The sequence below is a fragment of the Pseudoalteromonas sp. SR43-7 genome (genome assembly GCF_014163785.1).
GTDB classification, from domain to species: domain Bacteria; phylum Pseudomonadota; class Gammaproteobacteria; order Enterobacterales; family Alteromonadaceae; genus Pseudoalteromonas; species Pseudoalteromonas distincta.
The window spans coordinates 1-45,709 of record NZ_JACJDY010000030.1 but is presented as its reverse complement, the minus strand read 5'-3'; the positions used below and the strand labels follow the sequence as shown (position 1 = coordinate 45,709).

General features: G+C 37.4%; 38 protein-coding genes, 1 tRNA gene and 3 pseudogenes. 17 read left to right on the top strand and 25 right to left on the bottom strand.

Annotated features, from left to right (window positions below; translation table 11 throughout):
- Positions 1-79: 79 nt before the first annotated feature.
- The 6 genes from H5087_RS18260 to H5087_RS18235 form a co-directional block, all read right to left on the bottom strand.
- Complete coding sequence (locus H5087_RS18260; RefSeq protein ID WP_182672955.1) at positions 80-883, bottom strand: glycosyltransferase; 804 nt, start codon at positions 881-883, stop codon at positions 80-82.
- Entirely contained in the window at positions 880-1,464 is a 585-nt protein-coding gene (locus H5087_RS18255; RefSeq protein WP_182672954.1) for a glycosyltransferase, read from the bottom strand. Before H5087_RS18255 ends, H5087_RS18260 begins: the two co-directional genes overlap by 4 nt.
- An 81-nt stretch (positions 1,465-1,545) precedes the next feature.
- Complete coding sequence (locus tag H5087_RS18250; protein ID WP_160318638.1) at positions 1,546-1,698, bottom strand: hypothetical protein; 153 nt, start codon at positions 1,696-1,698, stop codon at positions 1,546-1,548.
- 325 nt (positions 1,699-2,023) lie between these two features.
- A complete protein-coding gene (locus tag H5087_RS18245; protein ID WP_182672953.1) occupies positions 2,024-2,437 on the bottom strand; it encodes a GFA family protein in 414 nt (137 codons plus the stop codon).
- A gap of 235 nt (positions 2,438-2,672) precedes the next feature.
- Complete coding sequence (locus H5087_RS18240) at positions 2,673-3,965, bottom strand: amidohydrolase (RefSeq protein WP_182672952.1); 1,293 nt, start codon at positions 3,963-3,965, stop codon at positions 2,673-2,675.
- Between the two features lie 398 nt (positions 3,966-4,363).
- Positions 4,364-5,353 (bottom strand): fatty acid desaturase, encoded by a 990-nt coding sequence (locus H5087_RS18235; protein ID WP_182672951.1) that lies wholly within the window; start codon positions 5,351-5,353, stop codon positions 4,364-4,366.
- 391 nt (positions 5,354-5,744) lie between these two features.
- On the opposite strand from H5087_RS18235, the gene H5087_RS18230 reads away from it, so the two are divergent.
- Positions 5,745-5,829, top strand: a tRNA-Leu gene (locus H5087_RS18230).
- A 225-nt stretch (positions 5,830-6,054) separates the two neighbouring features.
- Here the strand turns inward: H5087_RS18230 and H5087_RS18225 are convergent.
- The 4 genes and pseudogenes from H5087_RS18225 to H5087_RS18210 all read right to left on the bottom strand — a co-directional run bounded on the left by H5087_RS18225 (position 6,055) and on the right by H5087_RS18210 (position 10,341).
- Positions 6,055-6,528, bottom strand: coding sequence for a VOC family protein (locus H5087_RS18225; RefSeq protein WP_182672950.1), 474 nt, complete (start codon positions 6,526-6,528; stop codon positions 6,055-6,057).
- Between the two features lie 96 nt (positions 6,529-6,624).
- On the bottom strand, positions 6,625-7,095 hold the full coding sequence (locus H5087_RS18220) for a GFA family protein (protein ID WP_182672958.1): 471 nt from the start codon (positions 7,093-7,095) through the stop codon (positions 6,625-6,627).
- A 105-nt stretch (positions 7,096-7,200) separates the two neighbouring features.
- On the bottom strand, positions 7,201-9,273 hold the full coding sequence (locus tag H5087_RS18215) for a catalase (RefSeq protein WP_182672949.1): 2,073 nt from the start codon (positions 9,271-9,273) through the stop codon (positions 7,201-7,203).
- A 242-nt stretch (positions 9,274-9,515) separates the two neighbouring features.
- Positions 9,516-10,341, bottom strand: a pseudogene (locus H5087_RS18210) (mechanosensitive ion channel family protein).
- Positions 10,342-10,720: 379 nt separating this feature from the next.
- Here H5087_RS18210 and H5087_RS18205 point away from each other — a divergent pair.
- The 7 genes from H5087_RS18205 (at position 10,721) to H5087_RS18175 (ending at position 21,213) form a co-directional block, all read left to right on the top strand.
- Positions 10,721-11,107 (top strand): hypothetical protein, encoded by a 387-nt coding sequence (locus H5087_RS18205; protein ID WP_007581468.1) that lies wholly within the window; start codon positions 10,721-10,723, stop codon positions 11,105-11,107.
- 329 nt (positions 11,108-11,436) lie between these two features.
- On the top strand, positions 11,437-13,305 hold the full coding sequence (gss, locus tag H5087_RS18200) for a bifunctional glutathionylspermidine amidase/synthase (RefSeq protein WP_182672948.1): 1,869 nt from the start codon (positions 11,437-11,439) through the stop codon (positions 13,303-13,305).
- A 135-nt stretch (positions 13,306-13,440) separates the two neighbouring features.
- A complete protein-coding gene (locus H5087_RS18195) occupies positions 13,441-13,809 on the top strand; it encodes a DUF2237 family protein (protein WP_182672947.1) in 369 nt (122 codons plus the stop codon).
- A 235-nt stretch (positions 13,810-14,044) separates the two neighbouring features.
- Positions 14,045-14,569: a DNA starvation/stationary phase protection protein Dps gene (gene dps / locus H5087_RS18190; protein ID WP_024595435.1), complete on the top strand. Its 525-nt coding sequence runs from the start codon at positions 14,045-14,047 to the stop codon at positions 14,567-14,569.
- Positions 14,570-15,176: 607 nt separating this feature from the next.
- The gene (locus H5087_RS18185; RefSeq protein WP_182672946.1) at positions 15,177-18,116 is read left to right on the top strand and encodes a TonB-dependent receptor; all 2,940 of its coding nucleotides are present in this window, start codon (positions 15,177-15,179) and stop codon (positions 18,114-18,116) included.
- A gap of 309 nt (positions 18,117-18,425) precedes the next feature.
- Complete coding sequence (locus tag H5087_RS18180) at positions 18,426-19,217, top strand: hypothetical protein (protein WP_182672945.1); 792 nt, start codon at positions 18,426-18,428, stop codon at positions 19,215-19,217.
- 256 nt (positions 19,218-19,473) lie between these two features.
- Positions 19,474-21,213 carry a SulP family inorganic anion transporter gene (locus H5087_RS18175; RefSeq protein WP_182672944.1) on the top strand — a complete coding sequence of 580 codons (1,740 nt, stop codon included), beginning with the start codon at positions 19,474-19,476 and terminating at the stop codon, positions 21,211-21,213.
- A 53-nt stretch (positions 21,214-21,266) separates the two neighbouring features.
- Here H5087_RS18175 and H5087_RS18170 read toward each other — a convergent pair whose 3' ends face one another.
- A complete protein-coding gene (locus H5087_RS18170; RefSeq protein ID WP_182672943.1) occupies positions 21,267-21,944 on the bottom strand; it encodes a glutathione S-transferase family protein in 678 nt (225 codons plus the stop codon).
- Between the two features lie 485 nt (positions 21,945-22,429).
- On the opposite strand from H5087_RS18170, the gene H5087_RS18165 reads away from it, so the two are divergent.
- Entirely contained in the window at positions 22,430-24,607 is a 2,178-nt protein-coding gene (locus tag H5087_RS18165) for a response regulator (protein ID WP_182672942.1), read from the top strand.
- 3 nt (positions 24,608-24,610) lie between these two features.
- Here the strand turns inward: H5087_RS18165 and H5087_RS18160 are convergent, their stop codons facing one another.
- Positions 24,611-24,952: a YajD family HNH nuclease gene (locus H5087_RS18160; RefSeq protein ID WP_182672941.1), complete on the bottom strand. Its 342-nt coding sequence runs from the start codon at positions 24,950-24,952 to the stop codon at positions 24,611-24,613.
- Positions 24,953-25,096: 144 nt separating this feature from the next.
- On the opposite strand from H5087_RS18160, the gene H5087_RS18155 reads away from it, so the two are divergent.
- Positions 25,097-25,573, top strand: coding sequence for a YqhA family protein (locus H5087_RS18155; RefSeq protein ID WP_007581432.1), 477 nt, complete (start codon positions 25,097-25,099; stop codon positions 25,571-25,573).
- Between the two features lie 95 nt (positions 25,574-25,668).
- Here the strand turns inward: H5087_RS18155 and H5087_RS18150 are convergent, their stop codons facing one another.
- The 5 genes from H5087_RS18150 to H5087_RS18130 form a co-directional block, all read right to left on the bottom strand.
- Positions 25,669-26,604, bottom strand: coding sequence for a hypothetical protein (locus tag H5087_RS18150; RefSeq protein ID WP_182672940.1), 936 nt, complete (start codon positions 26,602-26,604; stop codon positions 25,669-25,671).
- Between the two features lie 85 nt (positions 26,605-26,689).
- Positions 26,690-27,304 (bottom strand): ACP phosphodiesterase, encoded by a 615-nt coding sequence (locus H5087_RS18145; protein WP_182672939.1) that lies wholly within the window; start codon positions 27,302-27,304, stop codon positions 26,690-26,692.
- Positions 27,305-27,516: 212 nt separating this feature from the next.
- Positions 27,517-27,750, bottom strand: a complete 234-nt coding sequence (locus tag H5087_RS18140; RefSeq protein WP_039485228.1) for a ChaB family protein — start codon at positions 27,748-27,750, stop codon at positions 27,517-27,519.
- Positions 27,751-27,766: 16 nt separating this feature from the next.
- The gene (gene sodC / locus H5087_RS18135) at positions 27,767-28,336 is read right to left on the bottom strand and encodes a superoxide dismutase family protein (protein ID WP_182672957.1); all 570 of its coding nucleotides are present in this window, start codon (positions 28,334-28,336) and stop codon (positions 27,767-27,769) included.
- A gap of 572 nt (positions 28,337-28,908) precedes the next feature.
- Complete coding sequence (locus H5087_RS18130) at positions 28,909-29,403, bottom strand: hypothetical protein (protein WP_169044172.1); 495 nt, start codon at positions 29,401-29,403, stop codon at positions 28,909-28,911.
- Positions 29,404-29,870: 467 nt separating this feature from the next.
- Here H5087_RS18130 and H5087_RS18125 point away from each other — a divergent pair, with 467 nt between their 5' ends.
- The 3 genes from H5087_RS18125 to H5087_RS18115 all read left to right on the top strand — a co-directional run bounded on the left by H5087_RS18125 (position 29,871) and on the right by H5087_RS18115 (position 31,464).
- Positions 29,871-30,254 (top strand): hypothetical protein, encoded by a 384-nt coding sequence (locus H5087_RS18125; protein ID WP_182672938.1) that lies wholly within the window; start codon positions 29,871-29,873, stop codon positions 30,252-30,254.
- Positions 30,255-30,525: 271 nt separating this feature from the next.
- Complete coding sequence (locus H5087_RS18120) at positions 30,526-30,771, top strand: DUF4235 domain-containing protein (RefSeq protein ID WP_002958040.1); 246 nt, start codon at positions 30,526-30,528, stop codon at positions 30,769-30,771.
- 384 nt (positions 30,772-31,155) lie between these two features.
- Positions 31,156-31,464 carry a hypothetical protein gene (locus H5087_RS18115; RefSeq protein WP_024596321.1) on the top strand — a complete coding sequence of 103 codons (309 nt, stop codon included), beginning with the start codon at positions 31,156-31,158 and terminating at the stop codon, positions 31,462-31,464.
- A 496-nt stretch (positions 31,465-31,960) separates the two neighbouring features.
- Here H5087_RS18115 and H5087_RS18110 read toward each other — a convergent pair whose 3' ends face one another.
- Both H5087_RS18110 and H5087_RS18105 read right to left on the bottom strand, forming a co-directional pair.
- A complete protein-coding gene (locus H5087_RS18110) occupies positions 31,961-32,380 on the bottom strand; it encodes a hypothetical protein (protein WP_182672937.1) in 420 nt (139 codons plus the stop codon).
- Between the two features lie 266 nt (positions 32,381-32,646).
- Entirely contained in the window at positions 32,647-32,874 is a 228-nt protein-coding gene (locus tag H5087_RS18105) for a hypothetical protein (RefSeq protein ID WP_182672936.1), read from the bottom strand.
- 1,630 nt (positions 32,875-34,504) lie between these two features.
- Here H5087_RS18105 and H5087_RS18100 point away from each other — a divergent pair.
- Positions 34,505-35,653, top strand: a complete 1,149-nt coding sequence (locus tag H5087_RS18100; protein WP_182672935.1) for a hypothetical protein — start codon at positions 34,505-34,507, stop codon at positions 35,651-35,653.
- A gap of 117 nt (positions 35,654-35,770) precedes the next feature.
- On the opposite strand, the gene H5087_RS20240 is transcribed toward H5087_RS18100, so the two are convergent.
- The 3 genes and pseudogenes from H5087_RS20240 to H5087_RS18090 all read right to left on the bottom strand — a co-directional run bounded on the left by H5087_RS20240 (position 35,771) and on the right by H5087_RS18090 (position 37,480).
- On the bottom strand, positions 35,771-36,247 hold the full coding sequence (locus H5087_RS20240; protein WP_259397792.1) for a hypothetical protein: 477 nt from the start codon (positions 36,245-36,247) through the stop codon (positions 35,771-35,773).
- Positions 36,248-36,328: 81 nt separating this feature from the next.
- Positions 36,329-36,916: pseudogene (locus H5087_RS20235) on the bottom strand (lipase family protein); the annotation flags it as partial.
- A 21-nt stretch (positions 36,917-36,937) separates the two neighbouring features.
- The gene (locus H5087_RS18090; protein WP_182672934.1) at positions 36,938-37,480 is read right to left on the bottom strand and encodes a DUF6795 domain-containing protein; all 543 of its coding nucleotides are present in this window, start codon (positions 37,478-37,480) and stop codon (positions 36,938-36,940) included.
- 201 nt (positions 37,481-37,681) lie between these two features.
- Here H5087_RS18090 and H5087_RS18085 point away from each other — a divergent pair.
- Positions 37,682-38,599, top strand: a pseudogene (locus H5087_RS18085) (hypothetical protein); the annotation flags it as partial.
- 729 nt (positions 38,600-39,328) lie between these two features.
- Here the strand turns inward: H5087_RS18085 and H5087_RS18080 are convergent.
- From H5087_RS18080 to H5087_RS18070, 3 genes are all read right to left on the bottom strand, one after another.
- On the bottom strand, positions 39,329-40,303 hold the full coding sequence (locus H5087_RS18080; protein WP_182672933.1) for a transposase: 975 nt from the start codon (positions 40,301-40,303) through the stop codon (positions 39,329-39,331).
- Between the two features lie 289 nt (positions 40,304-40,592).
- Positions 40,593-40,958 (bottom strand): hypothetical protein, encoded by a 366-nt coding sequence (locus H5087_RS18075; protein WP_310736471.1) that lies wholly within the window; start codon positions 40,956-40,958, stop codon positions 40,593-40,595.
- Positions 40,955-41,977, bottom strand: a complete 1,023-nt coding sequence (locus H5087_RS18070) for a hypothetical protein (RefSeq protein WP_182672932.1) — start codon at positions 41,975-41,977, stop codon at positions 40,955-40,957. Before H5087_RS18070 ends, H5087_RS18075 begins: the two co-directional genes overlap by 4 nt.
- A gap of 963 nt (positions 41,978-42,940) precedes the next feature.
- Between H5087_RS18070 and H5087_RS18065 the strand changes: the two genes are divergently transcribed.
- Both H5087_RS18065 and H5087_RS18060 read left to right on the top strand, forming a co-directional pair.
- Positions 42,941-43,510, top strand: coding sequence for an AAA family ATPase (locus tag H5087_RS18065; RefSeq protein ID WP_182672931.1), 570 nt, complete (start codon positions 42,941-42,943; stop codon positions 43,508-43,510).
- A 41-nt stretch (positions 43,511-43,551) separates the two neighbouring features.
- Complete coding sequence (locus H5087_RS18060) at positions 43,552-45,549, top strand: AAA family ATPase (RefSeq protein ID WP_182672930.1); 1,998 nt, start codon at positions 43,552-43,554, stop codon at positions 45,547-45,549.
- Positions 45,550-45,709 lie beyond the last annotated feature (160 nt).

The following is a 45,709-nucleotide window of genomic DNA, read 5'->3' as shown; positions in this document are numbered from 1 at the left end:
CCAAGCAAGTCATAAAGCTATGTAAGAGACGTATTACACAAAGCTATATAGAAAAAAGTTTAAAAAACTTTATTTTGAATTACGAAAAAGAGGCCGCTGGATAAAATGGGGATCCCTCAGCCCATCGGGTGCCAAATACTGCAGCTTTGGCATGAGCCAATTGGTGTTTGATACTATGGTGATCAAGGTGCCCTAAATAGGTATCGCAGGGTTTTAGTAAAGGCCGCACTACGTCATCCATATAGTGTTGATCGGCTATGGGGCCGGCAAATTTAATAGCAATCCCCATTTGCTGAGCTGTAGATATTGCTATATCAATGCCCTTACTTGGTAATATTCGACCATACGTAAACACATAATCTTGCGGCTTTTTTGTTACCTGCCAGCGTTTAAGGTCTATACCATTGTAGGTCACTTCTACTTTATCGTTTATAAAAGGCTCCCACGCTTCTGCTAAAGAGTGCGACACTGCAGTAAAGTGTATAAATGGCGAGTAAGAAGCCAGCCCTACCACCGCTTTTAATTTTGAGTAAGGCGGTGTGTGCAACGTAGTTAACATAGGAATATTATTTTTACTGGCCCACAGTATGGGAATCGGGTTAAGGGAGTTGTTATGCACTACGTCAAACTGCTCTTTAGTTATATCGTCCATTACCTTGAGCATAAAATCGTTTTCAACTATATCGGGGTATTGTTGATATTGGCTGTTATCTATCGGGAACGATTTTAATTTACAGTCAACCTCACTGTCTGGGTGAGCATATAAAGTAACCTCATAAACTGATTGGTAGTATTCAACTAATGCGCCAGTAAAAGCTTCTAGCCCACCAGCATAGGGAGATTTAATAGGAAATCGGGGATGCGCTATTATTGCTAGTTTCATACAGCAAGCTCCTCGCGACCATGCGGTTTTTTATACAAAAGAACGAGTGGCACTTCCTTTTTGCTTTTTGTAGCAAACATCTTTTTCATTAGCTGCCAATCGCTGCTTGGGGCTGTTTCAAAAGGTAAAAACGCTAATAATGAATTCTTTTTAAATACCAGGGTTTCTATCGGTCTTTGATAAGTGTGCTCTACTTTTTTTGTATTATCAAAGTAATAGGGAGTAAAAACAAAGTCCTCTTCAAAGCCTTCGTTTATTAGTTTAAAAGTGTGCTTTTCATCAAATACATCGTCGTCAGTACGAAAAACAACAAAATCACTCAACGTTGTTTGCAGCCCCACGTTATAAGCCGTAAACCGACAGTTTAGTGTGTGATCAATATAAATAATGTTGGGGTCAATCGCCTTTAATCTTAGGCGTAAGTTATACCTTTGTTTGTACTTTTGTGTTGAGTTATCAACAATCGTGATGATGTAATTACTGGCGTATTTTTGTATTTCTTTAACGCGCTCTATAACACCTTCATTGCAGTGGTAAGTTACTAGCACGATGGCCGTTTTACAGTACCTTTTGCTTTTCATTGTTTTTCCTTAGCCATATTATTTAAAACCGCTTAAACAAGGGGATTAATTTCCATATCTATTACGCTAATAAATCAAACGCTAACTTTTGTATTCGTTAAAGTAAGCGCTTAGTTGTTTTAAGCGCAGCTCTAAGGCTAACTTTTCAGAGAGTTTCCAGTGGGGTAATTTTTTTAAACGTGATTTGGCTGCTTCTAATTCAGCCCCTACTTCGCTCGTGGATAAAATTCTCATTCGTTTCACCTCATCATTAATATGTAGTCCGTGGTGTTTATCAGCAATTAACAAGCCAAATAGGTACATATAAAAATAAACTTTATTTTTATAAATATCATGAGCTTAAATACAAAAACTGAGGTGAGGTATTACTACAAATGAGCATATAGGCATATATTTCAATAAAATATGAAAATAATTCACAAAGTCATTTGGCCTACAAATACTTTAATTTTTATATAAAGAGGAGGTAAAAGGAGGGAGTAAAATGCAGCTAGCGAGATTTTTCCCACTAGCAAAGCATAGCTAATTAGCTGTTTTATTTTCTCAACGCTCACAGCACTTATGATTGAGGTGTAGTTTCAAAAGCAGGCACCTGGTGTAAATCGTTTAGCCATTTAAGCGTTGATTGCGACCAAATTTGTGCAGCTGGGGTAAATTCATCTCGCTGATCAACAGCACCTATACGCAGGCCGTACACTCTATCGGCCTTTGCTTCATTAGTTGCGTAAAGTGTAGTGCCGCACGTACCACAAAAGCCTTGCGCACGTTTATTGCCGCTCTGGGCTGTTTTAACATACTCTTTTGGCTCGCCTTTAGTAAAAACGACTGAGTTAGGCTCTGCAATTATGACTGCTCTAAATGGGCCGCTCGACATACGTTGGCAATCGCTACAATGGCAAACAAGTGCGTTGTTATTTTGAGACTTTGCTTGGTATTTAATTTCACCACAATAACAGCTTCCAGTAATTTCCATTATTTAAATCCTTAATGCTTATGAAGATTGAATCGAGATATAAGACCGGCAATATCGATTCATTATTTTTAAAATATAAAAAAACTGCTCGCCGGTTCATTTGTATGTTCGGTTAGATTTTTAATTTTTGAGAGTGATTTTTTAAAAGTTGAGCAAGTGCTAAAAACATGATCCGATGTTTTAAATAAAACAGCAATACCACGTTAAGCTAATAGCGTAACGTGGTGTGTTTAAGCTATCTTTTATGTGCGTTTAAATAATCAACAGCTAACAGGCTAAGCGCCTTAGTGCCTACTTTAAACGATGATTCGTCGGCATAAAAATAAGGTGAGTGATTACTAGCCACTGTATTTAAATCTTGCTCACTTGGTGTACCGCCTAAAAATACAAATACACTCGGCACTTCTAATGCGTAAAACGAAAAATCTTCTGCGCCGGTTATTTTTCCCATTTCAACTACGTTTTCATTACCTGCTGCTTTTTTAAGACTAGGTAACATTTGCGCAGTTAACTTTGGGTTATTAATCGTTACCGGATAACCTTCGTGAATGTGTACCTCTGCAGTAGCACCTGACGATTTAGCAATGTGCGTGGCTGTGGTTTTTATTTTTTCAAATATTCGTGCTCGGTTATCCATATCAAAGTTACGAATTGTGCCTACCATTTCGACTTCTTCAGGAATAATATTATTACGTACCCCACCCGCTATCTTACCAAACGAGACAATAGCAGGCTCTTTGGTAATGTTGATTTGGCGACTAACAATATGATTTACGCCTGTTACTATTTGCGCAGCTGCGGCAATGGGGTCAACCCCAGTCCACGGTGCAGAGCCGTGTGCCTGCTTGCCATGTACTGTTATTTCAAATCGGTCTGCACTGGCCATTGCAGGGCCACTTCTATAACCAATTTTACCGCTGTGCAAACTAGATGTTATATGTAACCCAAAAGCAGCCTCTGGTTTGTATTGTTTAAATATGCCTTCTTTAAGCATTAGCTCAGCGCCACCCTCTTCCCCCTCTGGTGCGCCTTCTTCTGCAGGCTGAAATACAAACATAATATTACCGTGTAGCTCATCTTTCATGTTTGCAAGCACTTGTGCAGCGCCCATTAGCATAGCCACGTGTGTGTCGTGACCACAAGCATGCATTATGCCTACATCTACACCACGGTAATTAGTGGTTTTAGTTGATTTAAAATCAACATCTGCTTTTTCAGTAACGGGCAGCGCGTCCATATCTGCGCGTAGCATTACTGTCGGGCCTGGCTTTGCACCTTTTAATAGTCCCACAACACCTGTATAAGCAATCCCTGTTTGTACTTCCATACCCAGCGACTTTAAGTGCTTAGCGACAATACCTGCTGTGCGGGTTTCGCGATTTCCAAGCTCAGGGTTTTGATGAAAATCACGTCGCCAATCAATAACCTGTTGCTCTATCTTTTTAACTTGCTGATCAATGTTTGCATTGGCATTAAACGCACTAAGAGCAGCAAAGCCCAACGCTATTGAAATTAGTGATTTTTTCATCCTGTTTGTCCTTATTATATTTATTGGTTTTATAATATTGATGAGCACGAGCCCTTATGTATTATTGAGAACATAATTAGTTCGCTCTATAACCACTATTACTGAAGGCTCTACAATAATCAATCCCATTTAAGCTAGATGCCCAACTATGAAGGGCCACTTCACTTTTCACTGGTTTTATCTATTTTTAGTTTGAAATTTTAGCGCTAATTAAGCCTACCACTTTTGCTTTTGTTGATTTAAAAATGGCATGAATAGTCAACCAACGCACGTAAAGTGAGTTTTAATAAGCGCGGTGGTGGATAGAAGAAGTTAACGAGTAATAGGCTTGGTACATAATTGCTATTCAGATTATAAAATAAGAATAGCAATGTAAGACCTCCTAATGTTGGAGGTAATTATTTATAAGCATTCGCATTTTTAATGCTGTCAAAATCGTTAAAGCGCACGTTGTGCTGCGCCATTACTTTAAGTATTTTTTTACTTAGCATTTGGCGTAAATAAAACGGCTGATTTGGCACAAAATGATGGATGGTATGCGTTTTACCAAAGTTAAAACAAAATAAGTGAAACGGCATGAATAAACGACTCGTTAGTACATGAGTTTGTTCAAGCATGTTATTAACGCCACCATAGTAATGCATGCTTGAGGTAACAAAATTAAGCGAGCTTGAGCGAATAATATTAGGCACAATGAGCACAACCATTAAAAATTCAAACACATCCATTGTACTTAACAACCAACTAGGTGAATTTAGCGAAAGTGGTATAAATAAATCAACAATATGAAATAAAATAACGCTATATAAAATAGCAAAATACGCAGTCGCTATCGGAAATCCCGCATTAAAAACACTCGAAAAACTAAAGCCATTAATTTCTTTTCTAAAACGTTTAGTAGAAATAATTAGCCCTAATAACCCATCTACAATAACTAGCGCACGTAAAAATGGATTTTTAATACCGTTTCCCACCAAGCGTTCTTCTAGGTCTTGTTGTGTGCCTGAGGTTTTGTGATGGTGTAAATGCATTTTACGTCGGTACCATGGGCTAATAGTATTTGGCCGCATTAACCATACTACTAACATCATAGAATTATGCATGAAAGGCTGATTGCTAAAGTATTGTTTATGTATAAGGTCGTGCTCTAACTCATGGGAAATAGACGCAGCAATAGCCGCAAGTACTATACATACCCAAGCAGGTATTAAGGCTAAATAATATAAAGCACCAACACCAATTAATGCGCTAAGCGACAGCAATAAAATAATTAACCCTAAGGTATTTTGATGTGCAAGTAATGGGTATTTTTGACGAAGTGATGCTTCCTCTGCCTTAATAGCTTTAACAATCGATTGAATGTTCTGTTTGGCACTTAATTGGATCATAATTAATGTCTTAAAAGCCTTGTTGTACAAATAATACCTGAATTAAACGCAAAATCGGCATAAAGCAGGAATAACTATTATAATACGATTCACTATTATCAATAGTTCAATTGCTCATTTATTCAATCGCATAACAATTTAATAGCACTCATAACCCAAAATATTCGCTTTATATATCAACCAAAAAAGACTTAAAAAATTTGCCGGTGGAGTCTCCTTGCTATAAACGATTAATTATCAATCAGTTGTTATTACAAACAAAAGAAAATGCTTGCCGCCCCCTCTTTTGTTTGTATAATGCGGATACAGAATAAGAGGTATATAAGTATCCTTTTTATTTTAAGTGGTTTTTCTTTATCTTTTTATGCTTAAAAGATTAAAGAAAAATTATGCCAGCGTGATGAAATTGGTAGACATGGGGGATTCAAAATCCCCTTCCGAAAGGAGTGCCGGTTCGAGTCCGGCCGCTGGTACCACTTTTTGAACCTCAGCTAATTATTGGCTGAGGTTTTTTTATGCCTAAAATTTAACTAGTAATCTATAACAACTCACTTTACTAAGTGAGCTACTTTTAGGTAAGAAAACCGTGTCGATAACAAGGCAAAACCTAGTTAAGTTGAAGCAAAAGACACAAGCCACAAGCCTTCCATTAAAGCCATCAACGTAAGTAGAGAGCTACATAAATCTAATTAGCATGTGAGTTATGCGTCTTGCTCTTGATTTGTTATATTCCCGATTCGATTGTTTAACTCTTCGTCACTAACATCTTCTTTATGTGTACCAATGATCCATATATGACCAAATGGGTCTTGTAGCGTGCCGGTCCTATCACCATAAAACTGATCATGTACGGGTCTTATTTCTGTTGCACCAAGCTCAATTGCTTTTTTAAACACGGTATCAACATCTTCAACATAAAGCATAAGGCTTAGCGCTGTACCACCGAGCTCTTTTGGGTTTTTTAAATACTCTTCAGAACCATTATCTGAAAGCATGATATGCGAATCACCAATTATTATTTCTGCATGTGCTATTCCACCATCAGGTAAAGGCATCTGCATTACGTGTTCAGCACTAAATGCATCACAATAAAAATCTATCGCTTTTTGTGCGTCATTCATAATTAAATAAGGTGTAACTGAATGAAACCCTTTTGGTATTGCTGAGACTGCCATAATATTCTCCTTTACTTACGCAGTGATTTTTAATATTTAATTAAATATGCGTTTAATTGCCCCTAAATTTAAGCTTAGCTCATACAAAAAATTGCGTTACTTTTCGAGGTTTAAACGTTTATGCCAAGCAGCAATACTTTCATCAGGGTATTCTTCAAACTGCTTGTCACCTTCATTAATGGGCGCATTTACCCAATTTGCTTTACTACCAAGCATTAAATGAGTGCGCTCTGGCGGTATGGGTAACTCACTATCTATTGCACCAGCAAAGGGATGAACTTGCTCGGGCCAACGTGCATCGTATAACCACAAGTCAGCACTACAATGCTTACAAAAATGACGCTCTGCAGGGCTGATTTTATCGCCTATTTTTGCATGATAAATAGTTATGTGTTCACGCCCTGTAACCTCAAGCGCGCTGTATTGCGCGTTTAAATTAATAACAAACCCGCCGGTCCCTGCGGTTTTACGGCATATAGAGCAGTAACATAAATTGTAAGGATAAGGTTGTTTTGAGTTGACCGTAAATACCACTTTGCCACAGTGACAAGCGCCATTAAGCTTTATAATATATCCAATTTTTTATTGTTGGCTTGAACTAATACCTTAACTAGGTGAGCTAAAAAAAACCACAACAATTACATGCTGTGGTTTTTTTAATTATTGAGCTTACTAACGCTCCCAATATCTTAAATTACGCAATGTATTTATAAATTTATCGCCTGAATGTGCCTCTAAATCTATCCAACCATCATCTACTTTTCCATCAAGGCCTGCCGCTTTAAATAAAGGCTTAGCCTCATTTGTAAAGCCTATAAATTTCATATGTGCGTACGCATCACTTACAAAGTCTTTAGCTTCTGCAATAGCAGCTAGTTTTTCAGCTCCATCTTCGGTGGTGAGTACAAGTACCGCATCGTATAAAACCGATGGACCACCATTAATAACCTGATCAGCTTTAAAATGCTTACCTTTACTGCATTTAGCACCGCCAACTTGCGGGGCAATAATTTCAAAGTTTGCACCTTCACTTTTAAGTGCATTGGTAACCGATTCAAAAATTTCTGCATTAAAGCCATCACTTACTAAAATACCTAATTTACGGCCTTTGAAGGTGTTGGGCGCATTTTTCAAAATACTTAACGCATCAGATACAGGTAAGTCTTTACGTGTTGGCATTGCAGCTTCAGCTGGAGCTGGCATTTCTTGCAAGCCAAGACCTTCGGCAACTTTATTTGCGAGGGTTTCGTCAATATTTAACAAGTGCGATACCAAACGTTCTCGTATTGGCAAATGCTCAACTTTAGACAGCTCAAACACGTACGCAGATTGAATATGCGCCTGCTCTACCTCTGTTTGACTTAAATAAAATTGACGAGCTTGACTGTAATGATCGCTGAATGTTTCTGAGCGATAACGCAGTTTATCACCGCCACTTACCTCAGGTTCCTTTGAGCTTTTAAAGCCATGTACTGGGCATTCGCGCGGGTTGTTTTCATCGCCGCTCCATGAGTTTGGCTCATAATTAACACGTCCTTTTGGATTGTGCATTGCCATGTGGCCATCTTGCTGAAAATGACGCATTGGGCATTTAGGCGCATTAACCGGAATATGCGTAAAGTTAGGACCACCTAAACGCTTGGTTTGAGTATCTAAGTATGAAAAGTTACGACCTTGCAGTAGCGGGTCGGGTGTAAAGTCGAGCCCTGGTACAATGTTTTGAGTACAAAATGCTACTTGCTCTGTTTCTGCAAAAAAGTTGTTTACAACACGGTCAAGCACCATACGGCCAACAATTTGCACTGGTACTTGCTCTTCAGGTATAAGCTTGGTGGCATCAAAAACATCAAATTCAAATTCATCAGCAAATTGCTGATCAAACACCTGCACACCTAGCTCCCACTCTGGGAAGTCGCCGTTGCCAATAGATTCCCACATGTCTCTGCGATGAAAATCAGGGTCTGCGCCATTTAGCTTAAGTGCTTCGTTCCATACTACAGATTGCATGCCGCCTTTTGGTTTCCAATGAAATTTAACAAATTTCTCTTCACCTTTGCCATTAATAAATTTAAAGGTATGAACGCCAAAACCTTCCATAAAGCGTAAAGAGCGCGGAATAGCTCTATCAGACATTGCCCACATAACCATGTGCATTGACTCAGGCGATAAGCTCACAAAATCCCAAAAGTTATCGTGTGCGGTTTGCGCTTGTGGAAAACCACGATCAGGCTCGGCTTTAGCTGAATGAACTAAGTCTGGAAATTTCATCGCATCTTGAATAAAAAATACCGGTATATTGTTACCCACTAAATCCCAGTTTCCTTCTTGGGTATAAAATTTTACCGCAAAACCACGTACATCACGTGCTAAATCTGGAGACCCTTTATTACCTGCAACTGTAGAGAAACGAGTAAATACTGGGGTTTTTTCACCTTTTCGCTGAAAAATATCTGCACAGGTCAAATCTTCAAGCGTGTCGTAAGTTTCAAAGTATCCGTGTGCACCATAGCCTCTGGCGTGCACTACACGCTCAGGAATGCGTTCGTGATCAAAGTGAAAGATCTTCTCGCGCATTATATGATCTTCTAATAATCCTGGGCCACGCTTTCCTGCACGTAATGAGTTTTGATCGTCACTTACAGGGCAGCCCTGCGCGGTGGTCATGGTAGGGTGTTCATCCGATGCCTTTTGATGCAATTCGCCGCCATGCCCTTTATTACCTGAGTATTTAAATGATTCAGCCATGTTTAGTCCTTCATACAGTTTGATTTAATGGGTCGATAGTTTCTATGAGCTTTAAAACTAAAAGCGAATATGCAAATGCAAAATAAAGACCAGCCATCAAACCTAGTAAAAAAGGGCTGTACAGATAATAATGTAGTATTTGAGGTGATTTATAAAAGAAAAGGTTACACAGGTATGTAACTTTTTCACACAAAAAAAGAGCACTTAAAAGTGCTCTTAGGTTTATGCATTTTTAAATTTAGTTAATCTTTATTCTCGTTAACTAAAATAACTTTACGATGTGGGAAAGGTATTTCAATGTTGTTTTCATCAAGTGCTTTTTTAATTAACTCTGGCACCGTGTAAAGAATATCGAAGTAATGCTCGCCCTTACAAAATGGCCTTACTAAAAAGTCTACTGAGCTGTTGTTAAGTGTTTCTACTTCAACAAAAGGAGCTGGATCTTTTAGTATATGTGGGTGCGCTGCAAGTACCCCATCTATAACTTTACGTACAGCCGTTGTATCTTCACCGTAAGCAACACCAAAATGCATATCCACACCACGAATTGGATGATGTGAATGGTTTATAATTTGCGCGCCCCAAATTTGACTATTTGGTATAATAACCTGTTGGTTATCGAACGTTTGTAAAATAGTAGTGAACATATCTACTTCTGTTACTTTACCAAAACGCCCTGCTGCCTCAATAAAGTCATTCACTTTATAAGGTCTGAAAACAAGCAACATAACGCCCGCGGCAAGGTTCGACATTGCACCTTGTAACGCCAAGCCCATAGCAAGCCCCGCAGCACCGAGTAAAGCAATAATAGAGGCTGTTTGTATACCAAAGCGATTTAACACAGCAATAATAACGAACGCTAATATGATGTAGCGAGCCATGCTGCCTAAAAAGCGAATCGTCAAGATGAGTGTATTTATGACACAAGCCAATAATTAAATTGCGTACTTTGCCCGCTAACCATAAGCCCGCAAGTAAAATTGCAATTGCTAGTAATATGTTGGTTGCCCACGTGATTGCAGCGGGAAAATATTGATTAATATCAATGTTGTTTATTATGTCTTCCATTGTTTTTCCTGTTTTTAAAGCTTTTAACTAATTTTAGCTAGTTTTGCTATATCAAGCGCAACAGTTTAACAAAAAATTAACCAAAGTACGGATATAGGAGTATTTTAAAACATAACGAAAGAGCGTTCCCCTCAAAACATGTCATCGCTCATGTAAATCTTTCAACACATAATTTTGCTTTACCCTTTGGTTTATAGCTTAAATAATTAAACTTTAACTAGTTCATAAATAAAGCTAATACCCGAAATAAACCTCGGTTAACTCTCTTAATTTTCTAATTATTGCTGGTACTCATCTATAAATTTACCGATAATCTCACCTAAGCGCGCATATATTGGCGAGACATCAAAATTGGATGAAATTAAAACAAAGGATTATTATGAAAAAGTACTCAATTTTACTTACAGCGGCAGCACTTACTGTACTCGCTGGTTGTTCAACATCTGTTGCAGTAAGAGACTTTGAACAAAACCCTATTCCGCAAACATCAACAATTACCAACAGTGAAGCTGACGTAGAAAAAGGTATTCTAAAGGCATGTATTCAGCTTGGTTGGAAGTGTACGCCTATGAGTGAAGGTAAAATAAAAGGTGTACTGGATATTCGCACACACCAATTAACTGTCGATATTGCGTATGACAAAACGGCATACTCAATCAACTATAAAGACTCTATTAACTTAAACTACAACGGCAAAAAAATTCACCGCCAATATGTTAATTGGGTATCAAACCTAATACGCCATATAGATGCTGAAATGATTTAGCAGCGCGTTAACCTGCTTTACATATTATAAAAATCACTAAATATGAATAATAAAAGTGGAGAAGTTACCTATAGCTTCTCCATTTTTTAGTTGAGATTTAAACAGTAATAATCACGTCAAAAATATTACTAACTTTCAACCAGCTAAAAGTCAAAAAGTACCAAACCTTATACTATTAGTAAAAGTACTCTCCCATCTTTCCACTCTTTAATGAATGAGTAATTTTTTACTTATCCCCCTTCGTAAAAGAATATTTTATATCTTGCTATAACGCAGTTTGGCTCATATAGTCAGCAAATTATCACACCTTATTTTGAACATCTTTGTTTATGAAATCTTCTGCTTCTGCTAGTCATTTTGGTACTTTATTAGGTTATGCACCTGGTAATGTTGCTGTTTACTCATCTGATTATGATACGGCTGATGAAAGCATTTATCCTAATCGTAGTGCCTATCGTAGTTACCTAGACGGTATTTACATGGGCTATAAATGGCAATGCGTTGAATTTGCCCGTCGATGGATGTATCTCAACCATGGTTATATTTTTGATGACATAGCCATGGCTTACGATATTTTTGAGCTGCGTTCAGTACGCGATGTAAATAGCCAAAATAGACTGCCACTAAACGCGTTTAAAAATGGTGCTAAACATCACCCTCAAGTAGGTAGTTTACTGATATGGGAAGAAGGCGGCGAGTTTGAAGAAACAGGCCATGTTGCTGTCGTTGTTGAAGTGCATGAAGATAAAATACGCCTTGCTGAGCAAAATGTAGGGCATCAAATATGGCCAACAAATCAAAACTGGTGCCGTGAATTAAAAGCAAAAGTAACTAAAGATGGCGACTATTGGATTGAGTGCTCTTACAGCGACGCCACTATTTTAGGCTGGATGACACAAACTTATGAAACAGAATATGCTGAGCCAACGTCTGAGCTAAACACTGACTTATTTACTATAGAAGCCCATAAAGCAGTAGATACAGGCCAAGCAAACAAATCATGGTTAAATATTGCGAATGACGATGAAGCTGCCTACGTAGAAATGATGCAAGGCCATAAACTTACATCCGTAGATGAGGATCAACATAATTACTTTGCAATATCTCAAACGGCGCAGCAAAGCATTGAGCATGCAACAAATGAGCTGCATGGTTTATTTATGCATGCAACTGACTATGTACTACAGCACCCTGAGTTATTAAAAAAGTTTAATTTACCCGATGTTGTACTTAATAAAATTCGCCAATCGTGGGATAACCGCTTAAACCAATTAATAACCAGCCGATTTGACTTTGCCTTAACAACAGCAGGTTTAAAAGTTTACGAATACAATTGCGATTCGGCATCGTGTTACATGGAAAGCGGCAAAGTTCAGGGTAAATGGGCAAAACACTTTGGTGTTAAAGCAGGTGTAGATGCAGGCCAAAATTTATTTAAAGACCTCGTAAGAGCATGGCGTAAAAGTGAAGTAAAAGGTCTTGTTCATATTCTGCAAGATGATGAACAAGAAGAACATTACCATGCATTATTTATGAAAGAAGCGATTGAAGCCGCAGGCTTTGAGTGTAAGTTAGTAATTGGCTTAAGCACACTTCGCTGGAATGAGTCAGGCAACATAGTAGATGCAGATGGCGCACAACTGAGTTACGTATGGAAAACCTGGTCGTGGGAAACCGCACTTGATCAAATTCGTGAGGAATGCGAAGCCGACCAATCATTAGGTGATAACTTTGAACCACAATTCAAAGCTGGTGAAACGCCACGTTTAGTCGATGTATTACTGCGTAAAAATGTCATGGTATTTGAACCGCTGTGGACATTAATTCCAAGTAACAAGGCTATTTTACCAATACTGTGGAGCTTATTTCCTAATCATAAATATTTACTTAATACCGCGTTTGAACTTAACGACGAGTTATTACAAACTGGTTATGTAGTTAAACCAATAGTAGGACGCTGTGGCGCTAATATTCAAATTGTTGATGAACAGCAGCAAGTTATAGAAAAAACAATGGGGCACTTTGCCGATCAAGACCAAATATACCAACAGCTATTTGCATTGCCTAAAGTAGATGACTACTTTGTACAAATATGTAGTTTTACCGCCGCCGGAAAATACTCTGGTGGTGGCGTACGCGTTGATAAAAGCATGATCATAAACGGCCATAGCGATTGTATGGCGCTGCGTATTAAATAATAAATAGTACTAAGCCCGTAATTTGCTGCGGGCTTAACTTTGTGTAGCCCTTCCCTCTTTTAAGTTTTATAGCTATCTCAAGCGAGTTACTCCTGATAGAGTAAATTTATTAAACACCACAATTTAAGGTATTTCATGGCGAATCAATTTAATGTACTCGGCACACGCTTAAAACTATGTTGCGGTAATGGTGGCTACACACGTGAAGGGTTTTGTTATGTACCAGAATCAGATCTTGGCAATCACAGTGTGTGTGCAATTATGACTGATGAGTTTTTACAATTTTCAAAATCACAAGGTAACGATTTAATAAGCCCGAACCCTCTTTACGATTTTGAAGGTTTAAAAGCCGGTGATAAATGGTGCTTGTGTGCGCTAAGATGGCTTCATGCTATTTCAGCAAACGTTGCGCCACCGGTGGTACTTGAAGCTACAAATAAAAAATCATTAGAAATAGTGCCGCTCGATGTTTTAAAAGCGCACGAATATATAGCCAACGTTTAAATACATCTAAGAGTAACTAAATCGAAGTCTGCATATTTTACAAATATATGCAGGCTTTTCAAAAACCCAATCTCCTCTGCAGCCTTAAAAACCTTAATTTAAAATATAACCACATGTTTTTAAATTACTTTTTAAATAAATCAACTTACGGCATAGCAGTTGCTTTATTAAGTTTAAGTCACGCTCATCACGCAGCACATTATATGAGCAACACATTAGTTAAGTAGGAGAAATTATGAGTAACAATAACGAATCGAACAAAACAACTAAATTTACCGCGCCAGGTATGAGTGACGAATCAGCTCAAAAAACAATAGCTACGCTAGATAACCGCATGGTTGCATTGATAGATTTACAGCTTACTTTAAAGCATATTCACTGGAACGTAGTGGGACCTAACTTTATTGGCGTACATGAAATGATAGACCCGCAAGTAGACATTGTACGCGAAATGACAGATACAATTGCAGAGCGAATTGCGACTCTTGGTGCAGTACCTGTTGGCACACCAAAATCAATTGTAGATCGCCGTACTTGGGACGAATACTCTGTAGGCAAAGGTTTAGTTACCGAACATTTGGCTGCGCTTGATAAAGTATATAACGGCGTTAATGCCGATCACCGCAAAGCAATTGAGACTCTTTCTGAGCTAGATCCGGTCTCTGAAGATATGATCACCAGCCAACTAGCCGATTTAGAGCAATTTCAGTGGTTCATACGAGCACATTTAGAATCATCTACAGGCGAATTACAGAGCTAATACATCTAAAGTAAGAAAGCCCAGCATTATTATGCTGGGCTTTTTTTTGCGTAAAAATCTATTTATCGCTACCTAGTGTATCGCCCCCACCCCAGCTAGTACAAAATCAATATAAAAACAATAGAAAATTGGTATTACCAAAATGATTTTTAATTATTTTAACCTCTCCACTATTTCGCAAATTTATAAATCATTTAGAACTTTTAATAGTCGCTCTTCCAATTCAATATCACTTAAAAAGTAAACTAAACACGTATAAAAGTAAGCATAAAATTTAAAAATAGTACTAACAAATGTATTAAATAGTACAAATAATATATAAAAATGCCTTTGGTAAAGATACTTCAATAAAATTCATTCAAAATACAAAAAATAAAAAACACACTATAAGCCTTTAAATTTATTAAATATAAGCAAAATAAAAGAGGTTTTTGTAATACACATTGTGAAATTTTGGTAAACAAAGGTTGTAAATAAAGTTGAATTGGATTAATTTCAACCATACCACCTGTATGACACACTACAGGAAAGAAACCGTTAAATTGGTTAACCAAACCAGGTAACAACACACACAATGACACAAGTCGTACCCAAACGGGAGAGATACATGAAACTCAATCAAATTACTTCAACATTAATTAATAAGCATAAAAGAAGTAGCTCTACAGCAATCAGTGCCGCAGCCCTTTTACTAATGGCTTCTTCAAATATTGCAGCGCAAGAGGCTCCCGCAGCTTCAGAAACGGCAGCTGAAGACATTGAAGTTATTGAAGTAAAAGGCATGCTAGGCAGTATGAAAGCCGCCGCTATGCTTAAGCGTACTGACGGACGTATTGTAGATGCAATTGTTGCTGAAGACATTGGTAAGTTACCAGATAATAATATTGCAGAAGCGTTGCAACGTATTACTGGCGTATCTATTAATACCGATTTTGGTGTGGGTGACAGTGTTTCTATTCGTGGCTTACCTCAAAACCGTGTTGAATTAAATGGTCGCTCTACTATTGGTGACTCTCGTGATGGCATTAGCTTGCAAGATTACCCATCAAGCTTCTTAAAAACAGTAGAAGTAGTTAAGTCTCCTACTGCCGATATGATTGAGGGTGCATTAGGCGGAACAGTTAGTTTAAAGACAGTTCGCCCATTAGAGTTAGATAAACTAACTGGCGCAGTTTCATTAGATGGCGAATACGCTGATAAAACAGAAAATGTAGCTCCTATTTTTAGTGGTTCAATTGGTAACAACTGGGACTTTGATGAAATGGGTACCTTTGGTGCCATTGCTATGTTTTCATTCCAAGATCGCGAAATTCGCCAAGATGAAACATCTAGCCGTGTTAAACCTCAAGATATCGAAATTAATGGCCAAGAAGGTAATACACCTAGTGGCAACGCTATCGTAAGAGACGAGCACAGTGTTGAACAATATGTAGAACAACGTAAACGAACTGCTGTAAATTTATCTCTTCAATGGGCACCACAATCAGGTAATGGCATGGTGTATCTTGATTTAAGCGGCACAAAGCGCTCAGGTGAACAAGCTGGTAACTCTATTTTAGGTGTCGCAGGTTCGTTATCAACAGATGCAAATACAACTCAAGATGCTAACGGCGTAAATAATTACACGTTAACAAACGAATTTGGTATTCCTAAAACATACAGTGACTTTCGTGAAACTGACTCGTTTTCAAATGCACTTGGTGCAGAGTGGAACCTTACTGACAGCATCAAAATCTCTGGTGAAATTGCGGTAGCATCATCAGAAAGCGTAAGACCTGATTCTGAATTTACACTTCGCCCAATCGAAAAATCAACATTTGAAGCAAGTGGCGGAACTCAGCTAACAAATCATTTATATGATGGTGCATTCTCTCAAGACGGTAATAAATTACCAAGCATCATTCATTCAGATCCTAATGCATTTACTGACCCACAAAACTTAGCACTTCGTACGTTTAAAAGTGAAGATAGAAGAACAGACAATGACGAAACAGCTATTCGTTTTGATGTTGAAATGTTTGAGCCACTCAGCAGCTTAAGCTGGGTATCTAAAGTAAAAGCGGGTGTACGTGTTACTAACCGCGATTACGAATATGAGCAATACAAAGTAGAAATTAAAGACATTTATAAAAATGCATTTAACGACTCAGACGGTTCGTTAGCCACTTTATGGGTTGATGACTACAACGCTGCTTTTTCAAATAGCTTTACAACAGTTAGCCACGACAACTCTTTTGACCAACTAGGTCATTCGGGACAAAATGACCTACTAACCTTTTTAAGCTACAACGGTTTATCTAACCCGACCAATACTTACGCTCAACTTCAGCAGTTACTTGCAGGTACTAACTTAGCGTCAACAGGTAGTCTTTCAGATAACCAAGAGTTCCAAGAAAGCGCATACCGTAACGTAGTTGAAGATACAGCTGCCGTGTATATATCAGCCTACTTAGACTTTGATAACATCACTGCAATTGTGGGTGGTCGTTATGTAACTACGGATTTAGAATCAAGCGTATTTCTTAATGGCGAAAAAGTAACTGGCGACAATGACTACAGCGACTTTTTACCAAGCTTAAACGTAACGTATAACTACTCAGACGAAACATTATTCCGCTTTGCTGCTGCAAAAGTTATGCGCCGCGCTGACTTTAGCGAACTAAGCCCTGCATTTGACGTTAATAACGACATTACAGGTGCAACGCAAGGCTCTATTGATTTAGAACCATATCGTGCAACGCAATACGACTTATCTGTAGAGCATTACTTTGACCAAGGTAACGTAATTTCTTTCGCAGTATTTTATAAAGATGTTGAATCTTTCTTAAGTAACGAAAGTAGCTGTGTGGCGGCATCAAGCACTTCAACAGGCCAAAACGTAACTCAATGGAACCAAGTATGTCAGCTTGACGTTGCAGGTGTTTCACAAGATAACCTAGTTTACTCGGATGCAACTGACTTCCCAGTAGATGCTGATGGCTTTAACCATGTAGCAGGCTTACGTGACGCAGGACTAACGGGTATCGATACTGTTAAAAATGTAAACGGTGAAAACGGCTCAGTACAAGGCTTTGAAGTTGGTTATCAACAGTTCTTTACAGACCTACCTGGCGCATTTTCTGGCTTAGGCATTAACGCAAACTACACATACGCAGACAGCGAGCAACCAAACGGTAACCCGTTATTAGATATTTCTAAAAATACGTATAACTTACAAGTATTTTGGGAATACGAAGGTTTCTCTACTCGTCTAGCTTATAACTACCGTGACAGTTTCTTAGATACTGAAAACGAGAAACGTGTAGAAAATATTAACTCAGACGGCAGTATTTCAGCAGAAGGTACTGTTTACGGTAATAACTACCGTGACGACAGAGGCCAGTTAGACTTCTCTGCAAGCTGGGATATTAACGAAAACGTGACCTTAGTAGGTAATGCGACCAACTTAACGGGTGAGCCTTCTATTTACCTATCTGAACTAGGTGGTGCTTGGAAGTACACTGAAGCGGATCGCCGTTACAGCTTTGGTATTCGCGCTAAATTTTAATTTTCCCTAAAAACTAAAGCCTGCTTTTATGCAGGCTTTTTTACGTCTATAAAAAAGTGGCACTTGTGTTAAAACATCGCACAATTTTTATAACTAAATATTTATTTAAAGCAATAAAATTATCATTGAATAATACTTCAAACTAAAATTTAGATACCGCGTAAACAATATCAACCTCCTGCACTTCACTTTTAGCGCACAAACTAAGCACCATACATTGCACTAAAAACCAGCAACCTTGCAGCTTGGTTATAAAATGTCTAGTATTCTAAAGCCGTACTTATAATTGGTACGAAAAAAGGATTAACAATGTTTCTAAAATACATAACAACAATATCAATCACATTATCATTACTATTATTAACAGCATGCGGCTCTGGGGGAAGTAAAACAAAAGAGGCTGAAAGCATTAAAATACCACAATCAAAAGCGGTTATTAATAACAGTCCCTTAAGTGACTACAAAATAATTATCTATGGTAATAGCCATAGTTCACAGTTAGGGGGCTTATTAGAAATAATTATTACAAGCCAGTTACCTAGCACTTCAGTCAAAATAACGACTGTTAGTGGTCGATTTTTAGATGAAATAGTCGCAGTAAATGCGAATGTCGATAAATTAAAAAGTGATAACTGGAGTCATGCAATTTTTCAAGGCCAAAAGTACTCACAATCAGGTTCGACTGACTACCCTACAAGCGCAACTGAGCGATTAATCTCGAACGCAAAAGAGCATAAAATTACACCTATTTTATTTCCAGAGCATCCTCAAAAAGGGGATCCCGCAGAAGCAAAGCAGGTTTACGACCTCCATTTAGCAATCAGTCAAAAACAACCTAGCTGCATAGCGCCTGTTGGCTTTGTATGGAATCGAGTATTAGAAATAATGCCTAGTATAAACCTTCATAGTGCCGACGATAATCATGCATCCTATGCTGGGAATGTCCTTACAGCGATGACCTTTTATCAAATCATTACCTCGGAATTAACAGACACAATGCCATTTATTCCTGCTATAGATTTAACACAGCAAGAACAAGCCTTATTTGGACAAGTAGTAACAGAGGTACTTGAGTTATATCCGGCATGTGGTGCTAAATAATCTTAAAAATTTAAAACTAGATTTTAGATTTAGTGATTTCCTGAGGTGCTCAATATCAGTACATTAATACTACGCACATAAGCTGATTAAAAGACACCTCAGGAAAATTCAATTTTCACTTTTTTACCAAATTATAAATTTAATATCTTGATAAATAATCACCTGCAATTTATTAAAATAACCGTCGTCCTAGCTATACTTATTTGAATATTAAATTTACTATCAAAACGTTGTAACTATTAGCAGGAAAACTAAAGTGCTGTCGCGTTTATATAATTTTATGCCCGGTTTAAATACATTGCTGCACTATGAACGCCAATGGTTTGCTGATGATGTAAGGGCGGCGCTATCAGTAGCTGCAGTGGCTTTACCTGTTGCCATTGCTTACGCACAACTAACCGGTGTTAACGCCGCCGTAGGGTTATATTCTTGCATACTGCCAATGATGCTATATGCACTTTTTAGTACTTCAAAACAATTAATAGTCGGCCCTGATGCCGCAACCTGCGCCGTTATTGCCGCTGTAGTAACACCTCTTGCTGCAGGTGACAGCTTTAAGCATTGGCAACTTGTTGTCACCATGACCGCTATGACCGGCTTTTGGTGCTTTATAGCCAGTAAATTTAAGTTAGGTGTATTAGCCGACTTTTTATCTAAACCTATTTTAATGGGCTTACTAAACGGCGTAGCCATCACTATTATTGTTGGTCAATTTTCTAAAGTATTTGGTTTTACTTTTGATGAGCGCTACTTACTTGAACGCCTCGGTGGTGTGCCCACATACCTAGCGCAAACACATGTTCCCACCTTATTAATGGCTTTGTTTACACTGGCGGTCTATTTTGCCATGAAGCGCATAAGACCCACGTGGCCTGCATCTATGTTTGCTATTGCTTTTGGTGCGCTTTTGGTATGGATTTTTGATTTAAAACAATTTGATATAAAAACCATTGGCACCGTAACTGGCGGGCTCCCCGTTTTTAATACCCCTGTTTTTGATTTAGGGATTATTCGTGAGCTGGTGGTACCCGCACTTAACTTAGCCATCGTGAGCTTTGTTAGTATGATGCTAACTGCCCGCAGCTTTGCTGCTAAAAATGGCTACGACATAGACGCCGATAAAGAATTTAGAGCGTTAGGTATTGCCAATATAGCGTCAGCTCTTTCGCAAGGTTTTGCCGTCAGTGGCGCCGACTCACGCACCGCGGTTAACGATGCAACAGGTGGTAAAACACAGTTAGTATCAATAATAGCAGCAGCTATTATTGCGCTCATAGCTGTATTTTTAACAGCCCCACTTGAATTTATTCCAAGCGCAGCGCTAGGTATTGTACTTATTATTGCCTCTGTACACTTACTCGATTTAAAAGCTGTTTGGCAATTAAAACGAAAAGACAAACAGGCATTTTATCTCGCCTCAGCCACCTTACTTGCGGTGTTATTTATTGGCGTTATACCAGGGATCACACTTGCTGTATTACTAGGGTTATTTCAATTTATTCGCACTGTTATGCGCCCAACAGACAATATTCTCGGCGTAGATGTTAACGGTGTAGTAAGAAGTTTAGACGCCACAGATAAAGCAAAAGCAGTGCAAGGCGTGTTTATTTACCGCTTTAATTCACCTTTAACTTACTTTAATGCAAGCTACTTTAAACGCAGATTACTTGAGCAATATGCAAGGCAAAAAGGCGACACTCAATGTGTAATAATTGACGCTGTGCCCTGCTTTACTCACTTAGATTTAAGCGTAATGGCAATGCTTGCCGATCTAGATGTTATATTTAAAAAGCGCGATATAAGGCTTGAGCTTGCAGGTAGAAAACGCCAACTACTTTCGTGGTTTGAAATTGCAGGAATGAAGTCGGGAAAAGAAGGTATATATATTCACTCAGACCTATACATCGCCCTAAAAAGAAATAGCGTAAGCCAGCACACAGAGGAAGTTAATTTATTCGTGGCAGATGAAAATAAAGAGGTGCTAACACAGCCATGAAATACTAAACAGCAGATCAGCTAGCTGATCTGCTGTTTAGAATTAAGTACTTTTTATACTTTAGGGTAATTTGAAGGGAAAAACGCTTTTTTAGCGTCTTCATCAAACTCTTTTTTAAAGGCTACATCAGTACCAATTACGCGTGCACGTGCAACCGCTGGGCGGCTATCAATGCTTTCAAACCAACGCTTAAGATTTGGATACGGTGCTAAGCCCTCTTCACCTAATACAACCAGTGCTTTATCAATCCAGCCCCATGCAGATACATCAGCAATGGTATACGTATCACCCACAATAAAGTCACGACCTTCAAGGTGAGTATCAAGTACTTCGTAATGGCGCTGCGCTTCACGTAAATAACGATTAACCGCGTAATCAAGCCCTTCTGGCGCCATGTGTCTAAAGTGAACACTCTGCCCTGAATACGGACCTAAACCCGATGCGATAAACATTAACCACGACAGCATTTCAGCGCGGTCATCGCTCTTGCCTTCTAGCTTCCCATACTTTTCAGAAAGGTACATTAAAATAGCATTCGAATCGAACACACGCGTTTCACCATCAACAATTGCTGGCGCTTTAGCGTTTGGATTAATTGCTTTAAATTCAGGTGTATGTTGCTCACCTTTTAAAGTATCAAGAGGAACAAGTTCAAACGGTAAGCCTGTTTCTTCTAAAAAGAGCGCAATCTTCATTGGGTTAGGAGTATGGTGAAAATAAAATTTAATCATGTAAAGTTCCTCAATAATTGAGCAACGATTAAAGCACAACTTGAGCGGGTGTTCAAATTAAGTTTTAACTAAGTGAAATACACAGTTAAAACGTGATTTAATTGTGAGAATTTCGTGATACTTCATTCGTAAATATCACTTATGCCAAGGAAAATATCAGCCTTTTCGAGCCATCACATGCTTTTAGAAGCTTATGATTCACAAGGTTGCAGAATTTGCCCACCAGCAGAGCTGCTGAGTTTCAAAATTTACAGATGATGTAAAACTATAGACTGGTTTAATCCTTATTAATTCCGATGTTAATTACTGAGAGTGTTCAGTATGGAAAGATCCTTTTTACTTTCGCTGGTTTTATAAAAACTTCAATAAAGTAATAATAGAGTAGCAAAATGCAATGTCTTTTTTTTAGCCGGTTCTACATGTTAAAGTTGTCATTATCACTAAATTACTCTTATAGTGAATCTATATAAATATTGAGCATTACTATGATAAAAGCACAAATACCAGCTGACGAAGAATCTAGATTAAAGGCCCTTTACGAGTATGAAATATTAGATACTGAAGCCGAAAAAGTATTTGATGATTTAACTCAACTTGCTTCTGATATTTGTGAAGCCCCCATATCACTTATAAGCTTAGTTGATCCACAAAGGCAATGGTTTAAATCAAAGTATGGTATCGATGTAGACTCCACCGAAAGAGATATCGCATTTTGCTCTCATACAATACTGCAAGACCAAGTATTTGAAATACAAAACGCTCTACTTGATGAACGTTTTTATGATAACCCTCTAGTAACCAGCGATCCAAACATTCGGTTTTATGCGGGCACACCGCTAGTTACACCTAGTGGCAGCACAATTGGTACATTATGTGTTATCAGCGACCAGCCAAAAAAGCTAACTCAAACACAAATTAACGCACTGAAAATACTTGGCAAAGAAGTTATCGCGCAACTTGAGCTCAGGTTAAACAACAGAAAGCTGGCCACTGCATTAAAACAGCAACAAATACATAATAAAAATCTTGAAGAACTAAAAAAAGAAGCTGATACAGCTAACACTCTAAAAGGTCGATTTTTAGCAAATATGTCGCATGAGCTAAGAACTCCGCTGCACGGCATTTTAAATTTAGCTGAGTTTGGACTAGCAGAGACTTCAAATATAGAAAAAGATAACGCCTTAAAGAGTATTTTAAGCTCCGCGAATATACTCTCAAATATTGTAAATGATATTTTAGACTTTTCAAAAATTGAAGCGGGTAAATTAAATATTGAGAATATTAACTTTAACCTGAGCGAAGTCATTAACAATGTAATTAACCCACTAATGAAACAAGCCACAGATAAAGGCATAAAATTTATTCCATCTATAGATAAAAATATCGCTACAACCCTAAAAGGCGACCCTGTCAGAGTTTCTCAAATTTTAAATAACTTATGCTCAAATGCGATTAAATTTACACAACAAGGCCAGGTAGAGTTTAAAGTCACTGTAAAGGAGAACCTCTTAAACACGCAAAATATTGTATTTGAAATAATCGATACGGGTATTGGTATTAGTAAAGCTGCACAGCAAAATTTATTTCAAGAGTTTCATCAGGCCGATTCATCTACATCTAGAAAGTACGGGGGCACGGGCCTTGGCCTCTCCATTTGCACCAAGCTAAGTGATTTAATGAATGGCAAAATCAACTTCACGAGTAAAGAAGATAAAGGTTCTGTATTTACTTACCAACAAAGCTTTGAAACATCAGAACTCGATGAATTATTAAAACCAAATAAAGAAATAACCGATTTACAAGGGTGCACTATTTTGGTTGTCGAAGACAATAAAGTAAATCAAGTTGTCGTAAGTAAAATGCTACAAGCTCATAATGCGAATGTAATATTTACCGAAAATGGCAAAGAATGCGTTGATTACTTTTTTGCCAACCATGTTGATTTAATTTTTATGGACATTCAAATGCCAGTGATGGATGGAGTGCAAGCCACTAAGATAATTAGAGAGCAACAAACAGATAAAACAACGCCAATTATTGCTATGACAGCCAACACCATGAAACCAGATATTGAACACTATTTAGATATTGGTATGGATGGCTATTTAACGAAGCCATTTAATAAAGATCATTTAAATAGCTTGCTCAATGTTTATAATCCAAAAAACTCAAATCTCAAAAATTTAGCAGTTAAAGTTAGTAACCCAAACATTACGAGTGAACGTAAGCTAAAACAGATATGCAATGAGCTAAAAAAGTTAATTTCAAATGCCGACAGAGTCAGTCTATGGTTGTTTAATCACGACTATACTGCCATTAATAGCTTAATTTGCCTTGATGACAAAAATGAGATAGTAAGTAATGCAGTTTTAAAAGCTGAAGACTTTCCTGCATACTTTGACTATATTTTAGAGCATAAAGTATTAGACGCATCAGATGCGAGAAACCATGAAATCACTAAAAACTTTACCAAGGTTTATTTTGAACCATCAAACATTTACTCCTTGCTTGATTACATCTACTTTATTGATAACAAACCGCTAGGTGTTATTTGTTGTGAAAGTGTTGGCTCAAAAATTTCATGGAGCCATGCAGATAAACTGTCACTTATTAAAGTAGCTGATGTAACAACCTTGTTTTTATCCAAACAGTTGAAATCATAGTAGCTACTTTGATTTATTAAGCATCGCTTTTAAATCGGCAAATGGAGAATGCGTTGCAGCCTCAACTTTTCGCTCTGTAGTCGACCCGCCATACATAATATGTTCGTGGTATTTATTGTGCTCATTGTCGTGGCAATAAATACACAATAACTCCCAGTTACTGCCATCCTCTGGATTATTACTATGGTTATGATCTATATGATGCACCGTTAACTCTCGTAAATTAGAGTACTCAAACTCACGAGCACAACGCCCGCATACCCAAGGGTATAATCTTAAGGCTTTTATTCTATAACCTTCCTCTTGCTTAACATAAGCCTGAGGTACATCGTTATTCTTACTCATAATATTCCAGTTAAATTTGTTATTTCTATGCTTAACAAGTAAATAGCCAATATGTTAAAGCAAATATAAAAGTAAAAAGTTCGTAAGGGATCTAACTTAAGCTACGTTTCGTATAAGTCATGTCTAATTATAAAGTTGAGCAACATGGAAAATATATTCCAAACAAGTCGGTTTTTGGTCGTAATCGCCGTTATTACCGCTGCAATATCATCATTACTCGTTTATGTTTCATGTATTAATATTGTAGCTAATATAGTAATAACAACGCTATTTGACCTGCCTGATTCAGCTAAAGCCGGTAAAGCCCTAATAGTTGAACTACTGAAAATTCTTGATTTGCTACTAATCGGAATTACCTTACAAGTTATTGCTATTAGCTTGTACCGACTATTTATAACACCATCTAAGCCTGAGGAAAGTAAATTTCTTGCTGCTTTTAATATTAAAGACTTTCATGATTTAAAAATAACTCTGGTACAAGTAACTTCGGTTGTACTGGTAATACTATTTTTAGAGCACGCAGTTGAGTTCGGGGGCACAATAGAAACACTCTACTTAGGTATTGCCATTGCGATCGTTATTGCAGCATCTACATTTGCATGGCGCTCAATGAAAGACTAACTAAGCACTCATTACTATTAAGTAATTACATGCAGGTGTAATTACTTATCCCTAAAATTCTGCAAAAACTTAAGTGAGAGCCCCAGCACTCAATATTAAAAAAACTTAATTACTGACAAGTCACCAAAAGAAGTATCTATATGCCTACCTGTTTGCTCCCACGCACGTAGTACTACCATGAGTTTTTTGTTACTTGAAGTCCAAGAAATTCCACCGCCGTATGCTTCAACTTTTTCACCACCCGAATCTTTTAACCCCAGCCCAGGGTTTGTGTTTTGAATATGCCCTTTACCTACTTTGTATTCAGCAAATACGTGAACATTATGCGGTAACGAAAATGATAAAAGCGAGCCAATACTCGCCCCATACGAATTAGAAATTAAGTTAGTGACCTGTGGTGCAGGTGAACTTAAAAAATCAGCCTGAAACACAATATTATCTTTGTTCTCAAGAGATACATGCTTAAAAGACCACGCACCAACAATACTTAACGCCACGTCAAATTTGTTACTCAGCTTTGGCCTATTAAGAAAAAAATGCTCAAACAAAGACGCTTTATTATTGAAGGTATAAAAGTTGTGTTGGCCAGATAACTCAAACTTGGTTGAACGTGTATTTTGCGAGAAAATTTGATCCGTTTGATTGCCGCTTAAATTGATAGCCGTGCTTTGCAGCCCTTCAAGCGGTTGATAATTAAATGTGATTTTAGAATTTTTAAATTTTCTATAAGAGAGCAGTATATCTTGTGTTTTTGTTTCAACGTCATCTTCAAAAATATCGGCAGAGTAGCCAATTTCAATGTCGTTAATATCAAAAAACACACCCGCACGCTGGTTATTTATGGGCTCTAACGAAAACAGTGTTTTTTGATTACTCCCAGCCAAGTCGTCGTATATTAACGCATGGCTAGTATTTGGATTTGAAATAGTTGTGCGTACCGACTTTAAGTCAAAGTCGAAAGCCAATACAGCACCAGATTGAAATGCCGCTAAAACAGCAAAGCCCACAATAACCAAGTAATTGCGATTCATTAAAAACACTCAAAAATTAATTTGTATTAGAGTAGCGTTTTTTTCACCTTAACTTATCACAAAAGATTAACAATTGATGAAAACTTTAAATAATGCGCTTTATGCCATTTTTTGGGGTGCTTTCAAGGTCAAACTCACTTACATGCTTAAGTAGCTCCGGGAAGAACGCTAAAAACACGGCTTCTAATTCATCGTAATTCTGTGCTATGTCATCAGCCGCGCCCGCAAAGGTGTTCGTAAAACGAATGCGTTTGGCTATGTTATCAAGCGCAAGCCCTACTCCCTCAACGGTTTCGTACTCTTTAAACCAATCATTTTTAGTCATACTTGTTACAACATGCTGCATTCGCGTTGGCATAACAGGTATACGGTTATTTAAAAGCTGATAGCTGGTGTACTTAAAATCACTTAAAGGTTGCTTGCTAAATCGTTGCCAATGCACAATTAAAAAATGATCAAACACCACATCAATAGCTACACCAGCAAAGCGCTTACGCTCGGGTGAAAAGTACTGCTTAGCGTGTTTTACTGCGCGGTGAGAGTCGGTAAATTTATCAACTAAATAATGGTTATCGAGGCCATTTTTAACTGTGTTTGGTAAGTGCTTTACATGCCTTTTACCACCAAAGTCGCCCAACAAGTTCCCAAAGTGAGAATCGGCTGTAGGCTGTGCTAAATAAAGGTGAGCTAAATAATTCAAAGTGTTCTCTGATTGGCTAATACAAATAAATAATAACGTAAATTTAGACCAAACTCACATTCGTGTTTAAAGCAGTACTTATGGTTTTGCTTACCAGTTTTTACTCAAACAAACTCATAGTATTTTATAAACATCGCAACTATAAAACGAGTATATAAAAAACCGCTATATCAGCTATGGCGGCTTTTAAATGCTTAAGCTTTGTTGTTGGTTTAGTTACTCGACTTTACCCAATTTCCATTATCATTTTTGCTATAACTATTTTTAACCGCCGACCAAGCTACTTTGTGCGCTGTTGTTTCGCGGTCATCATCGTTTTTTCTATCGCTAGGGTCCTTATAGGTATCCCACGCACTATTAAACGCCTCTTGATATATCTCTTGAGCATGTTTAGGTAAGTTACTTTTTACCGACTCAGGTAATTCATCACGATTTTTATATGGCATAACTTTCTCCTTATATTTACTCAATTACGCCACAAGCAACACGTTTGCCACCGCCACCTAATGGCTTTGGCTTATCTGCATAGTTATCACTTCCTTCGTGAATCATTACTGCGTGTTGTTTAAGTTTTTCAAGCGTGAGTCTTGGCGCTAAAACAGGCGATTTAGCTTGGCCACTTTCATTTACATACAACGCCGGTAAATCGCCTAAATGGCCATCCCCCCAAGGAGCATCATGATGCTCGCTAGCTTTTGGATCGAAATGCCCACCTGCGGCGCCCCCTGGCACAACTTTATCGCCTTTTTTCATGGGTTCACAACTTGCAAATTGGTGAACATGAAAACCATGCAGCCCCGGTGTTAAACCTTTTAAACTTGGTGAAAAAACAACACCGTTATCATTTTCTGTTAGTGTAATAGTACCTAGTGATTGCCCTTGGCCTGACTTAGTTACTTGGTGCATTTGAACTTTTACATTAGCCAGTGCGCTATTTTGTAGTAACACACCGGTAAGTAGTATCGCAAAAGTTGGTTTTAAAACGCGGGTTAAAGATCTTTTAGCGTTTGAATCAAACTGCAAACAATTCATCATCATCTCCTCGTTTAGTATCAAATTAATAAAACAATAACGCTAAATTAAGCGACTATTAAACAAGTAGTTTCAATGTATATACCAGCCCTGCGCGTAAACATGAATTTATATATTATTTATTTTTAATCTATTGATTAAAAAGTAAATTTATAATTTTTATTAATTTTAAATAAATAGCTAATTAATTAAAAAACTGACTTTCACCCAAAAGTTAAGCAAAAACCAAGGCATATTTACAAACAGAATGGCAACTTTACAAAACTCATAAAAGAAGACTACCAACGCTCCAGTCCAAAAAGACAAGCCAAGTTAAAAGGCAGCTATTATATAGGCGGTAGTCTCGAGAGTTGGTGTTGTTAGGGGGGCCTTACGACATGTAATAAAAAGCGCCTATCTAAATAAGTCTTTTCTATAATCAAAGCATGTTTAAAACCAATTTACTTATATATGGAGTTTATTTAATGACAAAAAATTACGTTAATATTTATGATAGATCCGCCGTTAAAAACGAAAAAAAGGTGAAACTAAGTTTCACCTTTTTAATTAATTTTGAAACTAATTAGTTAGCGTTAAGCCGTAGAAACGTTACTTGCGCCTGCATTGTTAAGTATTTCTTCAATAGCGTTTTTGTTGTCACTATCGTACTTAACACCAATTAATATAGAGCCTTTTTCAATGGCATCTTCATAATACTTAATTTCGTGCTCGGGGATAAACGCACCAATTGCGGCACCTAAAGTACCACCTACTGCAGCGCCTGCGCCACCAGCAGCAAATGCAGCGACTAATGGTCCGGCAACTAATAAGCCAGTACCACCTGTTGCTACAGTCCCTACGGCAGTGAATCCGCCAATAATTGCAGCAAGAATACCACCCGAAGCCGCGCCAATAAGGCCACCTTCAGAAGCCTTAGTACCTTCGTCTACAGCAAAATCTTCCTTTGCGTATGAGTCGTTGGCTACAATACTAATATCAGCTTCATTAATACCTAAAGCTTCTAATCTATAAATTGCGAGTGTTGCTTGTGATGCACTTTCGAATAACCCAGTAATAACGGTACTCATAATAACTCCTTTATTTATTTAAGAAAATACACTTACTACCAAGTAAAACTCAAACCAAATAAATTATCATTTAAAATCAATAAGATAAAACAAAACCCATAACTAACCCTTTCATTGTTAGAGTAAAAATTGCTAAATTTTGTAAAAAACTCCTATCTACATAAACAAAATTTCTTGCGAAATAAAGAGTGGTTTTTATCACTCTCTTGTTTATGGTTATTACCGTGCTTACCAATAAATTAAAAACACCAACCGAGAATTATTTTTCATGCGATTTGAAGGTTAAAACAAAGACGCTTATCCTCTTCAATTCCCCTACCCAGTTACAATTGTGTTTTATTAATTCAGTAAAGAGTCAGTCTAATTTTGTTATCACTGTGGTTCATTTTTCGGTGCGCATGAATCGTAAAATACTGTGCTAAATCTTCTTTTTATATTGCCCTGCTATCAGCAGATATAGGCTGCCCATGGATTACGAAAACAACTTTTTAAGTCAATCACAGCAAGCTGCACTGCAACAAGTGATGGTCAATACCAAGCTTTTAAACAGCTCTTTAATAAATACTAACAACATGCCAACACCTGAACAGCAAGCTTATGGTGTTATTGCTGTCGCGCTTTACCGCTTTAATTTACAAAAAATAAAATGGTCATCATTTTTAAAAACAGCAATAAATACAGCTAGCAACGCCTGCCAATGGCTAGCCACCGAGCTTACAAGATGCCAACAAGAATACAAAACCCAACCTAATGACGCTGTAATAATTGAGCAAAACGCTTTTTTGAATGGCATTTTTAGCGAAGAGCTCGCCTATATTGACGCCTTACTAGGTACTGAGTTATTAACTTAAGAAATACCCTAACAACAGTAGAGTAATCTTTAACCTAATATTCTAACTAATGCCACGGTATTGGTTGCTCTGCAACCACCAACCCTCAACTAAGTTAGCATCAGGCTCATGCTTCAAATTGATTAGTATTATTGCGGGTAGATATAAATGCTTTGTGTTTCTCGTAATACCTATTTTAAGCCTATCGGTATATAAATTGCTGTTAATACTGTTCTTACTTAAAGAGTTACCTATTAATAACTCAAGTTACAACTAAATAATCGAGGATAATATGAGTAATAAACAGCTAATTACGACAATAGGTATAGGTCTGGCCGCTGCATCTGCAGGTATGTTAACAAGGAAAACTTTACAAAAATCGTGGGAAAAGGTTACCAACGAACCAGCCCCAAAAGATAGACCAAGCGAAGAAACAGATCTTAAAGAGGCCGTTACATGGGCAGTAGTCTCAGGTATTGGTGCGGGTGTTGCAAGAATGGCCGTACGCTACGTACTAGACAAGCGCCGCTCCAAATAAACCTACCCAATTAATACCTCTTATAAGTATTAAGCGTAATGTGGTGAGGCGCTAAAGGCGGCTTGCGACAACCACTCCCCAATTGTCGCAAGCAACTTGGCACAAGCCTAGGTTAAGGTTACTTAACTATTGAGCTAAAAAATGGATTAATACCCAAATCGGGGTTCAGTGATGAAACTTAAAAAGTCCGATGGCGCTGCTGCGCAACTTATCCGACCTACATAGATTGAAAAACTGGAGGTGCCTTGCAATATGACCCTTTATTTTAAGCAGATACACTCTATTGGACATTAACTCCCTTTCAAAGTTGTTGCCTGCCTACAAGCTTGCGTATAATGCCCACATTCCGGCTGCATTTTTTAGCCGCTAACTTGGATTTTAATAATGAAAAAACTCTCTGCAGTGCAAATAAAACAGCAAGCACTTGTACTTAATACTGCTGAAAAATTAGAAGAGCAAGGCCGCGCTGAGCTCCCAGGCATGCTGCAATGCTGGTTTGATGTGGAATATCACTTATTTCCAAGTTCACTACTGCTGTGTTTTCAGTTTGAAAACGAGCAAGCCTTAGCAGCCGCAGAGCCAGATTTATTAAAATGGCAAAAACGCTTAAGCGGCGCAATGCTTAAAAAAGGCGTGATTTTAAAGGATATGCGTAAACATTTAGTGTTTACCTTAAAAGGGCCAGATGATTAATAGAGGGTTTTAAAGGACTATAAAGCCTTTCGCTCGTATCGTCTAAGCGCATAAAACCATAATGAAAAGCCGTTGCATTGCTGTAACGGCTTTTTACTTTTCATTAGGACCGAAAGCAAAATCCATAGAGGTCAAATTCGTCTTTTTTATCAGCAGGTAATAGTAATTGATCATTGAGCAATACGAATGTACTTCGATATTAAAACGAAGGCTTGCTTGTTCAATACAGTATGAAAAACACTTAAAGTCGTCATCACTCAAAAAGGTGTTTTCACGCCCTCCTCCACGATTCACACATTATAAATGCATTCTCAACTCTATTCGCAACGGTCTAGATATAATAATTAACTCAATGAGCAATAAACTATAAATCTAGACCATTGATATATCAAGCCGAGATTTAACCCCTTTAGCCTTTTATTAAAGCTAATCGAAAATTAAGCCTTAAAAACCATCCTAAATTAATTTGTAATATAATCTTATTAAGTTTTGTTATTTAAAGATACTGTTTAGCCTTTTCACATGCAGACTCTAGCATTGGCATTGATAAGCCTCTCACTTTATCTGAGCATAACTTATTCAAAATATTAACTGCAAAGCGTTCGCACCTTGGTAAAGTGTAAAGCTCATATTCTTGAGTAACACCGAGTGCAGATTGATAACTTAGCTGGTCAAAATATTCATTAGCTCCTAAAGCAGCAACTTCCTTTTTCGATTCCTCAGAAGAATGATATATTTCACTTAGTACACCATTAGCAAAGTCAACAACGCTATTACTTTCAGATAAACCATTTTTAAGAGAGCAAACACTAAGGTAAGGTGTAGCTTTGCCTACATCAAAATATAAATCATTTCCTGCCGCAAGCTGACTAAAAAGTATAATACTTATTAAACAAAAAGGCTTAATTAGTTTCACTCAGCATTTCTCCATACTTTTAGCAAACCATATATATTACTCCAATATATGATAAACAAGCCTATAGATTGAATCGAGCAAACGAACTCAGTACCAATAGCTAGCATAGCCAATGTTAGAATCGCCAGTAGACTTGAAAAGATAAATGAGATTATTAACAAATCCTTATTAGAATGACCTTTAGCTTTCTTTTGAGTTATATGATGTCGAGCAAAAAGATTGATGCATATTAAGCAAAATATTACTATGCAGCCTTTTAATATCATTTAAATATCTTCCAGTTTAATTAAACCTCTTAAGATTAACTCTTTTTTTGCAGCCGCTTCATTTTTGCTTGAGCAGTAATATAAAAAAGTAGAAATAACCGTTACATATGCCGCTGCATAGCTACTTCCAGTAAGTACTTTTGAGTTTTTAGTAAATTGTGAAGCGGCGGCTTTACCTACTTCGCTATTAGAGGCTTTCACTATTGCATCTTTAGTCGCAGCTTTCACTCCAGTCTTTTTTATATTTAAAAGCGATTCTAAAATTGCAGGGACGCTTGTTCCTACGGACGCCACACCTAAAACGGCAGTTGCTTTAGCTAAGTTTTTATTATTTTCAAAAAAAGCTCTTAATTCTTTGTCACTTAAACTCCAGCTAAACCACTTTGGATTAAATGCTGACTGTGCAACAAGCCCATATGGATGCTCTTTAACAGGTCCACTTTTTATTGCTAAAATTGCGGCATTTAACTGTGTCTGTTTATAGCGACTTAACTGTCTATAGGCAATTAGGCCAGTTAATATAGGTAAGATATCATCTTCGTTTCTAATCTTATTTTCAATTTTTTAGCATCTAAAATATTAATTATAAAACCAATAGGATCTGATTTATATTGTTCTGTTACATAAGGTGATTTCATCAACTCTTCCTTGTTGTTGTGGGGGCTTGTAGCTAAAATGATACTAATTAAGATAATTTAAATCTACTTTTTGGTAAAGATTTGTTACCAACTTTTAAAATTCTCTTCTGTTATAGAAAAACGAAACATCCAGAAACTACTTCATCTTCACGGTACCTTAAGAGTTAAAGAGGTAACTCATTAGAAGGTTTTGGTCAAACTAGCAGCTGTGTTTTCTTGATCTCTTTATTCAAAAACCAAGTATTATTATTTGAACTCAATTTAAATATAACTACCCACCTAGTAATGACGTCGATTGGTGTGGATATGCACCAGTCACCCATATGAATTTAGGCTAAATTATTGATGATTATTAAGGCCCTTGGCTTTGCCTCAGTCATCGTTTAGTACCAATGTTAGTCCAGCTCCTGTCTGTGTTTACACACTGCGCTATAACAAGTCTGTGGCTTATGCTTACACATAACCAACCCTTTGTAGCTTAAACATTGCGCATATCTTGTATTTAAAATATGAGCGGTTACCGTGCAGGCTCAATCAAATCTAATAGCTTTACCAACCCCGTTACTAGTTCAACACGCTAACCTAGGCAGAAAACTTATGCTTATTACGGAAAATGGTTTGGAAGTACCAGTATCACAAACCTATTTAGCAAACACCAAAGCAGCTTTAAATATTTAGCTAAAAAAGAGCCTCTAGCAAACTATGGGAGCTCCACAGTTACTTAATTATCAAAGTAACTTAAGCTTTATTAATAGTAGAGGCGTCTGTAGACAATTTTGTAAAACTTTTCGAGCTATCGTCCGACGCGCCAGCAAGCTAAACGCCTACAACCAATAGCATTGGTATTTATCTGTAGCTGAATTTATTACATTGGCTATGCGTTGAGTTTCGCCTATCCCAAACCAACTTACAGTTGTTGCCCGTCCACAGGTTTTTGAACAATACCCGCATTACGACTCCATTTTTTAGCCGCTCGCAAACTTGCGATTTTATTAGTAAAAACACTCTGCAGTGCAAATAAAACAGCAAGCGCTTGTACTCAATACTGCTGAAAAATAAGAAGAACAAGGTCGCACTGAGCTCCTTGTATGTTGCAGTGTTGAATTGCATAACAAACAAAAAAGCAAATTTCAGTCGATTCAACGTTTATCGGTTGCCCTAAGTTAGTAATAATAGGATAGTAAATTACACATAAAAAATAGCCTTATATTAGGAATATTATGATTAAAGTATTATTAGCGACCAGCTTAATTGCCTCTTCATTCGCTGCTTTAAGTAATCCTTTAACTGTTGAAGAACAGCGTATCAACAAAGCCCAATCAGCAATGCCAAATGTTTTAAATACATTTACCCCACAAGTATCAAATTTTGAGCAACAATTTAAAGAATTAAACAACTTTAAAAGTGCAAAAATATTAGTACAAAACTTTAGTTTTGAACTGTGGGAAAACGCCAAACAACGCATAATAAAAACCAGTAACTACGACGACCGAGAGCTCTACTGGGCACGCCTGCTTTCAAGCAAAGTAATACGCACAACTTCGCCTAAATTTTCAATTACGCAGGCTCAACTAAATACTTTACTAACCCTACTTGAGGAAGGCAGCAGAGGACGTACCGATCTTGCTTTTTCATCAGGCAGCACTAAAAAAATATTACTAACAGGCTTTGACCCTTTTTTACTCGATAAAAACATAAACCAAAGTAATCCTTCAGGTGTTGCGGCGTTATTACTCGACGGCCAAGTTATTAATTACAACGGCGTGAGCGCCGAAATTAACACCGTTATGGTGCCTGTGCGCTACGAAGACTTTGATCAAGGCATAATAGAGTCGCTACTTGCCCCCTACTACGCACTTAATAATGTAGACATGGTCGTCACCGTAAGTATGGGCAGGACAGAATTTGATTTAGAGCACTTTCCGGGTAAACGCCGCAGTGTAACCGCCCCCGATAATGCCAATATTGTATATGGCGGAACGCAAACAAGCCCAGTAATACCAAAACTCAATGGCCGACCGCTTCCGGGCAACGAGTTTGTAAAATTTAGCTTGCCTGTAACTTACATGCAACAAGCCAAAGGCCCTTATAAAGTTATCGACAATCACGAAGTCACCACGCTTGAAAAAACCTATAAAGCTGGTTCGTACGGTGAGCTTAAAAATAGTATTGCGGTAAATGGCGGCGGTGGTGGTTACCTGTCTAACGAAATATCGTACCGAAGTATTCGCCTGCGCGATGCCCTTAATTCAAGTATACCTACAGGGCATATTCATACCCCACGTATACAACAATTCGAACCAGATACAGAAGCTAAAATAGTAAAACAAATAAAGGCAATGCTAGAGCAAAGCTTAGTAGCGCTATAGTTTAAAACTACCAATTTAAGCGCATAATAAAGGGCAATAATATTGCCCTTTATTTTCTATTTAAATAACAATAAAAATCTTATCTTCCTTTCTATTTACAGTCTTCTCGGTTTTTATTTAAACCATTAAATGAGCTGTATGACTTGCTAATTCAATTGAGAATATAGCCAGTTGAGAAAGTTTAATAAGCATTTTTTTCAAAATAGCACGGATCCCACGGTAACTAAAATCTATAAGTTTACTTGCTGGTAGACCACAGAAAACATACATATGGCCTACTATACCTTTTACTTCTGCAGCATAGGCTCGCGAGGTTTCTACTTCACTCGCTAAATAAGACGCAATAGCATCATAAACAGTTAATAAACCTGTAACACTAACTTGTAGTGCACTAATCGCACCTATCTTATTTAAAAAATCAAGAAGTGCTGCACCTATTTTCCTGGCCCAAAGAGCATTGAAACTAGCTTGATGACGTTTTTCAAATTCAAGACGAGTGGCTTCTTGGTAGCGTAGTTCGAATCCCTTTTGTATATCTTCATAAGTTTTATATTTTGATGCCGTATTCAAATACCCTGGTGTTGGGTTAGACATACTATGCGCCCCTGGTGATATTGAAGGGGATGAATTTAAAATATATTCATAAGTAGTGTGTACAAAAGGCCACACAGGCACCATTGGTACAGGATCACCAGCATGTACACAGCGGTAAACCCCCTGTAAAGCATTTTGTGTATGGTTTGCAAAATTCGATAGCCCAACTCGCGGAGCCCCAAAAGTATAGAGTTTAACAGGTACTTTGAAGCGTTGTTTCAACTAGTTTGCTGCTAAATTAGCTAATGCGCCACCCAAACTGTGACCAACAACATGAACAGGAGCTGTAGGATTATTCGAAAAGTACTGTTCTAACTGTGATTTGAGCGAGTTAAATGTTTGATTGAATCCTGCATGTACACTTTGGTTATTGGGACCAGTGGAAACACCACAATGTAGATCAGTAATACAATCGCGCATTTTTGCCGTTCCTCTAAGCGCTAGTACATAATGTCCCTTAAACGCGTTAGTTTTTCCTTTAGCAATACAACCAAACGGTGTACGGTGACGAAAGACTCTTTCTAGGATAGATCCACTTATGCCTTTTACTGAATCGCTATCAAAATCAAAGTGCCTCGATAAAGCTCCATAATAAGCAGAGCCCTCGACACCATCAGTTGTGTCAGTTGAATATGATATAGCAGCTAATGAAGGAGTTAAAACTTGCATCATAATTATTTCCTTATATTTTTATTTAACATGATCTTTCGTTAGATTTAGGTGTTCATCAACATCAATAGCTTCAAAGTCTTTATCCCAACGACAAATTGAAGTTCCCTCTAAACTCATTTCTTCTCGATTACTAGAAAAGCTAAATAAAATAGCCTCATTATTGATATCAGCGTTGAGACAACTTAATTTACTGTTAAATTCATTAATAGGGTCTTTCCCTATTAATGTCGCTCGCCAAATAATAAATTTTTTTCTATTAATAGTGGTGGTAATATATTGATTAGTAAATATTTCTTTGAATGGTATGCTAGGTTCATCGGAACGAATCGTTTTTTCAGAAAATCTAAAACTACCATCGGCGCCTGTATAAACAAAATCTCTACGTGGTTTACCATCTGAAAAGCTAAGACTACGTACAATCAATTGATTGCCAATTGGCTCACCATTATTTTTTAAACACCCGAACACTTCAGGAGATAGGTGTACTTTATATGCACCAAATTTATCAAAGAAGGGTTGGATTTTCGCGCTGAAGTTTTGAATTTTGTCGATGACTGACACAATAACCTCTTGGAATATGATTGTTTTAGGAGGAATAATGTGTAATTTATTATGAAGATTACCCACAGTCCTTGTCGATATTAAAATATAAATATAGGGTATTAAATAATATGCAATTAATTTTTCAGCTACTCCTTGGTAAAATAATATAGATTGAAATTTTTTATTTCACCAACAAAACAAATACTTTTTCATACGAAAGCCAAACAACGCATAATAAAAACCAGTAACTACGACGTTCGAGAGCTTTACTGGGCACGCCTGCTTTCAAGCAAAGTAATACGCACAACTTCACCTAAATTTTCAATTACGCAGGCTCAACTAAATACTTTACTAACCCTACTTGAGGAAGGCAGCAGAGGACGTACCGATCTTACTTTTTCATCAGGCAGTACTAAAAAAATATTACTTACAGGCTTTGACCCTTTTTTACTCGATAAAAACATACACCAAAGTAACCCCTCAGGTGTTGCAGCGTTATTACTCGACGGCCAAGTTATTAATTACAACGGCGTGAGCGCCGAAATTAACACCGTTATGGTGCCTGTGCGCTTCGAAGACTTCGATCAAGGCATAATAGAGTCGCTACTTGCCCCCTACTACGCACTTAATAATGTAGACATGGTAGTAACCGTAAATATGGGCAGAACAGAATTTGATTTAGAGCGTTTCCCAGGTAAACGTCGCAGTGTAACTGCCCCCGATAATGCCAATATTGTGTATGGTGGAGCACAAACAAGCCCAGTAATACCAAAGCTTAATGGCCGACCACTCCTAGGCAACGAGTTTGTAAAATTTAGCTTGCCTGTAAATTACATGCAAAAAGCTAAAGGCCCTTATAAAGTTATCGACAATCACGAAGTCACCACGCTTGAAAAAAACTATAAAGCGGGTTCTTGCGGCGAGCTTAAAAATAGTATTGCGGTAAATGGCGGCGGCGGTGGCTACTTGTCTAACGAAATATCGTACCGAAGTATTCGCCTGCGCGATGCGCTTAATTCTAGTATACCTACTGGGCATATTCATACCACACGTATACAACAATTCGAACCTGAAACAGAAGCTAAAATAGTAAAACAAATAAAGGCAATGCTAGAGCAAAGCTTAGTCGCGCTATAGTTTATAACTACCAATTTAAGGGTATAAAAAAGGGCAATAACATTGCCCTTTTTTATAACCAGCTGTAAAGAAGTAGTAATAGGGTTTCTTCTGCTCTAAGCTTTGTTAGTTTAGATATAAGAACTTTTGTAGGATCAGCTCCCATAATAGGCGAATTTTACTAGAGGTTTATAAAGTTGAATGAAAGTAAGCGGAAAAGCAGTATTCAATCTCAAACAATGAATTAATAGCCGAGCTAGCCGGCCAAGTTAAAACAACAACACTGAAATTTGTGATATTTCCGGCCTTAATTACCGTGTTAACAAGTGGAGCCCGTACAATGACCTTAGTTTGTGAAGAGAAAAATTTAAATGAGCTATATCTTATAAGTATTAGCGAGCCAAAATGATAGGGCTTATTATATTAGGCTTAGTTACATTAATTTATTATGGGAAAATTAAATTCACTAAGCCTACAAACATCGCCTCTGAAAACGGAATAAGTAAACTATTTATCTTATATATAATCCACTGCGGTACAGCGCTAGGGCTAGGTATAGCTTTGCCTGTAGTTGCTCTTTTTACAGTGCCAGATCTTTTGCTGCTACTTATTCTATCACTGGCTATTCTAGCTGAGTTTATCGTTTCATATTTCTATATTTCATCCAAGGAAGTTGAGTGAGTTTAGGGTCAAAGGGCTTGTGGTCTGTGAAGGTTTGCAAGGCTAGGCTTGGGGTCGCTAGGCTTGGGGTCAAATCTTGACTTCATACATCAAACTATCTCGAAGTTTTTCGAACTGTAAGTTGACCTTATCGTCTTCAATTATTAACTTATTTAGCCTGCATACCGCTTGAGATATGGCAGAATAATGTTGAACATTAAAAGCAACGGCCAACGCTTTCAAATTTTGCCTTGTTAAATCTTGGCATAATTTTATGGCAAACATACGAGGCAAGTTTTTCTCTTTGCGCCCTTTTTTAACCGTTAAAATATCATGTGCATCTATACAAAAATATTTAGCTAAATACGCAATAACATCATCAGTTGAACACCTCTGAACAACAACGCTTTTTTCGTTGTCTGATTTTGCGATATACTCCTTAATATTCTGAATAAATTCATCGCCGCCCAACACCGAAAATAACTTTTTAGCGCTATAAAAAGCACTTATTTCTTTATTGTTTTCATATTCAACAAACTGTTTGTACGCAGCATATTTACGATTTTTTCCTTGAAGCGAAAATATAAAGTCTCGAACCAACCATTTTGGCGTTGCTGTTTTTTTGATAAAAGCTGAATAGCTAGACCATTTATAGTCAATTAGCTCATCTACTAACGGTGTACTTGTTTCTATTGGGTTACGATGTATATGACGACTAACAGGTAGTAAGTAATTATCAGAATCCACCAGCACCGCCTTGTAGCGACCTCTAAACAGTGCACCATCTGTATTATGTGATCTATTAAAATATTGCGTATAAAGGCCATTAATATGCTTCATGGCTCTGCCTAAATTTGCATCAGGGGTTTTTATAAGTAGGTGGTAATGATTGGTCATTAAACAATACGAATGCACTTCAATATTAAAACGAAGGTTTGCTTGTTCAATGCAGTATAAAAAGTGCTTAAAATCGTCATCACTCAAAAAAGTGTTTTCACGCCCTCTGCCGCGATTCATCACATGATAAAACGCATTTTCATAATCTATTCGCAACGGTCTAGACATAATAATAAACTCAATGAGTAATAAACTATAAATCAAGACCATTGATGTATGAAGTCAAGATTTGACCCCTTTGGTTTCCGCATAATAAGTACAAGGGGCAGGACTGGCTTCTTGCCACGACCAAACTCCAATATCACGTTTAAAAACCTCTCAACGTCATTGCTAGGTGCGTAGCCATATTTAAATTGAGTTTAAATAATAAGAACACTTGGTTTTTGAATAAAAAGCTCAAGTAAACACAGCTGCCTGCTTGACTGGGACTTTCTAATGGGTGACCCCTCTGGTTTTTCTATCGCCTAAAGTCATTATTCAAAAATAATGTAGATAAAAACATTAAAAGTACGCAAAGCATAAAAATTACAAAATACACTTTAAATAGTATCGAGGCTTGAGCTGGCACCTTGTTTCTATCACTTAATAAATTATAACGCTTTGCATACCAATCAAATAAAAATACACTGCCATAATGAAGCAAACCATGAAGCGCCATAAAAATATTTAGAGAATAATAGCGGTTTCCTGACTCTAAAATGTCTTCAACTGTTCTGAGCTTTTTCCCTTTTAAATAAAAGGCTAAAGGGAAAATAATGACAAAAATGACACCTAAGCCAATCCCAAATAAAAGCAAGCCAAAAAGTTCGCTATCAATAGTCACTTTTCAATCTTCTCATATAAAACTCCTCCCAATTTATCTCCTTTTTCTGAGAAATATTTTCCACCTAAATACCCGCCACCTCCTCCGACAACAATACCGCACCATAGTAAACTTGTTCCTCCAGAGGGTAGACCAAAAGCTACAGAACAAACTCCCCAAGTCGCCAGCCCGCCAGAAACAATGCCACCGCCTATTGCTCCTGCCGCTTTACCTGTCTCAACATACTTAGCCTTAGTACAAGCTTGCTCATTTCCTTCTGTGCATGCTTTTACAATATTTGCACTTGCCTCGACACCTGTCAGCGCAATTCCAACATACCCAACTCTTTTCAGGTTTTTGGCCATATTGGCTACTGTTTTATAGTTTTGGGCAAATTCAGGAATACTTTTAGCCATCCCACCTTGTTGTTGCCAATGATGTATCATGCTTTTAGAGCTTAATCCTAAATTTCGTCTTATATCACCCGCCACTAAACTTCCGCCTAAGGCTGGCTGAGCAAAGCGGCTTAGAGCTGTATCTAAACGAGTAAAAAGAAGTTTGCGCCTATGGAAAAACTGTTGGTTATTTAAATTGCCATGCGCATTGTATTGATTAACATATGTCTTTTCTAACTCCTTTAAAATCGCTTTAACTTGCCCAACGTGTGAATTCCAAGAGTTGTTAGCAACACCTAAATACAACCCATTATACTTAGCGACATTACTAAGCAGCTCATAACGCTTAGAAAGTATTTCTTTTTCATGCTCATCGAGCTCTCTTAGCTTTTTATCTACTTCAAGAGCTGAAGCCTGAAATTGCTGTTCTAGCTCAGTGCACTCCATTGTATTGATTGGCGATATCAACACGATCTGACCTGGCTTTGCATAGCCATCAACAATATGTGAGTTTACAAATTTAAAGTGTTTGAATGTCTTTTCAGAAGGGGTGTTATAGAGTGCGATTATTAAAGCATCGATACTCATTCGCTTTTCTACAATATGAATCGCGTAGTCGTTTGGTACTAAGAATTGATCAGTCATATTCGCTCCTTGCGTTATTAATTACTCTAGAAAGCATACTACAGCATGTAGTTTTTCATATATCTCAATGCTTACATATATTAAAAAATGAATCAATAAAACACCCTAGGATAATTAGAAGTACAATCTATAAAAATTATATTAATTTGTACAAAGGAGATGAGAGCTGTTCACGTCATTAAAAAATATGAATGCACTTCAATATTAAAGCAAAGGCTTACTTGTTCAATGCAGTATAAAAAACATTTAAAATCGTCATCACTCAAAAAGGTATTCTCACGCCCTATTCCACGGTTCATCACATGGTAAACGCATTCTTAAACTCTACTCGTCGTGGTCTCGACAGAGTAATTAAATCAATGAGCAATAAATTAAAAACCTAGATACCTGATGTGTAGTCAAAATTCAGTGCCTTTGGTTCTGTTAGAAAGTCGACTTGCTGCACAAATGTTATGGGGCTTTGGGGATCATGAAGGCTAAATCCTTTTACCATACTATAGAAATAATTACCCCCTCGCAGGGCGCTGAGCTTACGGGTAGCGGGAGGGGTGTTGTTGATGTCAATAATAGAGATTATAAGTATAATTTCAAGGCATTTGTTGTTTAGGCCGATATTGGCACTAAACGATGAGTGAGAGGTAAGCCAAGAGCCTTAATTAATCATCAATGATGCGTAATTAAAACGCTTAAACTCATATGGCGCTCTTTATTCAAGCCATGGTGGATATTCGCACCAATCGACGACATTACTAGTTAAGTATTCATATTTAAATTGAGTTTAAAAATAATAAGAGCACTTGGTTTTTGAATAAAAAGGTCAAGGAGATAGAGCAGCCTGCTTGACAGGAGTTATCTAATGGGTGACAACTTTAATCTCCTGCTTTTGAAAATTATATTACTACTAGTCTTCAGTATTTATTGATATTCTTTTTTAAGGATTATTGATTTTATAAAGGATAAGGAATGTCGATAAAAAATGTAATTGAGTGGGTTAACGCTAAAGGTAAACCTTTGTGGTGGCGAGCAGCAGTTAAAGATATTTTAGACAATGGAACTTTGACTGGACAGCACAGAAATGTGTTATTAGAGTTAGCTAAAACAGAGCATTTAATTAACTCTCCAGACGCTCTCTTTGCAACTAAAACAGCTCTTGTATCAGATGTTGGATATAACGTTGAAAGCGAGCCTGTACGTTTGCTAGGTATCTCCAACACTTCTAATGTTGCATCACTGGTGCAAAACCAAAATTTAGCATTTGACGCACAAACTAATTTGATTGTTGTTTATGGCAATAATGGCTCAGGCAAATCCAGTTATGCCAAAGTGTTAAAAAATGCATGTTTAACTAGAGGTGATGCTCCTGAAGTAATTTCTAATGTTTATGAAAATACGAAAGGAATACCAAGTTCAGAAATTAACATTCAGATAAGCGATAAACAGCCCAAAGCAGATGTTTGGGTTAAAAATCAGGCATCATCACCTGAGCTGAAATCAATTCGAGTTTTGATAATAAATCGGCCAATCATTATCTAGCTAAAAAAGGTAATGTTGAATATAAGCCTGCGGCTCTAAAAGTGTTGGACGAGCTAATTCTAGTCTGTAATCACGTAGCTAAGGCTAGTATTACTAGCGTTCGAGCACTAGGAGAACAGACTACTTTCCCTCAACTTCCGACAGGTTCTCGAAGTGCAATATTTCTTCAAAAAATCAATAAAGACACTACTGTTGAAGAGTTAGAGCAAAATTGTGCATCACAAGTTGAAGTAGATAGCCTAACCCAATTGAGAAAAGAGTTGGCTGAATTGCAGGGGAGTTCGCCTGAAGACCTGCGTAAAAAATTTAAAGAGCAATATCAGCGACTTGATCCTCTAATAAATCACTTTGATAGGCTATTAAAGTCCACAAGTAATGAAGCTGTTTTAACTATTTCTAAGCTATTTGATACTTATAAGACAACCGAAACAGCGGCAGATCTCGCTAGACATCAAGCTTTAGGTGGATTGCCAGTTGAAGGTATTGGTTCGCAAGTATGGAAATCAATGTGGCAACATGTTGAAGAGTTTATTAAGCATAACGGGCAAGGTCAATCATTTCCACCTGTGGCTGGAGAAAGTTGCCCTACTTGTTTACAGCCGATAACAGAGACAACCGCCAAACAATTACAGAAGTTTAATGATTACTTAAAAGACAAAACACAAAGTGAAGCAGATGCAGCTAAGAAAAATTTCGATCAAGCAGTTAAATGCTTAGGGAGGTTAAACTTTGACTTAACAGCGCATGAAGGAGTTTTAAGTTGGATTGAAGGCTCCAAAAAAGAAGTTGCGGATAGCTTAAGAAACCTTAATGCTGATATTCAAAAAAGGGTCAATGGTATAATTGGTAAACCTGCTATTTTCCAGTTTAAAGAGTTAGTGCTTAATAGCTTAACTTGGTTGAAACTACAAAGTGAAAACTTTAAGAAAAAAGAACAAGAAGTAAAAGATGACGCAGCTAAACAAACCACAATAACTTTACTGATAAATAAAATATCTGATATAGAAAATCGCAGCCAAATAACGACAAATAAAGCTTTAATACAAAACGAAATTAAACGTTTAAAGCAATTGCACTTGTTAGAAAATTTAGGCCTAAGTGCCAAAATTTCTTCTATTACAAGAAAGGTAAACGAGATAGCAAAACAAGGTAGTGTTGGCAAACTACAAGAAACCTTTGTTCAGGAACTCAAAAAACTCAATTTCAAACACCTTGAAGTCCAAACTGCAACTAGCGGTAAAGCTGGTCAATCTATGCTAGAGATTAAATTAGCCAATAGCGAAGCAAAAATCCCTGAAATTGCCAGTGAAGGCGAGCAAAAGTGTATTGCACTAGCTGGCTTTATGGCTGAGCTAATAGTAGATAACCGTAAGTCTGCGATCGTGTTTGATGATCCCGTAAATTCGCTTGATCATCTATGGCGTGAAAAATTTGCAAATCGTATTGTTGAAGAGAGCAAGAATAGACAAGTAGTTGTATTAACCCACGATTTACCATTCTTAAAAATGCTTGAAGATGTGGCAAATCAACATCAGTTTCCTATTAGTATTAGTGCAATTCGAAGGCATGGAAAGTTAGCTGGATACCCTATGGTTGAACCACCTTGGGAAGCATTTAATACTAATAAGAGGATTAAAAAGCTGAAGACCCAATTACCTGAACTTAAAAATCAATTTAATAACCCAGCTCAACAGCAATATATTTTATCTGCCAAATCTTTCTATGATCAAATGCGTAAAACGTGGGAAAGGTTAGTTGAAGAATGGTTATTAAAAGGTGTCGTTGAGCGTTTTAGTTATGGGGTAAAAACTCAGAATTTAAAATATATTGATACCATTGATGCTAATGATAACAAAATCATTAGCGATGCTTATGCAAAATGCTGCAAGCATGTTCATGACACTGCTAGTGCGTTTGGAGTTAGTTTCCCGGATTTTGAAGAACTTGAAAGTGACCTTACAGGCTTAGAAAGTTACTTCAATGACCTAAAAAAGCGAAGAGAAAAACCGGTGCCATTAGGCGTACCATCATCGAATTAAATTAATCTGTATTAGTTCAGACAAGATCTGACACATCAACTTGAAAAAGTGAGAGTTACCCGTTTTGATAAAAGGTGTCGAATCTTTAAATCAAAACATATAAGAGGTAACTCTCATGCTACATACTAACAATCCAATTATTAAACACAAAGCGGGTTTA

Bases quoted from the DNA above. Each gene is read 5' to 3' on its own strand.
- gss (WP_182672948.1), top strand. From the start codon at position 11,437: ATGAAATCTTCTGCTTCTGCTAGTCATTTTGGTACTTTATTAGGTTAT.
- H5087_RS18235 (WP_182672951.1), bottom strand. From the start codon at position 5,353: ATGATCCAATTAAGTGCCAAACAGAACATTCAATCGATTGTTAAAGCT.
- H5087_RS20240 (WP_259397792.1), bottom strand. From the start codon at position 36,247: ATGTCTAACCCAACACCAGGGTATTTGAATACGGCATCAAAATATAAA.
- H5087_RS18255 (WP_182672954.1), bottom strand. From the start codon at position 1,464: ATGAAAAGCAAAAGGTACTGTAAAACGGCCATCGTGCTAGTAACTTAC.
- H5087_RS18150 (WP_182672940.1), bottom strand. From the start codon at position 26,604: ATGAATCGCAATTACTTGGTTATTGTGGGCTTTGCTGTTTTAGCGGCA.
- H5087_RS18180 (WP_182672945.1), top strand. From the start codon at position 18,426: ATGTTTCTAAAATACATAACAACAATATCAATCACATTATCATTACTA.
- H5087_RS18100 (WP_182672935.1), top strand. From the start codon at position 34,505: ATGATTAAAGTATTATTAGCGACCAGCTTAATTGCCTCTTCATTCGCT.
- H5087_RS18215 (WP_182672949.1), bottom strand. From the start codon at position 9,273: ATGGCTGAATCATTTAAATACTCAGGTAATAAAGGGCATGGCGGCGAA.
- H5087_RS18070 (WP_182672932.1), bottom strand. From the start codon at position 41,977: ATGACTGATCAATTCTTAGTACCAAACGACTACGCGATTCATATTGTA.
- H5087_RS18080 (WP_182672933.1), bottom strand. From the start codon at position 40,303: ATGTCTAGACCGTTGCGAATAGATTATGAAAATGCGTTTTATCATGTG.
- H5087_RS18140 (WP_039485228.1), bottom strand. From the start codon at position 27,750: ATGCCATATAAAAATCGTGATGAATTACCTGAGTCGGTAAAAAGTAAC.
- H5087_RS18205 (WP_007581468.1), top strand. From the start codon at position 10,721: ATGAAAAAGTACTCAATTTTACTTACAGCGGCAGCACTTACTGTACTC.
- H5087_RS18240 (WP_182672952.1), bottom strand. From the start codon at position 3,965: ATGAAAAAATCACTAATTTCAATAGCGTTGGGCTTTGCTGCTCTTAGT.
- H5087_RS18125 (WP_182672938.1), top strand. From the start codon at position 29,871: ATGGATTACGAAAACAACTTTTTAAGTCAATCACAGCAAGCTGCACTG.
- H5087_RS18130 (WP_169044172.1), bottom strand. From the start codon at position 29,403: ATGAGTACCGTTATTACTGGGTTATTCGAAAGTGCATCACAAGCAACA.
- H5087_RS18185 (WP_182672946.1), top strand. From the start codon at position 15,177: ATGAAACTCAATCAAATTACTTCAACATTAATTAATAAGCATAAAAGA.
- H5087_RS18120 (WP_002958040.1), top strand. From the start codon at position 30,526: ATGAGTAATAAACAGCTAATTACGACAATAGGTATAGGTCTGGCCGCT.
- H5087_RS18115 (WP_024596321.1), top strand. From the start codon at position 31,156: ATGAAAAAACTCTCTGCAGTGCAAATAAAACAGCAAGCACTTGTACTT.
- H5087_RS18165 (WP_182672942.1), top strand. From the start codon at position 22,430: ATGATAAAAGCACAAATACCAGCTGACGAAGAATCTAGATTAAAGGCC.
- dps (WP_024595435.1), top strand. From the start codon at position 14,045: ATGAGTAACAATAACGAATCGAACAAAACAACTAAATTTACCGCGCCA.
- H5087_RS18065 (WP_182672931.1), top strand. From the start codon at position 42,941: ATGTCGATAAAAAATGTAATTGAGTGGGTTAACGCTAAAGGTAAACCT.
- H5087_RS18245 (WP_182672953.1), bottom strand. From the start codon at position 2,437: ATGGAAATTACTGGAAGCTGTTATTGTGGTGAAATTAAATACCAAGCA.
- H5087_RS18170 (WP_182672943.1), bottom strand. From the start codon at position 21,944: ATGATTAAATTTTATTTTCACCATACTCCTAACCCAATGAAGATTGCG.
- H5087_RS18195 (WP_182672947.1), top strand. From the start codon at position 13,441: ATGGCGAATCAATTTAATGTACTCGGCACACGCTTAAAACTATGTTGC.
- H5087_RS18155 (WP_007581432.1), top strand. From the start codon at position 25,097: ATGGAAAATATATTCCAAACAAGTCGGTTTTTGGTCGTAATCGCCGTT.
- sodC (WP_182672957.1), bottom strand. From the start codon at position 28,336: ATGAATTGTTTGCAGTTTGATTCAAACGCTAAAAGATCTTTAACCCGC.
- H5087_RS18260 (WP_182672955.1), bottom strand. From the start codon at position 883: ATGAAACTAGCAATAATAGCGCATCCCCGATTTCCTATTAAATCTCCC.
- H5087_RS18225 (WP_182672950.1), bottom strand. From the start codon at position 6,528: ATGGCAGTCTCAGCAATACCAAAAGGGTTTCATTCAGTTACACCTTAT.
- H5087_RS18250 (WP_160318638.1), bottom strand. From the start codon at position 1,698: ATGAGAATTTTATCCACGAGCGAAGTAGGGGCTGAATTAGAAGCAGCC.
- H5087_RS18160 (WP_182672941.1), bottom strand. From the start codon at position 24,952: ATGAGTAAGAATAACGATGTACCTCAGGCTTATGTTAAGCAAGAGGAA.